Source organism: Planctomycetaceae bacterium (assembly GCA_039680605.1).
Classification (GTDB): domain Bacteria; phylum Planctomycetota; class Phycisphaerae; order SM23-33; family SM23-33; genus JAJFUU01.
The window spans coordinates 1-55,358 of sequence record JBDKTA010000042.1; the positions used below are offsets into that span (position 1 = coordinate 1).

Here is a 55,358-nt window from a genome sequence, read left to right on the forward strand (position 1 = left end):
ACCTGCCGTCGAGGATGAAGATCATGCCCCCGCCGCTGACTGCTTCGTAGCGATGTAGTGAAGACTTTCAGGGCGCTGCCCTTGATAATAAAGCACTTACGTCGCCAACTGCGGAAGTTGGGCTAGCCGATGCTGCTGCGGCTTGCGGCGTTCCGCGGCCAGCCGTATCATGCGTTCGTTGAGGCCGATGAGGGATAACCTGCTGTCGGGGAGAGTAGCGATGAACTGGGGTAGATACTCGAAGGCGCGTGCGGCCGCAGTGGCCATCGGGTGCCTCATGATCATCTGTGCCGGCTCCCGCTCCGATGAGCCCGCCGCGCCGCCGCAAGGCGTACCCGCCTCGCGACTGGCCCGGCTGACGCGAGGGCTGAACCTGTCGATGTGGTTTGCCCAGCTCCCGCCCGACGAGAAGCGATACAAGTCGCACGTGACGGCTGACGACTTGCGATTGATCCAGCAGATGGGGTTTCGGTACGTCCGCGTGCCGGTGGATCCCGAGGCCCTGATCGTGGCGGGCAAGCCTGCTGAACTGAACGCAAAACACCTGGCGCTGCTGGACGAGGCGCTGGACAAGATAGCGGCCGCCGGCTTGGCGGTCATCGTGTGCCCGTATTTCAACGACGAGCCCAAGTTCCGACTCTTCACCGATCGCGCGTGGGCGGAGGGTTTTGTGCGGTTCAGCGAAACGTTCGCCGCCCATCTGGCCAGGCGAAGCCCCGAGACCGTCTTCATCCAGGTGCTCAATGAACCTTCGATCGACAATCAGCGTGCGTGGGACGTGCTTCAGGCGGTCGTGGCGGCCCGTATCCGCAAGGCGGCGCCGCGGCACACGATTATCGCTTCGTCCAACATGCGGGCCGGGGGACGATGGAATCTGATCGCCGGGTTCGTCTCCGGTCAGCCGCTCCAGGATCGCAACGTGGTTTACGATTTCCACTTCTACGACCCGGTTCAGTTCACGCACCAGAGCGCGAACTGGATGATGTGGCAGATTCACAACTATAAGAACATCCCGTACCCTTCGTCGCCGGAGATCATGGCCCCGCTGCTGGCGTCGATTGCCGAGGGTGGCCCGCGGGCATACGCCCGGCTTTATGGGCTGGAGCGGTGGAACCGCCAGCGCCTGCAGCGGCAGATTCAGCCCGCGGTCGATTGGGCGCGGCGCCACAAGGTGGCGCTGCTGTGTGGCGAGTTCGGCTGCTTCGGGCGTTTTGCCCCGCCGGCAGACCGCAACCGGTACCTCAAAGACGTGCGGGAGATTCTGGAAAGCCAGGGTATCGGCTGGGCCATGTGGGACTACTGCAGCGAGTTCGGCGTGCTGAACGAAAAAGACGGCAAGCGCCTGATCGACACGGAGACGGCCGCCGCACTGGGCGCCAGTGTCCCTAAAGGCGCCGCGGTGCTATCGCCAGCGGTGGCCGCCTCTCAGCCCGCCTCGGCCTCGTCGCCTGCCACGCAGCCTGCCCGCGGCGGGCAGTAGCATTTCGTCCACTTCTTACAGCCTCAGCGTCTGCGGCGACCTCAGCGGCTTAATCCACCGGGTCTGTCAGCGGGGTCTTGTGCGCTTTGCGCTCGAAGATCGAGTAGATCACCGGCACGAAGACCAGGGTGATCAGAGCCGAGGTGGCCAGTCCGCCGACGACGGCGCGGGCCATCGGGGCCTGGGCCTCGCCGCCGTCGCCCAGTCCCAGCGCCAAAGGCAGCAGGCCCAGGATCGTCGTCAGGGCGGTCATGAGGATCGGTCGCAGGCGGCGCCGCCCCGCCTCCTCAATGGCCGCTCGCAGTTCCATGCCGTCGCGGCGCCGCAGCAGGTTGATGGTGTCGACGAGCAGGATGGCGTTGTTGACGACGATGCCGCCGAGCATGATGCAACCGATGTAGCTCTGCATATTGAACGTGGTGTGAGTCAGCAGCAGCGTCAGCACCACGCCGATGACGGCCAGGGGCACCGAGAACATCACCACGAACGGATCCCGCAGCGATTCGTATTGGCAGGCCATCACCATGTAGACCAGCACCAGCGAGAGCACGATGGCCAGCAACAATTCGCCGAAGCTCTTCTGCTGCTCTTCGTAGTCGCCGCGATAGGCGATGGTGAAGTCGCGCGGGACCGGCACGGAGGCGAGCTTGGTCTGCACGTCGGCGATGACCGATCCCATGTCGCGCTGGCCGGTATTGGCCTGCACCGTCACCACGCGCTGGCGGTTGACGCGTTCGATCAGCACCGGTCCCAGGCGCGGGGCCGATTTCAGCACGTTGCGCAGCGCCACCGGCTGACCTTCGGCGTTAGTGATCGTCAGGTCGAGGATGTCCTGCAGGTCGCGTTTCTCGGCGTCTTTCAGGATGACGCGGATGTCGTATTCCTTGCCGGCGTCGCGGTAGTAGCCCGCCTGCGTGCCTGAGACCAGCGTCTGGAGCATCTCGGCGATCTGCTGGACCGTCAGCTTGAGATCGGCCGCCTTCGAGCGATCGATGACGATCAGTTCTTCGGGCGTTCCGGACTCGCGGCTGATCTTGATGTCGGTGACGCCTTCGACCGAATCGACCAGCCCCGCGACCCGCGCCGCCAGCGCGTCGGCCGTCGGAATGTCGTGCCCGCGAACCTCGACCTCGAGTTTTTCGTCATTGCTGCCCATCAGGCGGCCCATGAGTCCCTGCCCGGTGCGAACGCGGACGTCCAGGCCGGGGATCTTCCGCACCAGGGCCTTTCGCAATTCCTCGGCGACCTGCTCGCTGGACCGCGTGCGCTGCGAGACGTTCACCAGTGAGACGCGCATTTCGCCGCGGCTGCTGCTGCCGCCGCGCCAGGAATCGGCGCCGACCGAGGCCACCACGCTCTGGGCGTCTTTGCCGACGACCGTGGCGACGATCGCTTCGAGTTTCTTGATCTGCTCGTTGACGATGTCCAGGCGCGTCCCGACCTCCATCTCGGCGGTGATGCGCACCTCGGATTCATCGGTAGCGGGCATCAGTTCGCTGCCCACCAGAGGCACCAGCAGCACGCTGGCGCCAATGGCCGCAACCGCCCCGATGATTACGATCAGGCGATGGGCGAGGCTGACGTGCAGCATGCCCTTGTACCCTTCCTCCAGCGAGATGAAGAATCGTTCGCTGGCGCGGTAGAGCCTGGCGATGAAGCCTTTCTGCATCTTCTGGAGCCTGAGGATCTTGACCGCCAGCATCGGCACCATGGTCAGCGACGAGACCAGCGAGCACAGCAAGGCGCAACTGACCACCAACGCCATCTGCATGAACATGATGCCCGTCATGCCCTGCATGAAGACCACCGGCAGGAATACCGCCACCGTCGTCAGCGTGCTGGCGAAGACTGCCGCCGTGACCTCGTGCGTGCCCTCGATGGCCGCCTCCTCGATGGCCATGCCCTGCTCGTGCAGGCGATAGATGTTTTCCAGCACGACGATCGAGTTGTCGACGAGCATGCCCACGCCCAGCGCCAACCCGCCCAGAGTCATGATGTTGACCGTCATGCCGCCGAAGTACATCAGGCCGAACGTGGCGACGATGCTGATCGGGATCGACACGGCGATGATGATCGTCGAGCGGATGTTCCGCAAGAACAGCAGCAGCACCATCACCGCCAGCAAACCGCCGTAGACGGCGCTGGAACCGACGTTGGCGATAGCACGGCGGATGTAATCGGAGGAATCGATGATAGGCACCAGGTGGATCTGCGGAAAGTCGTGATTGATGCGGTCGATCTCCGCCCGCACGCCGTCGACGACGTCGACGGTGTTGGTTCCGCTCTGCTTGGTCACCGACATCATCACGCCGCTGCGCCCGTTGACGCGGACGTACTGGCGCACGCGCTGCGAAGTGTCCTGCACTACGGCCACGTCCCGCAGGCGCACCAGCGACGGACCGCGCGTCGCGATCACCTGGTTGTTCAGCTCCTCCACGTCGACATACTCGCCGGGCGTGCGGACGGTGACTTCATAGTTGCCCCGGTCGATGGTCCCGGCCGGCAGGTTCAGGTTGGCGCTCTTGATCCGGGCGATGACGCCGTCGAGGGGCAGGCCCAGGCCTTTTATCTTCTCGGGCAGGAGGCTGACGCGGATTTCGCGCATCAACCCGCCGCGGATGTCCAGCGCCGCCACGCCGGGGACCTGCTCGATGCGGTCCTTGATCTGGTCCTCGATGATCATCCGCATGCGCACGGGGTCCAGGTCGCTCGAGGCGCCCAGGATCAGCACCGGGAAGCCCGCCAGGTCCGCCTTCCATAGGATGGGCGTTTCGGCCTCCTCCGGCAGGCGCGATCGCACGCGGTCCAAGCGGCTGCGGACGTCGTTGGCGGCCTCGTCGATGTTGGCCGACCAGTTGAACGACACGCGGACGGAACTGTTGCCCTCGCTGGAGGTCGAGGTGACCTCCTCGACGCCGGGGGTGGCGCTGACGGCGTCTTCGATGGGGCGCGTGATGAGCTGCTCGATCTCCTCGGGGCTGGCGTTCTCATACGTGGTGCGGATGCTGATGCGCGGGCGCGTCACGTCGGGCATCAGGTCAACCGGCAGGCGCGACAGCGAGATCCCGCCCAGCAGAATCACCACCAGCGCCAGCATCGTCGTCATCACCGGGCGCTTCACCGCGTGGTGGGCTATTTTCATGGACGAGCCCCCTTCTTGCGAGGAGCCGGGGACGACCCTTCGCCCGCCTGGCCCGGCAGGATCACGGCGGCGCCGTCGTTGAGCAGGTGCTGGCCGAGCACCGCGATCTGGCCGCCCAGGGCGGGCTGGAGAATCTCTACCTGCTGGCCTTCGACGATCCCCTCAGTCACCGGAACGAAGACGGCCTTGAGTTCCTTGGGATCGATCGTGAAGACCCCGCGGTGGTTGTTGCGCCGCACCAGGGCCGACAGCGGCGCCACCGTCGCCTGGCGATGCACCGCAAAGACGATCCGGGCGCGGACGAACATGCCGGGCTTAAGAACGCGATCGTCGTTGGGCACGGCGATCTCGATCTGCGCCTGGCGCGACGTCTCTTTCACCAGTGGGGCGATGCGCACGACCTTACCTGTGAACGTGCGCCCGGGGAAGGCGTCGGTGTCGATGATCGCCTCCTGGCCGATATGCAGCTTGGGATAATCGCGCTCGATGACGGTGATGACGGCCTTGAGCGTGCTGATGTCAAGCACCGAGACGATGGGCTCGTTCGCCGAGAGCATGGCGCCCTTGTGAACGAATCGTTCGCCGATGACGCGGGGTTGGGTGGCCGCGCGGGTCGTGGCGGACTCCTCCGCCTGCCAGACGGCGTGGATCTTCGTGTACGCCAGGCGCACCTGGGCTTCCTTCAGGGCCGCCTCGCGCTGCGCCACGGCCGCCTGGGCGAGGCGGCACTTGGCCTGCTGGCTCTTGAAGGCCGCCTCGGCGGTGTCGAACTCAAGCTCCGAAGCAAGCTTCTTTTCGTACACCGTCTTGATGCGATTGTACTGCTTCGATGCCGCGTCGAGCTGGGTCTGGCAGTCTTCGACGGTGGCCTTGGCGACGTCGAGTTCGGCGTTGGCGGACTCGACCTGGCGAACGTATTCCTCATCGTCCACGGCGGCGATGAGCTGCCCCGGCTGGACGCTGTCGCCGACGTCAACAGTGAGCTTGACGAGCAGTCCGCCGACGCGCGGGGCCATGATAAACTGGGCGTTGGGCAGGAGGGTTCCGCTGAAATCGCCAACGTCGCGGATGTCGGCCTTGACGACCGGCGCGACCTCGATGGGGACGGCCTGCGTGCCGCCGCGGCGCCCCTTGGGCGCGTCGGACGCTTGCTGCACTCGCTGGTAGATCAGCCAGCCCAGCCCCGCAAGTGCGGCCAGGGCGAGGACGATAGCGATGGCTTTTTTCATACGAACTCCTTACGCCTCGGCGCCCCCTGGGGCAGCGGGCCGGTTGGGTGGTGAGGGTTTGCCCTGCCGCCGCGGGGCGCGCGGGCGCGGGTCGGCGGGTCGGACGGCGTTGCAGAATAACTCGACCGCGAGCTTGCGCGCGTGGGCGGGCTTGAACATGTCTTCGAGATCGCGGGCCTGCGTTCGAAGCATGCCCAGGAGGAAATGGGCCAGCGCCTCAGGCGCCACGTCGGGGCGGACGGACCCTTCGCTGACGCCGCCGGCGATGATGTCGGCCACCGCCGCCACGAGGCTGCGCCGGCTCTGGAGCCATCGATCGCGGATGGCGCCTTTGCACCAGTACATGCGGGCGTCTTCGGACTGCATCATGCGGAACAACTGGCGGCGTCGAAGGAAGAACTCGCTGATCTGCCCGCACGCGCCCAGGAGGCGGCGCGGGAAGGGGGCGTCTTTGGGCACGTTGCGGCGCAGCAGAGCGCACATCTGGTCGAACCCGCTGGTGGCGACCTGGAAGAACAGATCGTCCTTGTCCTTGAAATGCAGGTAGACGGTGCCCTTGCCGACACGGGCCTCTTTGACCACGTCGTCGAGAGTGATCTCGTGCAGACGGCGGGTGGTGAACAGCTTCTCCGCCGCGTCCATGATTTCCTGTCGGCGGTCGCGCCGGGCCATGGCATGCTCCAGTCAAAACTGACCGGTCAGTACTGAATACTGGAATATAACACGCCGGCCGCGAGGACGCATCGGCAAATATTCGCCCCGACTGCAGCCCGGAAAGAACAATCGGCGACGACCACCAGGGCAACAGTCGCCATGGCACCCAGAATGGCGCCGGGCGGCCCTGCGCTTGCCTGTCCGCCGCGCGCGGTCTATCATGGCCGCTGCTATGGAGAATCCCATGATCATGCAGTATCCCGGTACGAAATCGTCCTGGCAGGGCTTCGACTGCTACAGCTTCCGCTGCAGCGGACACCAGTGCCTCATCGTCGCGCCGGACATCGAAGCCCCCGGGCGACCCTGGGTCTGGCGGGCGATCTTCTTCGGGCACGAGCCCCAGACCGACATCGCCCTGCTGCGGCGCGGATACCACATCGTCCACATGAGCGACATCGCGCCGCTGCACGGTAACGCCGCGGCCGTGCGGCACTGGAACGCGTTCTACAGGTTCCTGACCAGCGACTTGGGCTTTGCCGCCAAGGCCGTTCTGGAAGGCTTCAGCCGCGGGGGGCTCATCATCTATAACTGGGGCGCCCGAAACCCCGATAGGGTCGCCTGCATGTATGGCGACGCGCCGGTGTGCGACATCTGCAGTTGGCCTGGCGGCAAAGGCGCCGGTCGCGGGTCGCCGCCGGACTGGCGCCAGTGCAAACGCGCCCACCGTCTCAGCGAGGCGACGGCCGAAACGTTCAAGGGCAGCCCCGTCGACAACCTCGCCTCGCTGGCCAAAGCGCGCGTGCCGATCCTGCACGTCATCGGTGAGGCCGACACAGCCGTGCCCGTCGCCGAGAACTCTGACGTGGTCGAGAAGCGCTATCGCGAGCTGGGCGGGCCGATCACGGTCATCCGCAAACCCGGCTGCGAGCATCACCCGCACAGCCTCAAAGACCCCGCGCCCATCGTGAACTTCATCCTGCGACACACGCCGGGGATGGCCGCCGTCGCGCTGGAGAGCATCCGCGGCAGGGTCTGGCACGACCTGCGCGGCGGGCTGGACAACTGCCGCGTTGTTATCGAAAAGAAGAATCGCGCCCGGGTGGCCTTCCTGGGCGGGTCGATTACCGAAAGCCCCAACGGCTGGCGCGACCTGACGTGCAAGAACCTTCAGGCACGCTTCCCGGACACGCAGTTCGACTTCGTCAACGCCGGGATCAGCTCCATCGACTCCACCGGCGACGCCTTGCGCACGCAGCGGGACGTGCTCGCGCGCGGGCCGGTCGACCTGCTGTTCATCGATGCGGCCGTCAACGACCTGCACAACGAGCGCGACGCTCGCGCCCGCGTGCGGGCGATGGAGGGCATCATCCAGCAGGTCCGCCGGCACAGTCCGGCCGCCGATATCGTCATTCTCTGCTTCATTGATGCGCGGTACCTGCCGGTCCTGGCACGCAACGAGATGCCGCCCGTGATCGTCAGCCACCTCCGCGTGGCGCGGCACTACCGCCTGCCCTCGATCAACCTGGCCAAGGAAGTTCACGACCGCATCAGCGCCGGGCAGTTTGAATGGTCCGACTTTCGCGACTGCCACCCCTCGCCCTTCGGCCACGAGCTTTACGCGCGCTCGATTGAGCGGCTGTTCGACGACGCGTGGGCCAAACCGATCGAGACCGTCAAACCGCGCCCGCATGCCATGCCCAGGCCGCTCGACAAACGCAGCTACGGCCGCGCGGGGCTGGTCGATATCAGTCGGGCAAAGCGCAGTGCCGGTTGGAAGATCGTCAAACGGTGGAAGCCTTCCGATGGCGTCGGCGGGCGAAAGGGCTTTTCAGATGTTCCAGCCCTGGTGACGACAACACCGTGGCAGGAATTATCGCTGCGATTCAGCGGGACAGCCGTTGGCCTGTTCGTGGCCGCCGGCCCGGACGCGGGCATCATCAACTACTGCATCGACGGCGGAGCGCGGCGGACGTTAGACCTGTATACAAAATGGAGCCAGTGGCTTCATATCCCCTGGGCGGCGATGCTCGACGACGATCTGCCGCCGGGCAGGCATGAACTATTTATGTGGATGGACGGCCAGTCGAACCCGGCCTCGAAAGGCGCCGCCTGCCGCATCATTCACTTCCTGGTGAACGCATGAGCAACTTCTTTATCGGCATCGACGGCGGGGCCAGCAAGACGGCGGGCGTGGCCGTCGACGAGCAGGGGCAGGTGCTGGCGGCGGAGAAGACCGAAGGCTCGGCCATCTTTGCCGAACCGGCTCCGCAGCCGCTGCGCGTGCTCAAGGGGCTGGTCAAGTCGCTGCGGACCGCCGCGGGCGTCAAGAGCGAAGACCTGACGATCGGCCTGGGACTCAACGGCGTGGACTTCGACGACGAGATCCCCATGCAGCACGCGGCCATCGCCGAGGCGCTGGGCGTCGACAAGAGCAGGCTGATCCTCGTCAACGACGGGATCGTCGCGCTGTGGGGGGCCAGCTCCGCCCGCGGTGCGGCCCTGTGGCAGCACGGCTCGTCGTTCACCTCGGCGTATCGCAGCGACTACGGCCACGAGACGCTGTTCGACAGCCTCGACGTGGGCAAGTGCTACGACATCCGCGTGCAGACGGTGGCGCTGGTAGCCCGCATGATCGACGGGCGCGCCAAGCCCAGCGCGCTGCGGGACACGATCCTCCAGCACCTGGGTCTGACGCCGCGCCAGTACGCCGCCGCCGTCTGGCGCCGCCACGCTGACGCTACGCGAATGTTTACGCTGGCCAAGGTGGTCTTCGACGCCTTCGAAGCCGGCGAACCCTCGGCCGCCAAGCTCGTCGCCGCGGCGATCGACGACTACGCCATCGCCGCCTCGGCGATGATCGCCCAGACCGGGCGCAATGACGCGGAGGTGGCCTTCGGCGGCGGCGTGATCGCCCAGGCGGGAGCGACCTTCTGGCAGCGCCTCACGCAGCGCGTACACCAGCACAAGCCCGCCGCGTCAGTCATCCGAGCCCAACTGCCCCCAGAGTGCGGCGCCGCCGTGATGGCCGCCTTTGCGGCGGGGATTGATCCCAAAGCATTCTTTATGCACTTGCTCCAGTCGTGGAAAGACGCATCGGCACAGGTCTGAACCAGAGAAAGGATCGCGTCATGGGGAAGATATCTTGTCTTCAATGCGGAACGCGGAATGACGAGGAGGCCCAAGCCTGCAAGAAGTGCGGCAAGCCTATAGAGAGAATTGTGAAAGAGCCGGAGGAATTCGTCGCGTTCACACAACGAACACTGGAAGAATCCGGCGCTAACGAGCCGCGCAACGGAACAGGTATTATTCTTACGGTAATGATGGGCCCCAGCTTCCTCGCAGCTTTTTTCATGATCGCCTGGCTCCTGATCAGGTGGGAGAGCCCCAAGAATTCTTTTTGGTGGGTTCTGGGAGAGAATGCCTTCCTGGCGTTAACGTTTGTCGTCTTGGCGATAGTATCCAAGAGATACAGGGTCATAGCAGGAATTATTGGGCTGGTTCTGGTGGGACTGCTGGAAATGGGCACTGTATGGTTCATCATCATGAAAGACCTCTACACTTGGCCGTTCATTGGAGGAGCCATATTCAAGGCGGTCATTTTCCTGACGTTATTGGCCACGATGCCCGATGCGTTTCGCTTTGAAGAGAGCCTCAAGGCAAGGTAGAAGAATGAGACGGTCGAACCTTGGACGAGCTGACTCAGTGGTGAACGTGGAGATCTTTCCGGATGCTCTGATCCTGGGGCAGTCGCTGGCGATGGAGATCCTCGCCGGCGTGACCGAGGGCGCTGCGGCGGGGCGGCGGTATCTGCTGGGCTGCCCCGGCGGGCGGAGCCTTAAGAGCACGTATGACGCGCTGGGCGAACTGGCTGCGGCGGCGCAGGCGGACCTTTCGGGCGTGGTCATCGTGATGATGGACAACTACGTCCTGCCCGACGGGCGGGGCGCCTTCACGCACTGCGACGACGAGGCACATTACAGTTGCCGGCGATTCGCGCTGCGGGAGATTCGCGACGTACTCAATGTCGGCCTGTCTGCCCAAAGGCAGGTGCCGTTGCAGAATGTGTGGCTGCCGGACCCGGCTGAACCGGCGGCGTACGATCGGCAAATCGCCCAGGCTGGCGGCGTGGACCTGTTCCTCACCGCCAGTGGCGCCAGCGACGGGCACGTGGCCTTCAACGCCCCGCCGGCGCCGGCCGACTCGCGCACGCGGATCATCACGCTGGCCGAAACGACGCGACGCGACAACCTCGGGACGTTCCCCGAGTTTGAGTCGCTCGACGAGGTGCCTCGCCACGGCGTGTCGGTTGGCGTCGAGACGATCATCGAACTCTCGCGCCAGGTCGTGCTGGTGATTCACGGGGCGCACAAGGCCCCGGCCGTCGCCCGCCTCGCGGCCTGCAGCGACTACACCAGCGACTGGCCGGCGAGCCTGATCTTCCGCGCCATCGGCGGGCGGGTGCTGCTGGATGAATCCGCCGCTGTCGGATTGGGAAACAACTGACCAATGCCTCTGTGGTGAGTTTTGCGAGAACGGAACAACCATGAAGAGCGGATTGAACGTTTGCATCGTTGGCGCGGGCAGCAGCTACACGCCTGAACTGATCGCCGGACTGATCGCGCAGTCGCGAGCCGGGCTGGCAGTGGGCGAGGTGCGGCTGGTGGATGTCGACGCGCGGCGGCTGGGGATCATGGCCGCCCTGTCGCAGCGCATGTTGAACCCGGCCGGCTGCAACGTCATGCTCCACAGCGGTCTGGAACTGGAGGCGATGCTTTCGGGGGCGGATTTCGTCATCACGCAGATCCGCGTCGGCGGCATGAAGTCGCGGTACATTGACGAGTCGGTCCCGCTCAAGTACGGCCTCATCGGGCAGGAGACCACCGGCCCCGGCGGGATGTTCAAGGCCCTGCGCACGATCGGGCCGATGCTCGACGTCGCCCGCTGCGTCGAGCGCGTCTGCCCGCAGGCGTTCATCCTCAACTACACCAACCCCAGCGGGATCATCACCGAAGCCGTCAGCCGCCACAGCGGCGCCCGCATCATCGGCCTGTGCAGCGGCATGCCCGGCATCCAGGAAGATATGGTCCGCCGTCTGGCCGGGACGTATCCGGATCTCAAAACCTACTGCGCAGGGCTCAACCACCTGGGGTTCGTGCATAAGTTCATCGCCGGTGGCCGCGATGTCTCCGCCGCAGCGATGGCCGAACTGATCGCCCAGATGCGAGCCGAGGGCAGCGAGAACAGTCTCGACTGGGCAAGCATGCTCGAGGCCCTGGGCGCCTGGCCCATCGCGTACATCCACTATTTCCTGCACCGGCGGCGCATGGTCGAGCACGCCCAGGCCGCCCCGCGAACGCGGGCGCAGGATATCGAGGAGATCGAGCGGCAGGTCTTTGACCAGGCCGCCGATCCGAGTTGCAGCGACAAGCCCGACGCCCTCCAGCGCCGCGGCGGGGGCGGCTACGCCAATATCACCTTCGAGACCATGCGGGCCATCGTCGACAACACCGGCGCCGAGTTGACCGTCAGCACGCCCAATCGCGGCGCCGTCGAGGGCATCGAGCCTGCCGCCGTGGTGGAAGTCACCTGCCGAGTGGACGCCGCCGGCGCCGCGCCCATCCCCGTTGGCCCGCTGCCCCTGGCGTGGCGCGGGCTCGTGCTGGCTGTCAAAGCATACGAAACGCTCACAGTCGAGGCCGCCGTCACACGCAGCCGTACGACCGCAATCCGGGCCCTGATGAACCACCCGCTGGTGGGCGATCTGGACGCGGCAACGAAAGTCGTGGACGAAATGCTCGCGGCCCATGGCTTGACCTATTGAGTTCTCGACATAGAGACGCAGAGGGACAGAGGGGGGAAGAATGGAATAATGGAATGATGACGCGAGCGAACGGCCTTCATGGGCCTCGATGTTCATGCAGCCCGTCGAATAAGTCGATATGCTAAGATAGACGCTGCCGTGGCGGAGCTTTGCGCCGCGGCTGAGACTTGAGGTTGCCTCCATGCCAAAACGCCCGATGTGCCTGGCGGGATTCGTCCTGATCGTTGTGCTGGTGCTGACGCCCCAGCCGGCGCAGGCGTATATCGACCCGGGCACCGGCAGCTTGATCCTGCAGGTCGTCGCCGCGACGCTGCTGGGCGTGCTGCTGGGGGTCAAGCTGTTTCTGCGGCAGATCGTCGCGGCTGTGGCGGGACTGTTCAGGGGCAAGAGCCGCCACGCTCAGCCGACGCAGGAGCGCCCTAAATGAGCGGTCCGCGACAGGCCGCCTCCTTTCGCGACCCCAGCGGATTCCTGTTCACTCGCGACGGTGTGCTGTATCGCCAGGTCAACCATCGCTACGCTCAGCACTATGACCTGCTGATGAAGTCCGGGCTGTGTGACGATCTGGTCGGGCGCGGGCTCATGCTCGCCCACGAGGAAGCTCCGGCCGATCTGGCCTGCGAGCCGCCGGCGTACAAGGTGCTGCAGCCGCAACCTGCAGACTTCATCTCCTACCCCTACGAGTGGTGCTTCAGCCAACTCCAGGACGCCGCCCTGGCGACGCTGGAGATTCAGTCCCGCGCCGTTGAAAAGGGAATGACCCTCAAAGACGCCAGCGCGTACAACATCGCCTTCCATCGCGGGCGGCCGGTGCTGATCGACACGCTGAGCTTCGAGCCCATGCCCCAGCCGCGCCCCTGGGTGGCGTATCGCCAGTTCTGCCAGCACTTCCTGGCGCCGCTGGCCCTGGCGGCCCGGCGCGACATGCGCCTGACACAACTGCTGCGGGTGCATATCGACGGCGTGCCGCTGGACTTGGCGTCGCGCTTGCTGGACTGGCCAAGCCGCCTGCGCCTGGGCTTGCAGATTCACCTCCACGCGCACGCCCGCTGCCAGCGCCGCCACCAGAACGACGCCGCTGCCCCAGCTGCCGCCCTTCGCCCCATGAGCCGCCGCGCCCTGATGGGTCTGCTCGACAATCTGCGAGCGACGGTCGCGGGATTGAAGTGGCGGCCTTTCGCCAGCGCATGGTCCGGCTATTACGACGACACCAACTACACCCCCGCCGCGATGGCCGACAAGAAGCGCCTCGTGGACGAGATGATCGGCGAGGCCGCGCCGGCCACTGTCTGGGACCTCGGCGCCAACAGGGGGCTGTTCAGCCGCCTGGCGTCGCGGCACGGCATCTTCACAGCGGCCATGGACATGGACTTTGCGGCTGTCGAGAGCAACTATCGCCAGGCGCGCGACGAGAAAGACCCGCACCTTCTGCCGCTGGCGATGGACTTGACCAATCCGTCGGCGGCTATCGGATGGGCGGGACAGGAGCGGATGAGCCTGGCCCAGCGCGGCCCGGCCGATCTGGTGCTGGCGTTGGCGCTGGTGCATCATCTGGCCATCGGCAACAACGTGCCGCTTGGTCAGGTGGCCCGGTACCTGGCGAGCCTGGGGCGGCGGCTCGTCATCGAGTTCGTCCCCAAGGCTGATTCCCAGGTGCAGCGCCTGCTGGCCAGCCGCGAGGATGTTTTCAGCGAATACTCGCAGGAAGCCTTCGAGAAGCACTTCGGGGAGTTCTTCAGCGTTACCCGGCGCCAGCCTATCGCGGACTCGCAGCGAACGCTCTACGCCATGACCGTAGCGGCTGGTCCGCAGTTACTGAAGTGACCCGATTCCGCAGATGGAGCCCCTAGACTGAAACAGGGGCTGCCCAGAGGGCCAGTTCCACTTTAGAGGGGGAGGAGCCATGAATACCCGATATGTCTGGACGCTTGCGGTTGCGACCGTTCTGGCCTGGGGCGCCTTCGCAGCAGTGCTGGCGCAGTATCCGCCTGTTCCTCCCGGACAGGTGAATCAGACGAACGCGTCGCCCACGCCGGTCCCGCCTCCCGAGGACGCCACGGTAGGGGCGGTCGCTCCGCCGGTGGCAGAAGTTTACCGCTGCGAGGAACTGACGCGCCGGTTGCGGCAGATACTGGATCAGGCCAAGGCCGCCTCGGACGCCCAGGATTCGCGGGCGGCGTCGGGGCACATCGCCCGGGCCATCGAACTGCTGGCTGAACAGGGTCCTAAGCAATGGCAGCGTCGCGAGCAGGCGGACGTGCCGTAGCGGCGAGGCTGTGCCAGATTTCTACATTTTTCCGCGCCTGACGGGGATTTCAGATTGTAGATTTCCGCTGAGGTCGGAGAAGGGCGCGGAAAAGGAAATGCTGGACATCACTCGACTGAAAATTCTGTCCGAGACGTCCGAGATGCTGCGTGCAGCCTGCGTTTCGGTAGTGGCGATGATCGCCGCCTCGGCGGCGATGGCACTGGCGGGCACGCCGGACGGCAAGGCGCTGGCGGCGGCTGCGATGGCGCTGATCGCGGGGGCCTTGGTGGTGCAGGTCTACTGGGCGGTGCGGCAGTCGCGACGCTCGGACGAGCGCCGCCGCCAGGCGGCATCCGACGCCGAGGAACATTACGCCCAGGTGCTGTATCGGATTATGAACTTCGTCGAAGCCCGCGACCAATACTGGAGCGGGCACAGCGAGCGCGTGGCCAAGTTGACCGAGCACCTGGCCCGGCGCATGGGGCTGGATGAGGCGATGTGCCGCAAGCTTCACATGGCCGGGCGGTTGCATGACATCGGCATGATTGCCATGCCCGAGGACCTGATCAAGCGCAACGCCTTGCTGGGCGTGGACGACTACCGCCGCCTCATGCCGCACAGCCAGATCTCGTACGACGTGCTCAAACCGATGACGCTGCTGACCGACGTGCTGGGGGCGGTCAAGCATCATCACGAGCGCATGAACGGCACGGGATATCCTGACGGGCTGGCCGGGGCGGAAATCCCCCTGTCGGCGCGCATCCTGGCGGCGGCCGACGCCTACGATGCGATGACGCACGACCGCCCGCAGCGCCGGGCGATGACGGCAGGGGGGGCCATCGCGGAGCTGCGCCGCTGCTCGCCGGCGGGGTACGACCGGGCGGTGGTCGACGCCCTGGCGGATATCATCAACGTGACAATGCTGGAAAACCGCCCCGCCCCGGTGGCGGTCGAGGACTGATTTGCGTTACAGGTCGGAGTACTTGTCTGGGCGGCAGGGCCGGCGTTGAACCCGACGCCGGCCTTGCTGTTTCCAGCGAAAAAGCCGCGAGACTCGATCATTCGTTGCCGGTGTTGTTTCCGGAAGGGGACTCCTCGGGTCGGCCCTGCTTGCGTCCGGCGAGCGACTCGACGTGTCCGGGGCCTTGCTGGCCTTTCATGGCTTCGTAGATTTCCTCGCGGTGGACGGGGATATGCGCCGGGGCCTCAATGCCCAGGCGCACCTTGTCGCCGCGGATGTCCACGACGGTGATCTTGATGTCATCGCCGATCTTAATGGATTGATCGCGTTGTCGAGACAGCACCAGCATCCGAGGCTCCTTCCACGGATCGCCCGCGCGGCAGCATATCGGCCCACATACGTGGGGTCCGCTCAGCGTTCCTGAAACCTGGCCACGGATTTTATCGGCCAGACGGACCGCCGACGTGAGAACCTTTCCGAGAATCTGAAAAATGCCGGGAAAAGAAGATCCTCGATCCCAGGTCCTCGATCCTAGGGTTCCCGCCCGAGGATCTAGGATCGAGGACCTTAGGATCGTTTCATGCCCGCGATATTTTGATTTTCCATGATGGCATCTTGCGTTACGTTGTGGGCATGAATGCCATTGAAAATCTCAAACCGCCGGTCAAAGTCGTGGAGTGGGTCGGCGACGCCGTCCGCGGGCACTTGCGGATGCTCGACCAGACCCGCCTGCCCAACGAAACCCTCTTCATCGACTGCAAGGACGCCCAGGCCGTCTGGGACGCCATCAAGCGTCTTGCCGTCCGCGGCGCGCCGGCCATCGGGGTGGCCGCCGGGTACGGTATGGTCGTGGCGTCCCAGTGGGTGCCCGACGGCAACGATTTTCAGACGGGTATGGAGGCGGCGGGGGAATATCTCAAGAGCTCGCGCCCAACGGCAGTGAATCTCGAATGGGCGGTACACCGCGTGCTGGCGCGCTGCCAGCGGGTGCTCAGCCAGGACTTCAACGAATATCGCAAGGCGATGCTGGAAGAGGCCCAGGCCATTCACGCCGAGGACGAGGCGATGTGCCTGGCGATCGCCCGCAACGCCGCCCCGCTGGTGCAGCGCTGCAGCGGCGTGATGACGCACTGCAACGCCGGCGCGCTGGCGACGGCCGGAATCGGCACCGCCACCGCCGGCATGTACGCCGCTCACTCGGCCGGTCACGCCTTCACGGTCTACTGCGACGAGACTCGCCCGCTGCTGCAGGGCAGCCGATTGACCGCCTGGGAGCTGGCGGCCGCGGGCATCGATGCGGTGGTCATCACCGACAACATGTCCGCCCAGGTCATGCGCGAGGGGCGGGTGCAGATGGTCGTCGTCGGGGCCGACCGCATCGCCGCCAACGGCGACGCGGCCAATAAGATCGGCACGTACGGTCTGGCGATCGTGGCCAAGCGCCACAACGTGCCCTTCTACGTGGCGGCTCCGTACAGCACGTTCGACCTGAACCTGCCTTCCGGCGAGGGCATCCCGATCGAGCAGCGCGGCAGCGACGAGATCACCGAAGGCTTCGGCCGCCGCACCGCTCCGCAGAACATCCGCACGTATTCCCCCGCCTTCGACGTCACGCCCGCCGAGTTGATCACCGGCATCATCACCGACCGCGGGATCATCAGTCCGGTGACGACGGAGAATGTCAGAAAAGTTGTGAGTGGTGAGTTGTGAGTGGGGGTGCGGGCAGCGGCGATAGAAAAACGCGGGGTGGCATGGCGACAGGCGTAGCGGGTCGCCGTGGGCAGGCGAAGTCAAGGTGTCGCCGTGGCCAATTTCTTGTACTTCTGCGATCTCCGCATTCTCGGCGGTGGATATCCGGGATAGACAGTCATCTTCCGGCAACGGAAGATTGCGTGATCTGGGCCATCAGGCGGCGGCAGGCGGCTTGGAGGTCTTTCATTGCGCCGGCGGAAGCGTCTTTGGCCAGTTCATCTCTGCGCTGTTGCTCGTAGGCGGCGGGATATTCCTTTTTCAGGAGGCAGTCGCCGGTAGCCGTGCCGAGGATGGCGCCGGTGCGGCAGTCCAGCAGGACGGCCTGGGCGACCGTCTTGTACTCGCTGACGTTGCCCGGCACGGTCCACAGGCCGATGATCGTGCAGTACAGGATCGCCGCGTCGGTGGTGTTGGAAACCTCGCTGTCGGCTTGCAGATACACCAGCAGCAGTTCGCAGCCCATTGCCGCGGCAGACTGTCGCAGCGAGTGCAGCGTGGGCCTCTCGCTGTGGTGGACCAGCGGCGTGATCGGGCGGATGCCGTGGATGATCTTGCGGTCGGGGCAGATGGCTTCCCATGCGTTGAGTTCCGCCGCGTCGATCGGCGTCAGGTAAGGCTGAAAACCCGAGCAGTGGCTCTTCAGCGGCGCCAGGGCGATCGAGGCCGGCAGCTTGGCCGATATCTTCGCGTCCAGCCTGCGGGCGATGTCGGCGTCGGTCAGCGACTCCTCGATCTGGCTGACATGGCGCGGTTCGCTGACCACACCGGCGCGGACCATGTCGGCCACCGGAGGTTCCATGGCGTTGTGCGAGGCGCATCCGGTCATGACGGCGGAGAGCAATCCCCAGAGGCACAATGCAGTTTTCATTCGAGAGTCCTTTCGGCCGCTTGAGGGTGCGGCATTGCATGTCTGTATTCGCCCGGGGTGTGCGGTGCGCAGGAATTCCCAAAGGTTTCGCCACGCATTTCGCGATTGCCACTGCCGGTGCGGGCGTCTATGCTAATGCTTTCGAAGCTGTTATGAACGATGACCGAGACGCCAGCATGTCGGAACTTAGTCACGAGAATCGCGATCTGATCGACCGCTGTCGCCAGGGCGACCAGCAGGCGTTCAACGCGTTGTACGCACGGCACGCGCCGCGCGTGGCGGCGTTTCTGCTGCGCAGCGGGTTCGTCCAGGCCGACGCTGAGGACCTGACGCAGGAGACGTTCCTGCGGGCGTACCGCGGGCTGGATACATACGACGCCGACCGCGGGGGCTTTGGCGGCTGGTTGGCTGCCATCGCCCGCAATGTCGCGCGGCGGCACTGGGCGCGGCGCGTGACGCCCGAGCATTTCGATCCGGACCTGGCGGACGACATTTTCGAGTCCGACGTCGACGCGGCGCCGCAGCAGGCGATGACGGCAGAGCAGTACGAGGCGGTTCGTCTTTGCCGCAGCGCCCTGCCTCGGGAGCTGCAGCGGCTGATCCATCTTCGCTACGTCGAGGGTCGCAGCACGCGCGGCGTTTCGCAGGCGACGGACCTGCCCGAGGCGACCGTTCGCCTGCGCCTCAACGGGGCGTACGGGATGCTGCGGCGGTGCCTGCGCGAGAAGGGGTTCGCGGTCTGAATTATGCGCTCGATCACGGCGGCGGGATATAGACGATAGAGGACGATATGAGCGAAGCCCAGCAACAACCTCAAGACGCTCTGGAACGACTGCTGCGCAAGAGCGGCGCTGAACAAGCCGTTCTGCAGGCCCGCGCGGGGCAGGCGCCCGCTTTGAACCAGGAGATCGCTGATATGACGCACGCCCAGGAACCGCCCGCCGCCGGGGCGGTCACGCCGCCGCCGCCGCCGGAGACGGAAGAACCCATCCCCGCCGACCTGCCCCGAAAGTTCGGCGCCAACATCTGGCTCAGCCGCCTGATCCCGCTGTCGGTGGCCGCGGCGCTGCTGGCCGTGGTGGGCATCTTCCTGTACAACTCCTCCAGCGCCGGGACCGGCAAAGAGAAAACCATCGCGAGCCTCCGGCAGGAGCTCTCGGGCGCCGAGGCTGCCGCCGCCGAGGCCAAGACCAGGGCCATCGACCTGGAGAACCGGATCGCGCGGCTGGAAAGCGCCAAGGCGCAGGCCCAGCAGGACCTCATCAAGCTCAGGACGGAACTGCAGAACGCCAACCTGCTGACGGCGTCGGTCGAGAGCCGCGCCGCCCACGCCGCAGAGCAGGCGGCCCGGTTGCAGAAAGAACTCGATCAGTCGCAGAAGATCAACGTTCAGCGCCAGGCGCAGGCCGAAGATCTCAGTGCCAACATGGCCAAGCTTGTGCGCGAGGTCGACGCCAAGAAGGACAAGAACGAACAGATCCGCGCCGAACTCGAACGCACGCTGGCACAATATCGCCAGGGCATCGCCCAGCAGAACACTGCCGTCGCCCAGTACCAGGCGCTGCGCCTGCAGTACGCGGCACTCTTTGAAAGTGCCCAGCAGGCCTACCTGGGCGCCAAGGCCGGGCAGGACGACAACCTCGACGCCAGGCAGGCGGCTTTGAAGCGGTCTAACCTGCTCAAGCGCCTCGCCCCGCTGCGACAGCAGCCGATGACCGAGGCCAGCCGCAAGGCGCTGGAGACCAGCGAAGTGCTGCTGACGCGTCTGGGGATGGTCAATCCCGCGGCGCCGGGCGAGGTGCATGGGTTCATGTCGCTGCTCAAACGCAGCGGCGTGAGCGAACAGATCGATGCCGTGCTGGCAGGCGCCGTCGAGAGCGAAGCCCTTCGCGGCTGGCTGTTCGAAGCGAAGATGATCCTGGGCTGACGAGGACCCACCATGCCAATGAAACTACAGCCTTGTGTGATCGTTGTTGCCGCCGCCATGATGGGCTGTGCGTCGATGGAAATGCCAAAATTTCCCGTGATGCAGATGCCCTGGCAGAAGAAGGCCCCGTCAACCCAACCCGCCGCGCCTCCCGTCACCAGCATCAAGCCCACCGAGGCGATGGCGACCTTCCACGAAGGGCTCTCGCTTCTGGCGGAACTGCAGTATGCCCAGGCCGCCTTGAAATTCCAGGCGGTCGTCAACCCGCTCGATGAAGCCGGTGATCGCAAGCACGCCAGCGAAGCGTTCTTCTGGTTGGCGTTCTGCTGCGAGAAGCAGGGCATGATCGACAAAGCCAAACCCCTCTATCAACAGTTGATCAAGGTCTACGGCGACACGCCGGCCGCCGACTTGGCACGCCAACACCTGGCCGATCTCGGCGGCAGCGCCGCCTCGCCGCCCGCCCCCGTCCCGCCGGTGCAGACGCCGGTGGACCTGGAAACGAAAGCCCCGCCCCCGCCCCGGTCCTTCTGACGGAACTGGATGAGAATCTTCGCAGCTCAGGGAATCGTCGAATTTCTGCGCGAGCAGGCCGACCGCAATCGTTTCCTCCCGCATGTTTCACCGCCGGCTGGACGTATAATTCTGCGGGAGGGACGATCATGATCCGCAAGCTCAAGAGTGGCAAGTACCGGCTGTATTCCCGCAGCCCTAATCCCAAGACGGGCAAGCGTCGCAACCTCGGCACGTTCGACACGCGCCAAGGGGCCGAAAAGCACGAGCGCGAGGTTCAGTACTTCAAACGGCATTGAAATGCGAGCGTGTCATTCGTGTTCTCTCCGGATATCGAGCGTTGTTGACGGACTACTCCACGTCTGCATAATGGCGGCATGAGCGGCGTCACCGTTGTCACAGCCGACCGCATTCATCAGCCGCGGGCGCATGCCGCCGTGCGGACGGGGGAATACGTCTTCTCGCAGCTTATCCCGTACATCGGCAACAAGCGCAAGCTCCTGCACGTGATCGATGCGGCCGTGCGGCACAGCGGCTGTCGCGGCGGGCTGTTCGTGGACCTCTTCACCGGCAGTACGGTCGTGGCGCGGTGGGCCAAGAAACAAGGCTTTGCGGTGCTGGCCAACGATTGGGAGCCATACGCCTGCCAGATCGCCCGCGGCACCGTGGCGCTCAACGCCGTGCCGGCCTTCAAGGCCTTGGGCGGCGCCGCGGCCGTGTTTGATAAACTCAACGCCCTGCGGCCGCTCGATGGGTACGTCAGCACGCACCTGTGCCCGTTCGACGATGCCGCTGCTGATCCTCTGACCGAACGGATGTTCTTCACGCGCGCCAACGGGATGCGCATTGACGCCATACGAGAGCAACTCGCGCAGTGGCACGCCCAAGGCAAGATCGACGACGACGAACTGGCGTACGTGCTGGCGGCGCTGATCTACGCCGTCAGCTACGCCAGCAACACCAGCGGCGTGTTCAAGGGCTACCATCACGGCTGGGGCGGACGCACGGGCACGGCGCTTTACCGGATCCTCGCGCCGCTGACGCTGAGCCCGCCGCTCTTGCACGACAACGACCGGACGAACCTGGCGACACAGGCTGACGCGCAGGCGCTGGCAGGCCGATTGACCGAAACGCTCGGCAGAACGCCCGACATCGTTTACATCGACCCACCCTATAACCAGCACCCCTACGGCAGCAACTACCACGTGCTCAACACCGTGGCGCTGTGGGACAAGCCGGCCTTGGGCGCAGTGACCCAAGCGCGCGGCAACAAGGCGGCGATCCGCACCGACTGGCGCACCAGCCGCCGCAGCGCGTACAATCATGCTTCTCAGGCCGCCGCGGCGTTTGCCGATCTGATCGCGACCGTTCAAGCCCGCCACATTCTCGTCAGTTACAGCACCGACGGCACGATCCCCCTGGCGGAAGTTCTCGCGCCCCTGGCCGCCCGCGGCGCGCTGCACGTCTTCACGCAGGCCTACAAACGCTATCGCGTCAGCACGCCGCGGATGAGCGCCAAGTCGCACACGGTCGAGTTCGTGGCCGCCTGCGATACAGCAGGCACGCCACAGCGGCGCAAAGACGTGGAACGAATGTCGGAGAACATACTACAACAGGAGCAGCGGGGACGGGGGAGAGCGGGATTACGCGGATTCAAGGGAAGATAAAACCAGAATTAGAGACCGATCGCTCGATCTTTCCTGGTCCGTTCGTATCCTCTTAATCCGGTTTTAATCTTGTAATCCCGCTCTCCCCATCCCCGAACAAATGCGCGGGGCAAGCCTCGCTTTGCAAGCTTACTACCACAACCGCGGGCGCGGCGTTAAAATCGACTCCATGGACATTGCATTATCGTTTCTTGGCGCGGCGCAGAACGTTACCGGTTCGCGGCATCTGCTGGAGATGGATGGGCGGAAGATCCTCGTCGATTGCGGGCTCTATCAGGAACGCCGGTTCCAGAGCCGCAACTGGGACCCGTTCCCGATCAAACCCTCGAAGCTCGACGCGGTCCTGCTGACCCACGCGCACCTCGATCACTGCGGGCTGCTGCCCAAGCTCGTCAAGGAGGGCTTCAACGGCCGCATCTACTGCACCGGCGCCACCGCCGAGATCGCGCAGTTCATCCTGCTCGATTCGGCCCACATTCAGGAAGAAGACGTGGCCTTCAAGCGCAAGCGCCACGCCAAGCAGAACCGCGTCAGCCCGTTTGGCTACCAGCCGCTGTACACCACGGAAGACGCCCAGAAATGCGAGGCCCTGTTCGCGCCCGTGGCGTACAACACGCCGATTGAAGTCGCCAAAGGAATCACGGCCGTCTTCCACGAGGCCGGACACGTCTTTGGATCGAGCACGATCAGCGTCAGCGCTCAGACCAACGGGATGGCCCGGACGGTCTTGTTCTCGGGCGACGTGGGGCGATGGAACAATCCCATCATCGCCGACCCGGACCTGGCGGGGCAGGCGGACTACGTGCTGGTCGAGTCGACCTACGGCGACCGCCTGCACGACCAGGACGCCGACATCAACGACCGCCTGGCCGACGTGATCAACCGCGCGGTCGCAGCCGGCGGCAACATCATCATTCCCAGCTTCGCCCTGGAGCGATCGCAGGAGCTGCTCTACCGCCTCAACCAACTGCACGACGCCAAACGCATCCCGCACCTGCCGGTGTTCCTGGACAGCCCGATGGCCATCCGCATCACGCGCGTGATGAAAGAACACCCCGAGTGCTTCAATTCGAACATGGCCGAGCAGATCCGCAATCATGGAACCCCGCTGGATTTTCCGGGGCTGATGATGACCGAGACGACCGATCATTCCAAGGCCATCAACGCCGTCAAGGGCTCGTGCATCGTGATCGCCGGGTCGGGTATGTGTACCGGCGGGCGCATCAAGCACCACCTGGCGCATAACATCTCCAACCCGCGCAGCACGATTCTGTTCGTGGGCTACCAGGCTGTTGACACCCTGGGACGCATCCTGCTCGACGGCGCGGGCCAGGTGCGCATCCTCGGCCAGGAGTACCAGGTCAAGGCCTCTATCGCCCGGATCAACGGCTTTTCCGCCCATGCCGACCGCGACGAGCTGATGTGCTGGCTGGCGGGTCTGGCCCGGCCGCCGCGGCAAGTGTTCGTCATTCACGGCGAAGCCCAGACGGCGGTGAAGTTCGCCCAGTACCTCACCGAAAAGACCGGTTGGTCGGCGATCGCCCCGAACTACCAGGACCGCGTGGTGCTGAGCTGATATGGAGTGCGGTAGCCTTAGCTGCCGCTTTGCCAGTTTTTGGCATGAGCAGGACCATCTGCTGAGTTGAAGTGCTGGCAGGACCTCAACGTAGACCTCCTGCGAGGATTCAGCTGACCTAGAGTGAGCGGGAACGCTGAGCCTGATCGCGGAGGCTTTCCAGCGGCTTGAAAACTGCCAAAGCGGCAGCTAAGGCTGCCGCACTCCACACAATTTGATTTTGACGCCGTCGTATCATAGGATATCCCCGTAGCCCCGCGCGGGGCTGGTCACCTTTTCGCACTCAGATGAGGACAACGACTATGGCGCAGTATTCCGTCAGCCCCAGCGGCGAAAAATACAAGATCCCCGAGCAGGACGATTATGTCGCCGAAATGAAGCGGTTGACCGGCCTGGCTGCCGCAGCCCGAAAGAACGGCCAGGAGGTCGTTGTCGTCATGGGCGTCGGGTTCGTGGGTGCCGTTATGGCGGCCGTGGTCGCCGACACCGTCGACAAGAAGACCAAAAAGCCCAGCAAGTTCGTTATCGGCTGTCAGAGACCCAGCGCGAGGAGCTACTGGAAGATCCCCATGCTCAACGAGGGCGTTTCGCCGGTCAAGGCCGAGGACCCGGAAGTCGACCCGATGATCGCGCGGTGCGTGCTGGAGAAGAAGACGCTGACGGCCACCTTCAACCCCGACTGCCTGACGCTGGCCGACTGCGTCGTCGTCGACGTGCAGTGCGACTATTCCAAGCGCGACCTGGGCAAGATGAAGACCGGCGAGACGGACATGGCCGCCCTCGAGGCCACCATGCGCACCATCGGCGAGAAGATCCCGCCGCAGTGCCTGGTGCTGATCGAGACGACGGTGGCCCCGGGCACGACGGAGTTCGTGGCCTGGCCGATCCTGAAGAAGGCCTTCGCCACGCGGGGCATCGAGGAGACGCCGCTGCTGTCGCACAGCTTCGAGCGCGTCATGCCGGGCAAGGAATATGTCGCCAGCATTCGCGACTTCTGGCGCGTCTGCAGCGGTTGTGAGCCCCAGGCCCGCGCTCGCGTCGAGAAGTTCCTGCGCGAGGTGCTCAACTGCGAGAAGTTCCCGCTGACGGTGATGGACCGCCCCATCGAGTCCGAGACCACCAAGATCGTCGAGAACTCCTACCGCGCGACGACGCTGGCGTTCCTGCACGAGTGGAGCCTGTTCTCCGAGCGCAACGGCGTCGACCTGATCAAGGTCATCAACGCCATCAAGATGCGCCCCACGCACAGCAACATGATCTTTCCTGGACCGGGCATCGGCGGGTACTGCCTGCCCAAGGACGGCGGCTTGGGCTACTGGGCGTACAAGCACATCCTGGGCTTTGAGGACGGCGACGACATCTTCAAGATCAGCCCGACCGCCATCGACATCAACGACACGCGCGGGCTGCACGTGGCCACGCTCGTGCGAGACGCCCTGCGCAACATGGGGCGCTACATCGCCGGGGCCGACGTGCTGATCTGCGGCGCGTCGTACCGCCAGGATGTCGGCGACACTCGCTACAGCGGTTCGGAAATGGTCGTCCGCCGCCTGACCGAGATGGGCGCCGAGATGCGAGTGCATGACCCGTACGTCGAGCACTGGTACGAGTTGGAAAGCCAGGACACCTACCCCGCCCCCGGGCATTCGTGGGCGAGGTTCTTCCGCAACCAGGAGCACCTCAAGGACCTGCGCATCGAACAGGATCTGGCCAAGGCCCTCTCCGGCGCCGAGGCGGTCATCCTGGCCGTGCCCCACGCGCCGTACCTCAAGCTGACGGCCGACGAGGTGGTTAAGATGGCCGGGGCGCCGCTGGCAGTGATCGACTGCTTCGGCATTTTGAGCGACGATCAGATCCGCCGCTACTTCGAACTCGGCTGCGAGGTCAAGGCCTTGGGGCGCGGGCACATCCAGCGCATCAAAGAAGAAATGCGCCGCCCGAAGAAGCCCGGCAAAGGCAAAGCCGCCGGCGACGAACCCTACGCCAGCGCGTAACCGGCACACGATCCCCGACTGACGCACAAAAGGGCCGCAAGCGATACCCCTCGCCTGCGGCCCTTTGTCTTGGCGGGATTCAGTCTGGGTTACCTAACCCCGCTCGTGCAGGGCCAGAGCCGCGTTGATCGCCCAGCGGATCTTGCTTTTGTTTCGGCTGTGGGTTATACTTATGGTAGTACTATCAGTATAAGGATTCGCACCATGGCCACAGTCAAAACCGCCATATCGCTGGATGAGAAATTGTTCCGCCGGGCGAATCAGACAGCAAGGAAGATGAAGATTTCCCGCAGCCGCCTGATCGGCTTGGCGCTGCGGGAACTGTTGGAGCACCAGCGTTCTCGGGAGATCATCGCCAGACTCAATGAAGTCTACGGGGAGGGCCTTGGCGAGGATGAGGGCGCCTTTCTCGATGCCGCTTCGCGGCACATGGCTGAATTGACCAGAGATGAGAAATGGTGATTCGCCAGGGTGACATCTTCTGGCTCGATCTTCCCTCTCCATCAGGCAGCGAACCGGGATTCCGGCGGCCGGTGCTTGTGGTGCAGAATGATGACTTCAACGCCAGCAAGATTGCCACGGCTGTCGTCTGCATGCTGACCTCGAATCTCGCGCTGGGTCGCGCCCCGGGCAATGTGGCTCTGGCCAAAGGCGAAGCGAGCCTCTCCAAGCGCAGCGTCGTGAACGTTTCACAGGTTTTGACTGTTGATCGATCCCGCCTGCTGAAGAAGATAGGAACCCTCTCTCCTTCGCGCGTCGAGGAAGTGCTGATGGGGCTGACGATGCTGTTGCGGCCCAGTAAATGACGGCCTGATTCATGCAGCCCCTGCGGCCGCTGGGCGGGTTTCATGGTTGTCATCACGGCGGCGGTCTGACAGAATGAATCTTCTTACCAGGCAGGAATCCATCATGACAGCCAGACTCTGGGCTCTTTGCGTGACATGGGCATTATTCCTGGCGGCCTCGCCGGCGTGGGCGGCCTTGCCGCCGGGGTGCGTCGAGTGGGCCGACAATCCCAACTTCGTCCACCCGCCGCTGGCGTGCATGGAACCGTACAAGCGGTTCGTCGAGTACCCCATCAGCGCCTGGTGCTTCCACGGGATGGAAGACGACAAGAGCCCCTACGCCGAAAAGTTCGTTCGCGACTTCAAGGCCATCGGCTTCAACGTGCTCATTGACGACGAGCGGATTTTGCCCTTCGCCGAAAAAGTCGGCGGCGTGAAGGTGCAGCTTTGCGGCGCGCGGAGCAGCGCCAAGAGCAAGGCCACCTTCTATCAGCCCGCCGAGGTGCTTGACGCGAACTTCTTCAAGAACCCCGCCATCGGCGACCATCCGATGCTGCAGGGCATCATCGTCGGCGACAACGGCGGCGGCTTCGACCCGCGAGAGGTCAACACGGCCGAGTGGCTCAAGAAGGAGCACCCGCACGTCGTGCCCATTATGTCGCTGTATTCCTACAGCCCGCAGCAGGGCAATACGCCGCTGCGCATCCTGCACATGCAGAGCTATCCGTACATGCCCGGACGCCGCGGCTACAGCACCGGCCGGGCGGCGCGGCGCTACTGCGAGCAGCTCGAGCGCGACCGGCAGTTCTGTAACGCCAATGACATGGCCCTGTTCGAATGCTACGCCGGCGACACGACCTTCACCTGCGTGCGATTCCAGATGATGTGCGCGATGGCCTACGGCGCCCAGGGGATCTCGAACTTCTGCTACTCGCCTCATCGCATGCCCGCCTACAAGCCCGACAACCCGCTGGTGCCGCAGTGGTACAAGCTGCACCGATACACCATCGACGTGCTCGGCCGGCACCTCTGGGGCACGCGCAGCATCGAGGTTCTCGGCGGTGAGCACGCCTCCGCCAAGACCTTCGGCCCGGACCAACTCGTCGTCGCAGCCTCCGAAAACCTGATGGCCGGGCTGCTGACGCCCGAGGTCCGCTTCAAGGCCAAGGACACCGCTGTCCCTGAGTACATCCTCGTCGTCGACAAGCGGGTCAACTTCAAGCCATACGAGCCGGACAAGGATCCGCCGGCCCAGGAATCGTCCGTGATGCTGGCGGCGAAGATTCCCGCTGTCGAGGTGCTCGACGCCGAGGCCACGAAGGACGCCAAGATCCGCAAGATCGTACCGGGTTTCAAAGTGCGTTTCACCGCCAGCGGCGGCGAGGCGGTGCTGTTGCGCGCCGCGCCGGACCTGGAGAAACTGCTGGGCGGCAAGGACGCCCTGGCGCTGTATACTCAGATCAACACCGCCCTGGCCGCGGCGATGCAGAAGCCCGATGAGATCGCCAAGGCCGTCGCGGCCGCCAAGGCCGACGCGGCGAAGCTCAGGGGCCTCATGAAAGACGTTGACGCCGCCCAGGCGGCAGACACGCTTAAGCGGCTCGATGCCGCCATCGACGCGGCGAAGTAGCACGGGCGTCTCGCCCGTGCCGTTGAAGAAAAAGCGCAAGCTGACCCGATGGGTGCCACGCACAACTCCGTTGTGCGTGTCCCCGGTCTCTGGCATCAGAGAGCATGGGCGAGACGCCCGTGCCACACAGCAAAGACGAGGTAGTCATGAACAGTTTTCGAACCCTCAGTGCGATTCTTCTCATGCTTTCCTGCGGCCGCGCCTTGGCCGACGACAAGGTTCCCGATGAACCGCCTCCGCCAATGAAGCAATGGCCTGCCGGCTCGGGCGTCAAGGAGTGGAAAGACACCGACTTCGTCCACCCGCCGATCAAGGCCCACGAACTGTATAAGCGGATGCATGAGTTCCCCATCAGCGCCTGGTGCTTCCACGGCCAGAAGGGCCAGTCGCCCTATGCGGAGAAGTACGTGCGCGACTTCAAGGCCGTCGGGTTCAACGTCATGATCGACGACCCGAAGATCATCCCCTTCGCCGAGAAGGTCGGCGGCGTGTGGGTGCAGATCGGCGAGACGCGGACAATCTTCGGCAAGAGCCCGCAGTACCTGGAAGACTATGTCTTCAAGGGCGCCATCGGCGATCACCCGCTGCTGCAGGGCATCATCCTGGGCGACAACGGGCGCGGCTTCGGCGGCAACGAGCGGCGCGTGGCCTCCTGGCTCAAGAAAGACCATCCGCACGTGGCGCCGATCATGTCGATCTATCCCTGCCGCGTGCCGGCAGACACCGACCTGCGCATCCTCCACATGCAGAACTACCCGTACCTGCGCGGCGCCCGCGGCGAAAAGGCCGCCAATGCCTACCTCGGCCAGTGCAACAGCGATCGCAACGTCGCCAACAATAACAAGATGGCCATGTGGGAATGCTACGGCGGCGACGCGCCGTTCAGTTGCGTGCAGTTCCAGATGATCGGCGCCATGGCCTACGGGGCGCAGGGTCTGTCGAACTTCTGCTACTCGCCCCATCGCATGAAAGATTACAAGCCCGACAGCCCGATGATCCCGCAGTGGCATAAGATGCATCAGTACATCATCCACGTGCTCGGCCGCCACGTCTGGGGGCTGCGGTCGATGGACGTGCTGCACTCGGTCTGCGGCGGGGCGCACAAAGGCGCCGGCGTCTACGATGCGGGGCAACTGGTCCTGCGCGGCAGCGAGTTCACCATGGTCGGCCTGCTGACCCCCGAGGCGAAGTTCTACTCCGACAACGCCGCCGACCGTGAGATTCCCGAGTACTTCATGCTCGTCGACAAACGCACCGGCGGCAACATCCCCGAGGCTCGACCGGCGAGCATCATGCTCTCGCCGAAAGTCTCCGCCGTCGAACTCATCGACGCCAATGCGACCAAAGACGCCAAGATCCGCCAGATCGTGCCGGCTTTCAAGGTGCGACTGACCATGGAAGGCAGCTACGGCGTGCTGCTGCGCGTGGCGCCGGACATCGAGACGCTCCTGGGCGGACCCGACGGCGCCAAGCTCTACGCGAAGATCAACACGGCGATGGCCGCCCTGCAAGCCAAAGCCACCCCGCCCGCCCCGGCCGGTCAGACCCGATTGGGCGCCGAAGGCCCGGCCGCCAAGCCCGAAGGCGACCTGCCTCTGGTCAAGGTCAACGCCGCCGAAGTCGACAAGACCATCGCGGCCGTCAAGACCGATATGGCTGAGCTGGCCAAAGCCCTCGACGCCGCCGTCGCCGCAGGCAAGATCAGCAAAGACCAGGCCGTCGATACGCTCAAGCGCCTGGGTGAAGCTATCGACGCCACAGCCGCCGAGGCCAAGGACCCCAAGCCCAGCGCCGCGTGAGTAGCATGGGCGTCTCGCCCATGAGGCGAAGAAGAGACGAAAGCTTGGATCAGACGGGTGCCACGCACAACTCCGTTGCGCGTGTCCCTGACCGTGAAGAGCCAGAGAGCATGGGCGAGACGCCCATGCCACACGGCGAGAGCATGGGCGAGACGCCCATGCCACGAGGAGTCATGATGCAGCATCGCGTAATCGTTATCGGGCTGGTTCTTGCCGCTGCTGTGCAGGCCGCCCCGGCCGGCGACCAGCTGCCTCCCGGCTGCAAGGAATGGAAAGACACCGACTTCGTCCACCCGCCGCTGAAGGTGATGGAGCCGTACAAGCGGATCGACGAGTACCCGGTGGTCGCATGGTGCTTCCATGGGCAGGGGGCCAAGCGCGTGCCCTACGACGAGACGTACGCCCGCAACGCCAAGGCCGCCGGGTTCAACATGCTCATCGACGGCGCGTCGATGCTCGAACCGTGCCGGAAGGTCGGCGGGCTGAAGGTCGTCGTGCCAGCATTCCACCACGGCCCTGACCGGCTTAAGGCCGGCATCTTCGGCCCCCACGGCGACCACCCGTGCCTGGTCGGCATCGTCACCGACGACAACAACCCGCGGATCTATCCCAACGTCATCGAAAACGCCAAGTGGATCACGCAGACCTATCCGCACATCATGCCCTGGGACAGCGAGAACCCCGACCCGCGCACCCAGAGCAAGACCACCATGCGCGTCCTGGGCACGCAGAACTACCCGTTCATGCGCGGCTCGCGGAACCCCGTCGGCGACTACTGCTTCAACTGCTGGGTCGACCGCGACTGGGGCGTCAAGGCCGACATGAGCGTCTGGGAAATCTACTCCGGCGCCAATGCCTTCAACCAGCAAAGCTTCCAGATGCTGGCCGGCCTGGCCTACGGCTCGCAGGGACTGGTGAACTTCGCCTACACGCCGCACCGCGACACGCCTTATCACGGCAAGATGTACCAGCCCGACAGCCCGCTGATCCCGCAGTTCAAGAAACTCCACGACTATATCCGCCTGGTCGTCGGCCGCCACCTCTGGGGCACGCGCTGCATCAACGTGATCCACTCCATCCACGGCGGCGACCACAGCAAGGAGCGCTGGAAGATCCAGGCCCCGACCTTTGCCGCCGACCAGCTCGTCGTCCGCGGCAGCGAGTGGATGATGGTCGGCCTGCTGACGCCCGAGAAGCGATTCCTCGCCAAGGACACGGAAGTTCCCGAGTACTTCCTGGTCATCGACAAGCGCACCAGCGGCGGCGGCGCCCCAGAGCGGCGGGCGGCCTACGTCATGTTCTCCGACCGCACGCCGGTCTTCGAGATGCTCGACGAGACTGCGGTGAAGGACGCCCCCATCCGCAAGCTCGTCCCCGGCTGGAAGTTCCGCATGAACTCCCAGGGCGGTGAGGGCGTCCTGCTGCGCGTCGCGCCGGACCTCGAGCAACTCCTCGGCGGCAAGAAAGGCCTCGCGCTGTACGCGGCGATCAACAAGACGATGGGCCAGTTGCAGTGGAAAGTCTCGCCCCCCTGCCCGGCCGGGCAGAAGATCGAAGAAGACAAGCTCACCCACGTGGCCATTGAGGGCAAGGTGATCGACGCCGCCGTCGCCCAGGCCCGCAAGGACCGCGACGCCCTGGCCAAGCTGCTCGATGCCGCCGTATCGGCCGGAAAGCTCACCAAGGCCCAGACCGACGACACGCTCAAGCGGCTTGACGAGTCCATCGCCGCCACCGCCGCCCAAGCCAAAACCCCGCCAGCCCCGTAGCACGGGCATCTTGCCCGTGGCCTAACAGCGGAACCGCCGGAGAAAAACCTTGTCATAAAGATCCCTTCGCCGCCTCGCTTCGCTCAGCCGCAACCAAAGCGCCTTCTCGCCGCCCGAGCCCAATTCAGTCCCGCCGGCCCCATCGCCACAAGGCGACCCTGGAGTGCGGCTCCGCCAACGGCGCGGACCCGTGAAACAATCTTTGAATTTTCCCAAATGAAATCCGCCCCCGCTGCGTCTCTAATAGGGGAGGCTTGGAGCGGGTACATGCGGAAGCGATGGAAACACATCCTGATTGTTGTGGGCGTCACGGTGGCCGCGGCTGGGGCTGGCACGTGGATGTATGTGTGGTATTACCACCCGTCACCAGGAACGCTTCCGAAGGTTGAGATCGCCGTGCCTGCAGGATTTGACATGGACCTCTCGCATCTTCTGGACTTCGATCTCTACACGCTGTCCCGCGCGCCGGGACAGGCCCACCACAGCAGTCTGGTGATCTTCGTGGGGCAACATCCCCAGACGTTCAGGCCCAGCGCCGGATGGCGCGAAAAGCGAGGCCTTGTGTGCGGCCGCTCCGCTACGTGGTACGCATGGCAGGACTCGCGCGGAATGCTGCGGCAGGAAGCGCACCTGTCCCTGGCGCGCCCCCTGGGCGGGCACCGTATCCACGCGATTATCTCGGCCGATGACCCATCCGAAGTCGAACTTCTTGAGAAGACCGTGCAAGCCGCACGGCTTTCCCCAGGCCCTGTTCCGACGAGGGCCCGTGCAGCGAGCGTATCATGCGCAACATCGGCGACTTCTCCGGCCTCCGCTCCCGCTACGACGCAAGCCTCTCCTCCAGTCGTCACATCCGATGGCACCATTGAGGAGGGAGGTTGATGATGCGGCAGTATGGCATCCACATTCTGGTTCTGCTGGCGGCGGGAATGGCGCCCGGCGGGTGCAGTGCGGTCGCGGATGGGACCTTTCCGTCCGTTGATCTTCTCAAGGCAAAATTGACGCAAGAAGGATATGCGGCCGACGTGAACGAGACGCGCAGTGAGATCGTGGAGTGGCGATCTGTGCGGGTTGTCCGACTAGAGCCCGATGCCGAGATCTACTGCAGCCCTCAGGACCCTGCAAAAGTGGTCGGATTCAAACTGCGGTTCAGGTCGACCGACTCTAAAACTAAAGATGGATTGTCCAAGAGCTACAACTTCGCTCGCGGGCTTGTCCGCGAGACCACGGGCACGGATATCCGCGAGATTCCGCGAAGCGAGTTCGGCCTGCCCCCGCTCTTTGGATTCGTCGGGCGCAACTACCGCGCGTCAGCGGCCACCGACTCGCATGTGGTCACCTGCCTGTTTTACGAAAGGATCGACTACATGTCCTGGGCGGAAGTGACGGTTCTTCAGAAGAAATGGTGATAGGGGCCTGAGCCATGACTCAAGAACAAAGCAAATCGCGATGGACGGTGGTGACGCCGCGGCTGGCGGGGCACATGGCGCTGTGGTTGGGAATCGCCGCCTGTGCGGCACTCTTGGTGCGTGATGGGGTGGGGATTTCATTCATTCTATCAGTGGCAGGAATCGTCACGGGCGCGGCCTCCCTGATCAGCTCGCGCCGCAGTGGAGCGAAAGTGCGGCTGCGGGTGATTGGAATGCTCATCAGTGCCGTGCCGCTGGGCGTGATAGTCGCGCTCATCATAATGCGGCCGCCAGAGCGGGGACATAGACACGTATACTGTCAGATAAATCTGAAGAACATAGGAGGGGCACTGCGGGAATACGAACGGATGCGAGAGGGCATGCCCGGAAAGATTGACGACCTGATCGGCTCGGGCCTGTTGCCGCCAGGCGCCTTCAGTTGCCCTTTCGACAGCGATTGGAGAAATGGGCAGAGCAGTTACTTCTTCTTTCTGAGCGACAAGAACAATCCAGACTCGCTGATCGGTTGCGACCTGAAGACTCACTCCGGCGGAAGGAATGTCCTCACGGCCCCGCACAACGTGTTCTTTCTGAAGCACGAGGAGTTCAATCAGCGTCTGGCCCAGCCGGAAAACGCCGCCTTCGCCGCCGCGCTGCGGGCGTTTGAGGCCAGCGGCGCGAAGCACTTCCCGCTCGACCGGCCGCTGGCGGCATCGAGGCCGTGTGGCGACACTGCGCCGATGGCCGATCGTACGAGCGATAAAGAATAGAGAGGCAGCTATGCAGGAAGCGGGCATGAGTATCAAGAATCGCGCGGGGGCACTTGCGGTCACCGCTCTGGTGGTGGCTGGCATCGGAGTCTTAACGTCGGTCTTCCTGATCGGCATGGTCCTGTCAGCGGTGGCTTTGGTTCTTGGCATCATCGCCATACGCCGAAATGCACGGGCGGGCCGCGCAACGCGGATTCCGTGGGCTGCCGCAACTCTCTCAGCAGCGGGGCTGGTGCTTGGCGCTGTGACCATTGTCCTGGTCGTTATCCCGGCTATCCACGAAGCCCACCATTCGGCCTGCCAGGTCAATTTCAAGGCAATGGGTGCGGGCATCTGGAACTACCAGCGGAGTCGCGGGCATCTTCCCCAGCGTATGTCAGACGTGGTGGAAGGAGGATTTCTCGAACCCCGCGTGTTCGCCTGCATGGAAGACGATTCCTGGCGCGAGGGGTACAGCAGCTATTTCCATTATCTCGACCCTGACCGGCAGGAGCATCCGCCTCAGGCCCTGTTTGCCTGTGACTCTCGTCCTCGCCATAAGAAGGGGCGTAATATCCTTACCATTTGCGGCAATCTCGGTTTCACCGAGGAAGAGGAATTTCAGCAGCTTCTGGCTCGGCCGGAAAACGCCGCCTTCGCCGCGGCGCTGCGGGAGTTTGAGGCCAGCGGGGCCACGCACTTTCCGCTTGATCGGCCGCTGGCGGCTACGAGGCCGGCGCCATGACTGACCCGCAACCGATCGGGGTGCGTCCGGTGATACGCCAGATGAGGCCAAGGGTGCCACGCACAACTCCGTTGTGCATGTCCCCGACCCGTTGGCAGCAGGGGCGGCGAAGATCTCTTCTGCACCCACTCAACGGTTACTATGGCACAAGGCACATTGGCACGCACAACGGAGTTGTGCGTGGCACCCCGGCAGAGTGCTGCTCTGTTTTGCCCAGGCCACCCGCCAGTGGAACTTTGCAGGATCGGCCACATTGACGTAAGATATAAGTATGGCGCGAGTGTATGTTGAGACGACCATCATGAGCTATCTGGCAGCCCGGCCTAGCAGGGACTTGGTGCGCGCGGCCCGTCAGGAAATCACCCGCGAATGGTGGGACAATAGACGCGGACAGTTCGATCTGTATATCTCTCAGTTTGTTCTTGATGAGGCTGGCGACGGAGACGAAACGGCAGCAGCAAGACGGCTTACATTGCTCGATGGAATCTCGCTTCTACCGCTGTCGGATGAGGTCCTTGATACTGCAAGGAGCCTGATCAGTGGCGGAGTGTTGCCGGATAATGCGCAGGGGGACGCAGTCCATATTGCCGCTGCAACTGTGCATGAGATGGATGTGCTTCTGACCTGGAACTGCCGCCATTTGGCCAATGCGGTTATCCTTGGCAACGTCGGCAGGCACCTGCGCAATCTTGGTTACGAAGCCCCGATCATCTGTACGCCGGACGAGCTGTTGGGAGAATGATCATGACGCAAGACCCGATCGTAGATGAAGTCCGCAAGCATCGCCAGGCACGTGCGGCGCGATTCAAGTATGATCTCCGGGCGATGGTGGAAGATGCCCGGAAGCGCGAGGCCAGCGGCGGCCGCCGGATCGTCACGCCACCCAAGCGACAGAAAGCCCGCTAGCCCGCAACTCAAAGCGCTCTCATGCGGCGCCGCGCCTCTTTTGAGTGCGGGGCGCAGCCACCGCTTTGGATGCTGTCTTCTTTATCTCTTTAGCACGCTTCAGCGCGCGTGCCAACGAAAGGATTCCTGGCCTCCGTTTCACCTCTTTGGATGGGTGCCACGCACAACTCCGTTGTGCGTGTCCCCGACCCGTTGGCAGCAGGGGCGGCGAAGATCTCTTCTGCACCCACTCAACGGTTACTATGGCACAAGGCACATGGCACGCACAACGGAGTTGTGCGTGGCACCCGGGCAGAGTGCTCTGTTCTACCCAGGCACCCGCCCACGACAGGTTGCAGTCGTGGCTCTCCGGGCCTTCGGCCCTGCGCGCCACGGCACCCTCGATTCCGGCTGCCCGGTTCCTGACTCCCGGCTCCCGGTTCCCTTATCCCTTCTTCGCATTCCGGCGGGCGGGGCGGTTCTGTTTGGGGTTGGGCAGGATGGGGTACTTCTCGACCTGCGTCAAGACGCACCACTGGGCCAGCAGCTTGCGGTGGCGGTCGATCTCGGCGGCCGTGTTCGCCTCGGCGGCGATGTTCTTCATCTCGCCCGGGTCGGCCTGCATGTCGAAGAACATCTCGGCCTTGGGCCCCTCGTGAAAAACCATGTACTTGTACCTGCCGGTGCGGATCATGAAGCTGCGCGCCTGGCCCACCGCCATCTCGGAGGCGACGTACGCCTGCCCGGGCGCCTTGGGGTCGTCGATCACGCCGCGCAGGCTGCGGCCGCGCGACGCCGGCGGGGCGTCCACGCCGGCGTAGTCGCACAACGTCGGCAGCACGTCCAGGGCGGAAACGAGATGGTTCCTGTCGGTGCGGCCGGCGGGGATCACGCCCTTCCAGCTCATCAGCAGGGGGACGGCGGCCGCGTCATCATAGAAATGCAGCTTGCCCGTCCAGCCGTGGCAGCCCAGCCCCTCGCCGTGATCGCTGGTGAAAACGATCAGCGTGTCCTCTTCCCGCCCGGACTGGCGCAGGGCTTGCAAGAGGCGGCCGATCTGGCGGTCGACATCCTCCATCATTCGATAGTACGCGTAGCGATACCGCCGCCAGCGATGGGCGACCCAGTCGCCATGGCGGGCGCGCCGTGCCTGGGACTGCGGCGTGCCCTGGCTGAGGGCGTGGTTGTCCGGCAGCGGCGGAAGATCGGCCCCGTCCTGGGGCCCGTAGCGAGCCCACAGTTCGTCGGTCAGGTTGTTGGTATTGGCCAGCAGGCAGATGTCGTGCGGGTTGATGAACGACGCCGTCAGCAGGAAAGGCTTGTCCCGCCGGCGGCGCAGGAAACCGATAGCCGCCTGCAGCGTCGACTCGTCGACGACGCGGGCGAGCTTGCCCATGCGCGTGCTCGTGTTGAGCACGTCATAGCCGGCGATGCCGCCCTCGGGATACGGATTGGGCAGGTGCCATTTGCCCGCATACCCGGTGTCGTAGCCGGCGGCGCGGAAAATCTGCCCCGAGATCGGGATCGTGCGGTCGATGGACATGCTGTTGTGGTCGACCAGCAGTTCGTGCGGCGCGCGGGCGGTGTGCAGGGCCGCACGCGACGGGCTGCACAGCGGATACGGGCAGTACGACTGCATGAACGACACGCCGCCGGCCGCCAGGGAGTCCATCGCCGGCGTCTTGACCCAGCGGTTGCCCGAGGCGCTGGTGGCGTCGATGCGCTGCTGGTCGGTGGTGATGATGAGGATGTTCGGCCGCCGCCGCTGCGGTGCCGCGACGGCAAACTGACCCACCGCCAGCGCCGCCGCCCCGGCCGCCGAGGCCCGAATGAACTGCCGCCTGCTGATCTGTTCTTGCATAGCGACCTCTATGGAGTGCGCCGGCCTCAGCCGCCGCTTTGGCAGTTTTCAGCATGCGACAGCGGCTCGATAAAAGCAAGGTGCCTTTGTTCTGCTGCCATCCCGAGCCGATCATTGACATCCGATCGTGCGGGTGCGATATTTCGATGTGGTTGCAGATCAGCCTGATGGGAGAACGCGATGAATGACTCGTCCGAACAGATCGTGCGGTTGTTGACGGAGATCCGGGACGATCAGAAGGCTCTGCTGGAAATCAACGCTCAGGGTCTGGCCATGCAGAAGGAGCAGCGGGCGCTAAATAAAGAGATTCAGGAGAAGACGCTGCAGAGCATGAAGGCATCCGAGTCGCTGCAGTCGCAGACGCAGAAAGCGCTGAAGTTCACCAGGCGAGCGGGGCCCATCGCTTTAGTCATCATGCTGGCGTGCCTGGCCTTCATTATCTTTCTGATCGTTCGATCCTTCTTTCTCCGCTTCTAGAAAGGCAAGAGGAGACCACATGATCCAGCCCGTCGATCCCGATCACGAGCAGAAGTTGCCGTACCCCACGCGGCCGCTCAAAGTGGGCCAGGATGTCGTCGAAGAGTTCATCATTCCGCCGGACGACAAGCAGGCCGTGCTCGAGCAGCTCTACCTCTTCACGCCTGTGCCCTCATTGGATGAGATGATGTTCGACCTTCACGAGGGCAAGCTCTTCCGCGTCGGGGATTTTCGCGTTACGTGGGAGAACGGGCAGAACTGGCTGGTCAGCCCGTACTACCCCACCAGCGGCGGGACGGTCATCGACTGGATGCCTCCCGATTCCGCCGAGGAATAAACCCGAAAGCTTTACATTCGATACATTCGTGCCATTCGTGGACGAATGCTCCCCCCCGTCGCCGCAAGGCGACCCTGGAGTGCGGCGGCGCCGACGCCGCCTTGGATGTTGTTCAATACAGGTTCACCGCAGAAGCTCGCAAACGCTTGAAACCTCCGGGCAGATCAGATGCGGAACGGGCACTTGCATCGCCTCGGGTCTTGCGTTGCCCGAAAAACATCCAGGGCGGCGTCGCTGCCGCCGCACTCCAGGGTCGCCTTGCGGCGACGAGAACAGTAGCCCGCTCTTTCATCATCTTGCACGGGCGGGACGCCCATGCTACGGGGGACGCCCGTGCTACTACGCGTCGTCGGGTTCGGTTTTGCTTGATCCTTTCCAGATATCCACCGGCACGTCGTTGCTTTGGGGTCGGCCGGGCGTGGAGCGGCCGGCGTCTACCAGGCGCTGCAGCAGAGCTGAGAGGGTCTCGACCACGTCGGCGCGCTCGGCATGGAGGTTGGTGCGTTCTCCGGGGTCGGCTTGCATGTCGTAGAGCTGGATCGAGGGCAGGCCCAGTTTGGCGGCCTCGGCGTCGTTGGGCGAGGCCCATCCGCCCGAACCGCCGCAGAGCACGAGCTTCCACTTGCCGCTTCGGATGGCGAACTTGCCGGTGATCGAATGATGCACCACGTGCTCGCGCACGGGGCGGTCTTGCCCTTGCAGCAGCGGCAGGAGGCTGACGCTGTCTTCGCCGGCGGTGTCGGGCAGCGGCTGGGCGGTGATCTGCGAGCAGGTGGCCATCAGGTCGCTCAGGCAGACCGTCTGATCGCACGTCCGCCCGGGCTTGACCACGCCCGGCCAACGCGCAATGAACGGGATGCGATGGCCGCCGTCCCAGGCGTCGGCTTTGTACCCGCGATACTGTGCGCTGGGAAAATGCCCCTTGGCTTCCATCTCGGGCACGCCGATGTAGGGCGCGCAGCCGTTGTCGCTGGCGAACATCACGATGGTATTGTCGGCCGCACCGGATTGCTCCAGGGCGTCCAGGACGCGCCCGACGATGGCGTCGGTCTCCATGACGAAGTCGGCGTAGAGGTTGAGGCCGCTCTTGCCTTTCCATTCGTCGTTGACGGCCAGGGGCGTATGCGGCGAGGTCAGCGGCATGTAGAGGAAGAACGGGTTGGGCTGGCGGGCCTGGCGGCGGATGTAGTCGCCGGCCCGCTGGGCGTAGGTGGGCAGGAGCTGCTCGAAGTTCCAGCCCGCCAGGGCCGGCCCGGGAATGCTGCCCTGATTGTTGCCGATCAGGCGCGCGGGTAGAAACTCCGTCGGGATCCCGACGGTGCGGTCGTTCTCGATGTAGCAGTACGGCGGCCAGTTGGGCACGTCGGTGCCGAAGTAGTAATCGAACCCTCGCGTGGTCGGCCCGCCGGTGGTCGGCTTGGAAAACGCCTCTCGCCACAGGGCCTGCTGCTGCGGGGTCGCCGGCGTGGCGCCCTTGGAACGATCGGGCACGAAATCGATCGTGGGCTCGAACGCCCAGCCCTGCCCCAGGTGCCACTTGCCGATGCAGGCGGTGGCGTATCCGCTCTGCTTGAGCAGCCCGGCGACGGTCAGGCGGTCCGGGGCGATCAGCGGGTCGCCATAGACGCCGACGATCCCGCTCTGCAGCCGCGTTCGCCAGTTGTATCGCCCGGTCAGGACGCCGTATCGCGACGGGCTGCAGACCGCCGACGTCGCATGGGCGTCGGTGAACCGCATGCCCCCGGCGGCGAGGCGGTCGAGATGGGGCGTGGGGATTTTCCCCTGGGGGTTGAAGCACGACACGTCGCCATAGCCCAAGTCGTCAGCCAGAATGTAAATGATGTTCGGTCGGTTATTCGGTTGGCGGTTCATGGCGTTCCTCTCGGTGGCGCAGGAAGGCAGCAGCACACAACCCGCGCCCGCGGCCGCGGCTTTGAGAATGTCGCGTCGGGAAAGAGACATTTCACGGTTCATGTCGTGAGGTCCGGTTGTATGACGGTAAGGATACATCCGCGCGGCGACAGATGAAACCATCTCAATTCGGGGTCGCCATGGCATGTCGCACGGCGTGCCGCCACGAGTGGCATTGTCCTGTCGAAACTTACCCATGGCTGGTCGAAATTCCGGCGGTTCAGGGGCCTTGCCGTATACGCTCAGGCGGCGGCGCGAGGGAGGTTGGGGCCGCAAGCCCAGCGGAGGGCGACACTTGAGGAATAGATTTTTCTATGACGGTCTCGGCGGTAAACCGTCCCAGGCAAAATAGGTCATTTTCCCTATACGTGTAGGCTGATGTTGCTGCGTATTAATATAGTTGCCGAGGCCGTCATTGCCGAGGACTCATTATGGTCGAGTTTGAAGCCATCCTTACCGAAGATCTCGACGGGACATTCGTCGCCCGCTGCCCGTCTCTGCCCACCTGCCGCGGGGCCGGCGAAACGCCCGACGACGCCATTGAGGGTCTACGCATGGCGATTCATGACTACCTCGCGCCAGTCATGAGAATCTGCCCCGAGTTGATGTCCCTCAACGTGAAGGATCGCACCGCCCGGACTTTCATCCCCAGCCGAGTCGCTCTGGCGGGTTGAGCAATTTCCAATGTGCAATTTCCGATTCTCAATTTTCCCTTCCCTCAATTGGAAATTGCAAATTGGAAATTGGGAATTAGAGAGCATCAGCGCTTGCGCCGCCGGCCGACAGGGTTCGCCGCCGCGGGCTTGATCTTTGCGGGGTCCTTCAGCACGGCCAGCACCGCCTGCGGATCGGGACGGTTTCGGAAATCAGGATCGACGGCTGCATATTGCACCACGCCGTCGGCGGCGATGACGTAGACAGCCGTCATGGGCATCTCGCCTGACTTGTCGCCGTTGCATTTGGCCAGGTCCACGCGGCCCTTGAGCATGTCCATCATCTCGTCGTTGAGAGCGTAGAGCAGCCCCCACTTGCGAGCGCCCAGGTTGCCCGGGTCGCTGAGTAGTTCGTAGTCCAGGCCCAGGTGGTCGGCCGTCTTGCGGTTGTATTCGACCGTCTGGGGGCTGACCGCCACGATGGCGGCGCCGGTCTTTTCGACCTCGCTGAGAATCTGCTGCATTGCGGACAGTTGGATGCTGCAGAACCGGCACCATCCGCCGCGGAACCAGACCAGCACCACCGGTCCGTCCTTGAGCAGGGTCTCCAGGGTCAGTTCTTTGCCATTGGTGGCCAGAGCGTCGAAGTCCGGCGCCTTGGCGGCGAGTTTGACAGCCCCGGCCGTCAGCGGCGCCAGGGCCGCTACCTGGGCGTCGGCGGCTTTGGCCTGCTCGGGCGTGGCCAGAGCGGCCCACTTGGCCCGCGCCTCGGCCAGGGCCTGCGCCATGGGCAGGTTCGACCGCTCGGGCGGCACAAAGGCCGTCGCCTCGGCGACCGGGGCGCCCGCGGCGCGCGGCGCGACGGGCGGTGGCGTTGCCGCGGCCGGCGATGCGGGTTGAGACGCCGCCGGCGATGACGGCGCGGGCTTCGTGTCGCGGCAGCCCAGCGGCCCAAGAAGAATCGCCGCCGCCAGCAGAACCGTGCCCCACCGTCCAGCGACATGGTTTGTCCGCATCATGTCAGGCTCCAGAGTTTTAGCCCGCCCTTTTGAACGTAAGTGTAATATATATCGAGTATCATCGTTAGTCCAAAAGGACTAAGGGCCTGGGCTGTGCCCGCGGCCGGGAGTTGTCTATTGTCTTCCATCATCATGTGTGTCTGCCTGTCACTGGCGGCTGGGACAGCCGATTCCGTCACGCTCTCGCACGGGGGGGTGCTGATGGGGCAGGTGCAATCGGTCACGCTCGAGATCGCCTCGCGGCCGCGCCAGATCTCGCGATCGGACATCCGCTCGCTGGCGATGGGCGTGCCGGGCGGCGACAGCACGGTGGTCGTGGGCGAGGAGGAACTCAGCGGAAAACTCCTCCGCATTGAGATCAAGACCGCCACCGCGACGACCACCGTCGAACGCGACATGATCCGCACCGTCGCCCTGGGCGACGTCGGCGGCACACCCTCGCGGGGCGTCGCCAAACGTCCCGCCCAAAAAAACGCCGCCGATCTTCTTCACCCCTTCAGCGACCGGATCACCCTCAAGAGCGAACACGTGCTGCACGCGGTGGTGGCCGCCGTGCAGTTCGACGACAAGACGTTCCTCCGCGGCGACATCGAGTCGCTCACCATCGGCGGGCGCAGCGATACGCTCAGGGCCGCCGGCGGCCAGAGACACCGCGGGCAACTCAAGAGCCTTCGCGTGCGCCTGGCCGTGGGGATCGTCGACCTCGACCGCTCGGAGTTCACCAGCGTGAAGCTGGCCAAGGCCTCAGCGGACAACCCCCCGCCCCCGCCGCAGTCGTCCGAACAGCCCACCGCCGAGCAGGCCAGTGCCCTGGCCGGTAACAGTGCCGCCAAAGACGCCTGCGCCGGAAAGGTCGGCGCCCTCAAGAGCGAGGCCTTGAGCAAGATCGCCGCCAAGTACGGTCAAGCGATGACGCAATTTGACGTCGACATCCGCATGGCCGAAACCGACGCCGCCCGGGCTCAGGAACGCGTCCAGGCCCAGCGGAACACCATCGAGAGCCTTCGCAAGGAGATGGACCGAACCCACTTCAGCCGCCGCGCCTCCTTCGAAAGCCGCATCAGGGAAGCCAATGCCAACATCAGAGCCGCCACCGACGTCTACCGCAAGGCTGCAGAGAAATACAGCAAGACCAAGGCCCAGAAGGAAAAACTCCAGGCCGCCCGAAAAGCTGACGAACAGGCTGTCGTGAGATGGGCCGACGGGTCGCTCACCGCCCTGGCCCAGATGCAAGCCAAGAACGGCTATCTCATCATGGCCGGCGTACCGCTGGATGCCTCCTCGCTCAAGTCCGGATACGAATCGCTGGTGACCGGGCCGCCGGCGATACAGGATGACGGCAAGCCCGACGCCGACGACGGAAAGCGACCCGTCAAGACGGATGCCGCACCTGCAGGCAAGAAATCCTCGAAGTAGTCCACCAGAGCGCCCCGGTGGCATGGCGACACGCGCAGCGGGTCGCCATGGGTGTGCGATGAGCCCGATAGATCAAGCCGCTGAGGTCGCTGAGGACGCTGAGGATGTGAAAAGACAAAACAACTTCTTACCTCTGCGACCTCAGCGACCTCAGCGGCTAATTTTGATCCCAGGATCAACGTCCGTCATCTCGGCGGGGAAAGACGCGTGCTAGGACACGATCTCCAGCAGGCGCTGGATCAATTCGATGTGGCGGTGTTTGTCGTCGCGGATGGATTCCAACTGGCTCTTGACCTGGGCGTCTGCGGTCTGCTCGGCCATGGCGGCGTAGGCGCCGGCGGCCTGCTGTTCCTGCACGAGAAGGTCCTGGAACTGCTCGGTCAACTGCTGATGCTGGAGATCAAGCATTGCCCCGCCCCCCGTCACTGACGTAGCGTCCGACCATCTGTCGGTGGCGTCGCGTGTCGGACTTGATGATTTCCAGGATGGTGTAGACTTCGGCCCGCTCTTCGCTTTCGAGGCATTCGCTATGGGCGATCTCGCGGCTGGTCGAGTCCAGCAGCGACACCAGCGCCGCTTCCTGGCGGTCGAGCCCGAGGCTGTCCACGTCACCCAAGATATCGGAACCATCCATGCGGAAATCTCCGTCGCCTGGCGCGCACGTGAGTTGGTTTTTACACATAGTAATTATCGGCGATTTGCCCGAAAAAGGCAACTGAAAATGCGCCCGGCGCACCGCAAAAAATCCCCGCCGAACCCTTGCGCGATGCGGAAACCGGCGGCGCGGGGAGAGAGTTTTGGCCCTGCAATCGGTGCGGCCGCCAGACGCGCCGCCCGCGGCGCGTCTGGAACGGCCTAACCAATGCCCGGGACTGGATTTGAACCAGCATGGGCAATTAAGCCCACCAGGCCCTCAACCTGGCGCGTCTGCCAATTCCGCCACCCGGGCGTCGACGCTGAACGTACAATAGTATGACCCCAGCGGTCGCGTGTCAAGAGAACCACCGGGCCAGGGCGGGAAAATGCACCCGAGGATCCTCGGGTGCGGATATGATGGTGTGCGGGTATTTTTCTTACGCCCGTTGACTTGTGTTTGGACATATTTATACAATGACTGATCTTTTGACCTTTGAACGATCAGTCCGCGACGTGATCGGAGATATGAATGGCTGCGCCACTTGAAGCGAGCATAAAGAAACTTCTCGACGACGGTAAGAGACGGGGATACATCACCTACGAGGAAATGAACGACGGGCTGCCCGAAGGGGCCGTCTCGCCCGATCGTCTCGATGCGCTGTTGATGACCCTCGACGAGATGGGTATCGAGCTCATCGACGAGGAAGAAGTCGGCTCGCGCGCCGCCCTCGCCCCCGACGCCCCCGAGGAAGACGAAGAGGTCATCGAAAAAGAGGAAGAGCCCCACGAGGAGATCGAGGCCGACACCCGGCGCATCGACGACCCCGTGCGCATGTACCTGACGCAGATGGGCGAGATCCCCCTGCTGACGCGACCGCAGGAAATCGCCCTGGCCCGCAAGATCGAGATGACGCGGATGCACTTCCGCCGACGCGTCCTCCAGAGCGACTACTGCATTCAGCAGGCCGTCGAGATCATCGCCCAGGTCCACACCAGCGATCTGCCCTTCGACCGCACCATGCGCATCTCGACAGCCGAGAACCTCTCCAAAGAGTCCATCATGGACCGCATGCCGGCCAACCTGGCCACCCTGAAGAAGATCATGGCCGCCGACCGGATCGACTGGGACATCTTCTGGAACCCCAAGAGCAGCCAGGCCGCCAAGGCCAAGGCCCAGCGCAAGCTCTGGAAACGCCGCCGCCGCGGCGCCAAGCTGCTGGAAGAACTCTCGCTGAGAACCAGCAAGATCCAGCCGCTGATGAAGAAACTCATGCACATCTCCGACAAGATCACCGAGTTGGAGCGGATGCTGGCGGCCGGGCCCGGCGGCGGCAACACGCAGGAAGACCTCGACGTGATGCGCGAGGAGCACGACGGCCTGGTGGACCTGGTGCTGGAAGAGCCCGAGACCCTGCGCGTGCGGGTCAAGAGCATCCAGCAGGTCTTCAACGACTACGAGCAGGCCAAGCGCGAGCTGTCCGGCGGCAACCTGCGCCTGGTGGTCTCGATCGCCAAGAAGTACCGCAACCGCGGCCTGAGCTTTTTGGACATCATCCAGGAAGGCAACACCGGCCTCATGCGGGCGGTGGACAAGTACGAGTACCGCCGCGGGTACAAGTTCTCGACGTACGCCACGTGGTGGATCCGCCAGGCCATCACCCGCGCCATCGCCGACCATGCCCGCACGATCCGCATCCCCGTACACATGATCGAGACGATGAGCCGCCTGCGCAACATCTCCAAGCGGCTCGTGCAGCAGCTCGGGCGCGAGCCGACGATCGAAGAGATCGCCGAAGAAGCCGGAATGGCCATCGCCGAAGCGCGGCGCGTGCTCAAGATCTCGCGACACCCCATCAGCCTCGACCGACCCGTCGGCGAGAGCGAAGACAGCTACTTCGGCGACTTTATCGAAGACGAGTCAGCCGAGAGCCCCATCGAGACGGCCGGCACGGAGATGCTCAAGGACCGCATCGAGGAAGTGCTCAAGACGCTGACGTACCGCGAGCGCGAGATCATCAAGCTGCGTTACGGCATCGGCGACGGGTACACGTACACCCTCGAGGAAGTCGGACGCATCTTCAAGGTCACCCGCGAGCGCGTGCGCCAGGTCGAAGCCAAGGCCATCCGCAAGCTCCAGCACCCCGTGCGGGCGAGAAAGCTCGAAGGCTTCCTCGACCGCAGCCACATGGGCGGGGATTGAAGCATTGGGAATTTCCAATTTGGAATTTCCAATTTCAAATTGAACAACAAAACAGCGGGCGTTCCTCGGGACGCCCGCTTGTGTTAAATGATGCTATTGAAGAACCGCTTGCGGTGCAGCGTTCGTTCTGAAAGGAAATCCAACATGCGACTGATCATCACACTCGGTCTCGCCTGCATCCTCACTGTCTCTTTCGCCGCAATCGCGCAAGACGCCACCACCAAACCCGCCACCGATCAACCCCCCTTCCCCGCCGCTGCGGCGGGCAAGACCATCAAGATCGCCGTCATCGGCGACGGGGCCGCTCGATTCTGGGAGCCACTGGGCAAGCTGCTGGGCAAGGGTTATGAGATCAAAAGCTTCTGCACCAACGACCACAGCGTCCTGCGCACGCAACTGCGGTCGGTCTGGAAGCGATATGAGTCCGTCAAGGCCCAGGCCTACCAGCCCGACGTCTTCATCCTGATGTTCGAGCACGCCGCCAGCCGCCCCAACACCTGGAACGCCGACAAGGGCCGATTCCCCGGCGACTACAAAGATTTCATCGCCCGCCTGAAGGGCAAGGCCCCCAACGCCCAGGTCTACATCTGCCTGCCCCCGCCGCTCAAACCCGACTGCAACTACGGTGTCAATGCCGAGAAGCTGACAAGCGGGGTCATCCCCGCCATCCGCAAGATGGCCGCCGACCTGAAGCTGCCCCTGATCGACACGTACACCCCGCTAAAAGCCAACCTCGACGCCTACGTCGGCGGTGACGGCGTCTTCCCGACGCCCGAGGGCGCCGCCTTCGCAGCCGCCATCATCTACAAATCCCTAACCGGCAAAGACGCCCCCACGGCCGCCAGCCAACCCGCCCCCGCGCCGCTCAAGTAACGGGCGTCTCCCGGCGAGGAAGGTCAGGGACACGCACAACGGAGTTGTGCGTGGCACCCGAACGGTATTGGGCGCAGTTCGACGCACACTCAGCGCATCATCGCTTGCGGATCTTCACGAGCGTTGGCGACGAGGGCCCGATTTTCTGGTCATGCGCATCGGCGTCCCATACAATGAGCAGCCGACGTAAGAGACGACGATGCTGCCGATTAAAACTGACTACCGGATGCGCAGGCGACCGTGGGTGAACTACGCGCTGATCCTGATCAACGTCGGCGTGTTCCTGGCCGGGTTCCACTTCGAGGGGCATCAGCGAGACTCCTATCGCCTGCTGCTGTATCCCCAGGCCCCGGAGCTGTACCAGTTCTTCACGTCGATCTTCCTCCACGCCGGATGGGGGCACCTGCTGGGCAACATGGTCTTCCTGTGGGTCTTCGGCAATGGCATCAACGACCGCCTGGGGCACCTGGGATACGCGGCGTTCTATATCGCCGGCGGCATCGTGGCCAGCCTGGGCTACCTGGCTCTGAGCGGGCAGGCGCCGGTGCTGGGGGCCTCGGGCGCCATCTCGGCGGTCACCGGGGCGTACCTGGTGCTGCTGCCCAGAACGCACGTGATGGTGCTGCTGGTGTTGCCGCTGATCATCCCCTTTGAAATCTCCAGCCTGTACTTCGTGCTGTTCTACTTTATCGAGAACCTGATCATGACCCTGGGCATGCTCGGGGCTGGCAGCGCCTCGACCGGCGGCGGGGTGGCCTATGCGGCGCACCTGGCCGGGGCGGTGTTCGGGATCGTGATGACGGCAGGGCTCCTGGCGGCGCGCCTGCTGCCGCGCGACGCCTACGACCTGCTGAGCCTGATCCGCCACGGGCGCCAGCGCGGGCGGTATCGCTCCATGGTCGCTGGCGGATACAACCCCTTCAGCCCCCCGGTCTCAGACGCCATCCGGCGACCGGCCGATGTCACCGGCGCACGCACCGAGAGCGGACAGGGCCCCGCCGCCCAGGAACTCGAACTGCGACGCCAGATCTCCCAGGCCTGCCTGAGCGGGCAGATCGAGCAGGCCGCCGCGGGATACCTCAAACTGGTGCAGATCGCCGACGACGCCGTCCTGCCCCAGCAGCAGCAACTCGACGTGGCCAACTGGCTGATGTCTACCAACGCCTACCCCGCAGCCGCCGACGCCTACGAACGCTTCGCCCGCCATCACGCCAGCTATGGCGACATGGGCGACATCTACCTGTTGCTGGGGCTGCTGTATGGCCGATATCTGCAGCAATACGACCGCGCGGAAGACTCGCTCAACCGGGCGGCTGCACTGCTGCGCGACCCCGGAAAAACGGAGATGGCCCGGACCGAACTCGATGCCCTCCGCCGTATGAAACGCCGTTGAGAGCCCCGACCATGCATGTGATTTCACTGCCTCCCGCTCCGATGCCCGAGATGATCATCCCCTGGCAGGGATGGAGCCTGGTGGTCGTCACCGTCGTCGTCGGCGTGTCGTTCCTGATCTGGGGCCTGCGCCTGCACCGGCTGCCTGCCTTGGTCGCCGGCGTGGCCGGCGGGTTCATCCTGGCCCCGCTCATGCAGCAATTGATCGGCTGGAACCCCCTGGCCGTCCAGATCGTCACCGTGGCGGTGGTGGCCGCCCTGGCGGTGCTGGTCACCCGCGTGAGCTGGGCGCTGTTCGCCACGGCGGTGGCTGGCGGAATCGCCTGGATTGTGCTGGCGATCAACCTTGGCGAATATACCGTGAACCCCGCCGAGGGCGACCTGCTCTCCTGGTTCGCCTACGTCTGGACGGGCCTCTTCGACCGCCAGCTCGTCGAGTCCACCTGGGCGACGCACCAGTCCATGCTGATCATCACGGTCGGACCGGCTGCCCTGGTCGCCCTCTTCGCCGGGCTGATCTTCCCGCGCCTGATCATCGCCATCCTCGCCAGCTTCATGGGCGCCGTGATGACGGTCGCAGCGTGCATCCTGGGGCTGTGGCTCATCCGCCCTGAAATGTGGCCCGACAGCATCAACGCCTGGCTGGTGATCGCCGCCGCGGTCGTCGTCGCCACGGTCGCCGGAACCATCTTCCAGTTCGCCCGCGCCGCCCGCGCCTCGGCCGCCGCAGCCGCCGAAAGCTAGTGCTCTGCCGTCTGCCCGCTCTTGTGGCCGGGCGGCAATGCTGCGATAACATAGTCGTCTTTGCCCCATGGAAGGTTCTAACATGAACTGCGACCCGGCAGTGCTGGCGAAACTGGACGAACTGATGGAGGCCATTCGCGGGTTTGACGATCCGCGGCGGGCGGGCGATCAGTGGAAGCAGGTCTTCAAACTTCTGCAGCAGACCGACCTGCCCAAGCCGCGCGTCACGCACGTGGTGGGGATGCGCGACGTGACCGGCGCCGCGGCGCTGATCGATCAGCTCCGAGCGCCCGCCGGCCCCGGCGGCGAAGCGCCCGCGGCTGGCGACGGCGGCGAACCGCCGGACCCCGAGACCTGCCGCCGGGCCATCAAGGCCTTCAAGAAGCGCGTCTCGCTGACGATGCTCGACGAGGAATCGAAGCTCGGCCACAGCCCGCTGACCAAGGGCGTCGACAGCCGCACGTCGCACGCGATCGCCCCGCCGACGGAGTTTCCCGCCGAGGTCTGGCGGGAGCTCGTGCGGCAGGGAAGGCTCAAGTACATCGGGCACGGGCTCTACGAGCTGGTGAAAGAGGATCATGACTGAGCGACACGACCTATCACGCCTGCCGGTGGTGCGGCTGAAATACGCTGAATACGGCCCCTTCCTCTTCCGCAATATGGTCGGCTTCGTCGACAACCGCACCAAGGACGGCGACCTGGTGGCCGTCATGGACAAGAACGGAAAGCCCTTCGGCTTTGGGTTCTACAACTCGCGTTCGCAGATCGCCCTGCGGATGGTGAGTTTCGGCCCCGAGGGCGTCGACGAGTCGGTCGTGCCGCGGCGGATTTCGCGGGCGGTGGCGCTGCGGCGCGAGCTGCTGGGCCTGGATGAAACGACCGACGCCTATCGCCTGGTGCATTCCGAGGGCGACGGCCTGAGCGGCCTGGTGGCTGACCGGTTCGGCAAGTACGTCGCGATCGAGTTGTTCAGCAAGGCGATGTTCCGCCGCCTGGAGCCGATCCAGGCCGCCATCGCCGCGGCGTGCCCGGGCGTCGAGGAGTTCGTCGTCCGCGCCGACGACGAGATCTGCCGCCTGGAAGGCTTCCGCCTGCCGCCGCCGGCCGAAGGGCGCGTCACGACGATCACCGAAAACGGCGTCAAGTTCGAGGTGGATCTTTCCGGCGGGCACAAGACCGGATTCTTCTGCGACCAGCGCGACAACCGCCTGGCGCTGACCGACTTCACCGCCGGCAAGAGCGTGCTGGACTGCTGCTGCTACAGTGCGGGGTTCTCATGCTACGCCGCAGGCGTCGGCAAAGCCGCCAGCGTGACCGCTGTCGATATCGACGAGGGCGCTCTTGCGACAGCGAAGCGTAACATGAAGCACAACCGCCTGAAGTTCGACCTCAAGCAGTCCGACGCCTTCGAGTTCCTGCGCCTGGCGCAGCGCGACAAGCGACAGTGGGACGTGGTGGTGCTCGACCCGTCCAAGTTCGTGCCCTCGCGCGAGGAGATGGAACGCGGCCTGCGGAAATACCGCGACCTGAACTCGCTGGCGGCCGGCGTCGTCGCACCCGGCGGGGTGCTGCTGACGTGTTCGTGCAGCGGGCTGGTGGGCCTCGATCAATTCATCGAGGTCGTCGCCCGGGCCTCGCACATGGCCCGGCGCGGCGTGCAGATCTTCCGGAGCAGCGGCGCGGGGGCAGATCACCCGGTGATGGCCGACGCTCCGCAGAGTTCGTACCTCAAGGCCATCTGGGCGCGGGTGGAATGATTCTGATTTCGGATTTGCGATTGCGGATTTCGGATTAGGAATATCGAATTGTTCTTTAATCCGCAATCCGAAATCCCCAATCCGCAATCCCCACTATGCATCCTGCGTCGTGCGGATGATGATGTCGTCTTGTTGCGTGCGGTCGAGGGACGTGAACTTCGCGCAGAACCCGCCCACGCGAACCACCAGGTTTTCATGTGCGGTGGGGTCCTGCTGGGCGGCCAGCAGCGTCTCGCGCCCGACGACGTTGACTTGGAGTTGCTGCCCGCCCAGGCGGAAGTACGTGGCGAACAAGTCGGCGACCTTACGATAGCCTTCCTCGCCGCGGCCATGGTCGAAGATCGACGGGCTGAGCTTGACGTTGAGGCACATCGCGCTGGTCCCAAGATTCTGCGGCAGACGTGCCACCGATCGCAGCAGCGAGGTGGGCCCCGACACATCGGCGCCCTGTGCCGCCCCGATCGAGTCGGCCACAGGCTTGCCCGTGTGGCGTCCGTCGGCTGTCGCGCCCAGACCCTGCCCATACCCGATGGCGCGGTTGAAGACGATCACGCCGCCGCTGTACGACCCGCCACGCCACGTGCCGATGCGCCGCAGGCAGCGGAAGTAGCACTCCAGCGCCCAGGCGGCGCAGGCGTCTACGCTCTCGATGTCGTTGCCGAACTTGCCCACGCGACGGGCGGCTTCCTGTCGCAGCGGCTCGTGGTCGGACCAGTCGCGATCCAGCACGGCGACCAGTTCCGCCAGCGTCAGGTGCCGCCGCTTGAAGACCAGTTCATCGATGGCGGCCAGTGAATCGCCCGTGTTGGCGATGCCCTGGGTGAGGAACTGTCCGTGATTGTAGAGCGGCCCGCCGCGTTTGATGTCGCGCCCCCGCTCGATGCACGGCTCGATGAACAGCGAGCGGAAGAGGTGCGGGCCGGTCCGCGCGTGCGTCTGCTGAAAGAGGTTGGCGTGGCGCGTGAGGATTCCCGTCACATGCTCGATCTGCCGCGCGAGCTGGGTCTGGAGAGTCGCCATGTCCGCGATCTGGTCGGCCGGCAGCGTTTCGGCGCCGACGAGTTTGCCCGTGACGGCGCTGCGCCCGGCGTGCAGGGCAAGCTCCAGGCATTTGGCCAGGTTCAACTCGCCGTCTTCGAGGCCCATGTGGCTCAGGCCCTGGATGTCGACCTGCGCGCAGCCGTTCATGGCGTAGTTGCGGGCGTGTTCGAGCGGGATGCCCAACTCGCACAGCGCCGGCACGAGCACCTCGTCGTTATAAAGAGCCGGCATGCCCGAGCCGCCGGCGATGACCTTCACGCAGCGCGCCATCAGCGCCGGATCGCTGCCGGAGAACAACCGCACCGAAAGGTTCGGCGCCTCGCGGCCGTGCTGGGCCTGAAGGTCCAGAAAGAGGTACGTCAACTCGTTGGCCGCGTCGCGCCCGTCGGGAGTCTGGCCGCCCAGGCACACGTTCCAGCTTCGGCAGGCGATGAACTTCTTCCACAGCGCGTCGAGGATCGGCCACGCCAGCCGCTGCCGCACGGCGGGGCTGTCAGCCAGCCTCATGTAATACGGATGCAGGAACTGGTCGATGCGACCGGGCGAGTCCGTGCCGTCGAGGGCATGGATCATCCAGAACAGTTGGACCGCCTCGAAAAAGTCGCGAGGCCGCTCGCTGCTGATGTGGCGGCAGGCGTCGGCGATGCGCTGCAGACCGAGCTTCTCCGCGGCTGCGGCGTGATGGGCGATATACGCCGAGATGCCGTCGCATATGTGAAGCAGCGCCGCATACCAGTCGGCGCTGACGGCCGCGGCGCGCGAGGCGTGGGCGGCGATCCAGGCCTTGAGGCCGCTGATCCCGTCGCGCAGGACGCGGTCGTAGCCGAGAATCGCGTGCCCGCCCCAGACGCCGCCCCAGCCCAGCGACGGCTCGGAGAGCGTCTGCAGCTCTGCGGGGGTGAACTGCTCCAGGCGAACCTGGTTGAACACGGCCCCGGTGGTGCGCGGGTTCCATAGCGCGATGGTCTCGCGGGCCTCGTTCTCCCACTCGCTGCCACGCAATTCCTGAGGCACTTCCCACGCGCAGCCCAACCCGCCTATGCTCAGCGACACCAGTGACCGTGAGTGCGGCATGGCCGCCAGCACATCGTCGCCGGCGACGATCGGCTGGCGCGCGGCAAACTCGGCGCCCAGCGCGCGGCCGAGGGCTTCATCGGGCCCAGCGCAGTCGAGCAGCGCGCGTGCGTGCTCTCGCGAGAAGGCAAAGTATTCCAGAGGATTGATGCTCATGGGTCCTTTTCCAGTCCGCCGCCGGATGCGGTGGCACATTATACCCGACGTTGCGTTGGTTGTCGGCAGGAGGGTGTGTATTATGAGCCCCATGACCAGCGTCATTATCAATCCGCGGCGACGAATCGGCCGGGTGCATCCGCACATTTTCGGCAGCTTCATCGAGAACCTCAACACGTGCATCTACGGCGGCGTGTACGACCCGTCGAGCCCGGCGGCAGACGCCGACGGGTTCCGCACCGACGTGATCGCGGCGGCGCGGGCCATGGGCATCTCGATCGTGCGGTTTCCCGGCGGGTGCTTCGCGCCGTTTTACCACTGGAAAGACGGCGTGGGGCCGCGGGCTCAGCGGCCAAGGACGCTTTACCGCAAAGAGGAATGGCCGGCCAATAACGAGTTCGGCACGGATGAGTTCGTCCTGTGGTGCCGCAAGGTCGGCGCCGAACCGTTCATCTGCGTCAACATGGGCTCGGGCACGCCCGAGGAGGCCCGCGACTGGGTCGAGTACTGCAACGTGCCATCGGGCAGCCGCTGGGCGGACCTGCGCCGCGCCAACGGGCATGACCAGCCGCACAACGTCAAGTACTGGGCCCTGGGCAACGAAATCAGCGGCAACTGGGAGTTTGGCCACGCCGAGACCCCCGAGGATTACATCCGCCGCACCCGCGAGTATTGCCGGGCGATCAAGCACATCGACCCGTCGGTCAAGCTCGTGCTGGCTGGGTCGCACTTCCCGCTGAACCACGCCCACGCCGACTGGAACCGCAAGGTCGTCGAGGAGCTCTGGGGCATGGGCGACTACATCAGCATGCACCACTACATCGGGCTGATGGGACGCAGCGGCTTCGGGGCTGGGCCGAGCTGGAAGGACCTGGGCCCGGTCAAGACGCACCTGCGCCTGAGCGAGTACATGATGGAGGTCGAGGAAGCCTTTGGTGTCATGCGGTCGGCCATCCGCCTGGTGCAGCACCGCAAGGGCTCCCTCGAGCGGCAATTTGGCGCGGCGCTGACGGAGTACAACCCTTGGTACCGCTGCTGGGGCGGCGATCCGGCGGCCGCGCTGGCCAAGCCGTACACCCTCTCCGACGCCCTGCTGGTAGCGGCGTACTTCAACGCGTTCATCCGCAATGCCGACGTGGCCACGCTGGCCAACATGGCACAACTCGTCAACGTGCTGCCTGCCCTGATGGCCAGGCCCGGCACGGCCGACTTCTTCCGCCAGACCATCTCGTACGCGCAGGAGATGTTCCTGCCCAACCGCGGCCGCTGGTCCGTCGACGCCTGGGCCGACGCACCGACGTACAAGGGCGAGTTCTTCCCGGAAGTGCCTTATCTCGATGTGTCCGCCAGCGTCAGCGAAGACGGCAAGACGCTCGTGCTCAACGTCGCCAATCGCGACGTGACCAACGCTCACGAACTGACAACCGACGTGCTTGGCTGTCGTATCGGCCCGATGCGCGGGCGGCTGTTGACGCACTGCGACATCGACGCCCAGAACAGTTTTGAGAATCCGACGGCCGTTGTGCCCCAGCCGTTCGACATCGCCCCGGGCGGCAAGATTGGTCTGCCTCCCACCTCGCTGGTTGTGCTGGAAGGCGACTTGTCGTAAGTGGGCAATCAAAATTCCCAGGAGATGTCTTCAGCGACGACGCGAGCCGGATTGCCGGCCGCAACGGTGCGGGCAGGGACATCCTTCGTGACAACGGCGCCGGCGCCGATGACCGCCCCGTCTCCGATGGTGACGCCTTTGAGGATCTTGGCATGGGCTCCGATCCACACATGCGCGCCGATCTTTATCGGAAGGCTGCGAGGCCTGCCTGTAATGCCATGAATATCCGAGTCGGTTATCTGTACAAGCCACGAGATAGCACAATTTGGGCCGATCGCGACGTGAGTGGAACAAAGTATCATCGTTCCTGGATTCAAGAAAGTATTATCACCGATAGTCAACTCGCCGCCACAGTGAATGATTAAGCCCTTGCTCAACCGCACATTTTCTCCAAACCGGCACTGAGCCGTCTTTCCCAGTTTAAGTTCCACGGCCGGATTTCCTGCAAGCCCCAAGTGGTTGCTGAACAAGCCTAACCCAACTTCCGCAGTTGGCGACGTAAGTGCTTTATTATCAAGGGCAGCGCCCTGAAAGTCTTCACTACATCGCTACGAAGCAGTCAGCGGCGGGGGCATGATCTTCATCCTCGACGGCAGGTT

Annotated in this window: 51 protein-coding genes and 1 tRNA gene; 39 read left to right on the forward strand and 13 right to left on the reverse strand. The window is 64.4% G+C overall.

Going from position 1 to position 55,358, the window contains the following annotated elements:
* The first annotated feature begins 220 nt into the window (after nucleotides 1–220).
* On the forward strand, nucleotides 221–1,480 hold the full coding sequence (locus tag ABFD92_12015; protein MEN6505261.1) for a cellulase family glycosylhydrolase: 1,260 nt from the start codon (nucleotides 221–223) through the stop codon (nucleotides 1,478–1,480).
* A 49-nt stretch (nucleotides 1,481–1,529) separates the two neighbouring features.
* Here the strand turns inward: ABFD92_12015 and ABFD92_12020 are convergent, their stop codons facing one another.
* The 3 genes from ABFD92_12020 to ABFD92_12030 are packed head-to-tail and all read right to left on the reverse strand — an operon-like array spanning nucleotide 1,530 to nucleotide 6,523.
* A complete protein-coding gene (locus tag ABFD92_12020) occupies nucleotides 1,530–4,622 on the reverse strand; it encodes an efflux RND transporter permease subunit (protein MEN6505262.1) in 3,093 nt (1,030 codons plus the stop codon).
* Complete coding sequence (locus ABFD92_12025; protein ID MEN6505263.1) at nucleotides 4,619–5,851, reverse strand: efflux RND transporter periplasmic adaptor subunit; 1,233 nt, start codon at nucleotides 5,849–5,851, stop codon at nucleotides 4,619–4,621. Before ABFD92_12025 ends, ABFD92_12020 begins: the two co-directional genes overlap by 4 nt.
* A 9-nt stretch (nucleotides 5,852–5,860) precedes the next feature.
* The gene (locus ABFD92_12030) at nucleotides 5,861–6,523 is read right to left on the reverse strand and encodes a TetR/AcrR family transcriptional regulator (protein ID MEN6505264.1); all 663 of its coding nucleotides are present in this window, start codon (nucleotides 6,521–6,523) and stop codon (nucleotides 5,861–5,863) included.
* A gap of 226 nt (nucleotides 6,524–6,749) precedes the next feature.
* Here ABFD92_12030 and ABFD92_12035 point away from each other — a divergent pair, with 226 nt between their 5' ends.
* The 9 genes from ABFD92_12035 (at nucleotide 6,750) to ABFD92_12075 (ending at nucleotide 15,535) form a co-directional block, all read left to right on the forward strand.
* Nucleotides 6,750–8,648, forward strand: coding sequence for a GDSL-type esterase/lipase family protein (locus tag ABFD92_12035; GenBank protein MEN6505265.1), 1,899 nt, complete (start codon nucleotides 6,750–6,752; stop codon nucleotides 8,646–8,648).
* Nucleotides 8,645–9,613 (forward strand): BadF/BadG/BcrA/BcrD ATPase family protein, encoded by a 969-nt coding sequence (locus tag ABFD92_12040; protein ID MEN6505266.1) that lies wholly within the window; start codon nucleotides 8,645–8,647, stop codon nucleotides 9,611–9,613. The genes ABFD92_12035 and ABFD92_12040 overlap by 4 nt, the downstream gene beginning before the upstream one ends.
* A gap of 20 nt (nucleotides 9,614–9,633) precedes the next feature.
* Entirely contained in the window at nucleotides 9,634–10,170 is a 537-nt protein-coding gene (locus ABFD92_12045) for a zinc ribbon domain-containing protein (GenBank protein ID MEN6505267.1), read from the forward strand.
* Between the two features lie 37 nt (nucleotides 10,171–10,207).
* Nucleotides 10,208–11,008 carry a 6-phosphogluconolactonase gene (locus ABFD92_12050; protein ID MEN6505268.1) on the forward strand — a complete coding sequence of 267 codons (801 nt, stop codon included), beginning with the start codon at nucleotides 10,208–10,210 and terminating at the stop codon, nucleotides 11,006–11,008.
* Between the two features lie 40 nt (nucleotides 11,009–11,048).
* Nucleotides 11,049–12,326 carry a 6-phospho-beta-glucosidase gene (locus ABFD92_12055; GenBank protein MEN6505269.1) on the forward strand — a complete coding sequence of 426 codons (1,278 nt, stop codon included), beginning with the start codon at nucleotides 11,049–11,051 and terminating at the stop codon, nucleotides 12,324–12,326.
* 181 nt (nucleotides 12,327–12,507) lie between these two features.
* The gene (locus ABFD92_12060; GenBank protein ID MEN6505270.1) at nucleotides 12,508–12,753 is read left to right on the forward strand and encodes a hypothetical protein; all 246 of its coding nucleotides are present in this window, start codon (nucleotides 12,508–12,510) and stop codon (nucleotides 12,751–12,753) included.
* Nucleotides 12,750–14,150: an SAM-dependent methyltransferase gene (locus ABFD92_12065; GenBank protein MEN6505271.1), complete on the forward strand. Its 1,401-nt coding sequence runs from the start codon at nucleotides 12,750–12,752 to the stop codon at nucleotides 14,148–14,150. Before ABFD92_12060 ends, ABFD92_12065 begins: the two co-directional genes overlap by 4 nt.
* A gap of 79 nt (nucleotides 14,151–14,229) precedes the next feature.
* Complete coding sequence (locus ABFD92_12070; protein MEN6505272.1) at nucleotides 14,230–14,592, forward strand: hypothetical protein; 363 nt, start codon at nucleotides 14,230–14,232, stop codon at nucleotides 14,590–14,592.
* Nucleotides 14,593–14,689: 97 nt separating this feature from the next.
* Complete coding sequence (locus tag ABFD92_12075) at nucleotides 14,690–15,535, forward strand: HD domain-containing phosphohydrolase (GenBank protein ID MEN6505273.1); 846 nt, start codon at nucleotides 14,690–14,692, stop codon at nucleotides 15,533–15,535.
* A 97-nt stretch (nucleotides 15,536–15,632) separates the two neighbouring features.
* On the opposite strand, the gene csrA is transcribed toward ABFD92_12075, so the two are convergent.
* A complete protein-coding gene (gene csrA / locus ABFD92_12080) occupies nucleotides 15,633–15,884 on the reverse strand; it encodes a carbon storage regulator CsrA (protein ID MEN6505274.1) in 252 nt (83 codons plus the stop codon).
* Nucleotides 15,885–16,168: 284 nt separating this feature from the next.
* On the opposite strand from csrA, the gene mtnA reads away from it, so the two are divergent.
* Nucleotides 16,169–17,245 carry an S-methyl-5-thioribose-1-phosphate isomerase gene (gene mtnA, locus ABFD92_12085; protein ID MEN6505275.1) on the forward strand — a complete coding sequence of 359 codons (1,077 nt, stop codon included), beginning with the start codon at nucleotides 16,169–16,171 and terminating at the stop codon, nucleotides 17,243–17,245.
* A gap of 157 nt (nucleotides 17,246–17,402) precedes the next feature.
* Here mtnA and ABFD92_12090 read toward each other — a convergent pair whose 3' ends face one another.
* Nucleotides 17,403–18,155 carry a hypothetical protein gene (locus ABFD92_12090; protein ID MEN6505276.1) on the reverse strand — a complete coding sequence of 251 codons (753 nt, stop codon included), beginning with the start codon at nucleotides 18,153–18,155 and terminating at the stop codon, nucleotides 17,403–17,405.
* A 152-nt stretch (nucleotides 18,156–18,307) separates the two neighbouring features.
* Here ABFD92_12090 and ABFD92_12095 point away from each other — a divergent pair, with 152 nt between their 5' ends.
* The 17 genes from ABFD92_12095 to ABFD92_12175 all read left to right on the forward strand — a co-directional run bounded on the left by ABFD92_12095 (nucleotide 18,308) and on the right by ABFD92_12175 (nucleotide 35,624).
* Nucleotides 18,308–18,898, forward strand: coding sequence for a sigma-70 family RNA polymerase sigma factor (locus ABFD92_12095; protein MEN6505277.1), 591 nt, complete (start codon nucleotides 18,308–18,310; stop codon nucleotides 18,896–18,898).
* 47 nt (nucleotides 18,899–18,945) lie between these two features.
* Entirely contained in the window at nucleotides 18,946–20,082 is a 1,137-nt protein-coding gene (locus tag ABFD92_12100) for a hypothetical protein (GenBank protein ID MEN6505278.1), read from the forward strand.
* A 12-nt stretch (nucleotides 20,083–20,094) separates the two neighbouring features.
* On the forward strand, nucleotides 20,095–20,616 hold the full coding sequence (locus tag ABFD92_12105) for a tetratricopeptide repeat protein (protein ID MEN6505279.1): 522 nt from the start codon (nucleotides 20,095–20,097) through the stop codon (nucleotides 20,614–20,616).
* Nucleotides 20,617–20,744: 128 nt separating this feature from the next.
* A complete protein-coding gene (locus ABFD92_12110) occupies nucleotides 20,745–20,894 on the forward strand; it encodes a hypothetical protein (GenBank protein ID MEN6505280.1) in 150 nt (49 codons plus the stop codon).
* Between the two features lie 78 nt (nucleotides 20,895–20,972).
* Nucleotides 20,973–22,262, forward strand: a complete 1,290-nt coding sequence (locus tag ABFD92_12115; protein ID MEN6505281.1) for a DNA adenine methylase — start codon at nucleotides 20,973–20,975, stop codon at nucleotides 22,260–22,262.
* A gap of 169 nt (nucleotides 22,263–22,431) precedes the next feature.
* Nucleotides 22,432–23,838: an MBL fold metallo-hydrolase gene (locus tag ABFD92_12120; GenBank protein ID MEN6505282.1), complete on the forward strand. Its 1,407-nt coding sequence runs from the start codon at nucleotides 22,432–22,434 to the stop codon at nucleotides 23,836–23,838.
* 302 nt (nucleotides 23,839–24,140) lie between these two features.
* Nucleotides 24,141–25,832 (forward strand): UDP binding domain-containing protein, encoded by a 1,692-nt coding sequence (locus ABFD92_12125; GenBank protein MEN6505283.1) that lies wholly within the window; start codon nucleotides 24,141–24,143, stop codon nucleotides 25,830–25,832.
* 204 nt (nucleotides 25,833–26,036) lie between these two features.
* The gene (locus tag ABFD92_12130) at nucleotides 26,037–26,294 is read left to right on the forward strand and encodes a hypothetical protein (GenBank protein MEN6505284.1); all 258 of its coding nucleotides are present in this window, start codon (nucleotides 26,037–26,039) and stop codon (nucleotides 26,292–26,294) included.
* Complete coding sequence (locus ABFD92_12135) at nucleotides 26,288–26,638, forward strand: type II toxin-antitoxin system PemK/MazF family toxin (GenBank protein ID MEN6505285.1); 351 nt, start codon at nucleotides 26,288–26,290, stop codon at nucleotides 26,636–26,638. Before ABFD92_12130 ends, ABFD92_12135 begins: the two co-directional genes overlap by 7 nt.
* 103 nt (nucleotides 26,639–26,741) lie before the next feature.
* Entirely contained in the window at nucleotides 26,742–28,247 is a 1,506-nt protein-coding gene (locus ABFD92_12140; protein ID MEN6505286.1) for a hypothetical protein, read from the forward strand.
* Between the two features lie 146 nt (nucleotides 28,248–28,393).
* A complete protein-coding gene (locus tag ABFD92_12145) occupies nucleotides 28,394–30,046 on the forward strand; it encodes a hypothetical protein (protein MEN6505287.1) in 1,653 nt (550 codons plus the stop codon).
* A gap of 110 nt (nucleotides 30,047–30,156) precedes the next feature.
* A complete protein-coding gene (locus tag ABFD92_12150) occupies nucleotides 30,157–31,815 on the forward strand; it encodes a hypothetical protein (protein ID MEN6505288.1) in 1,659 nt (552 codons plus the stop codon).
* 881 nt (nucleotides 31,816–32,696) lie between these two features.
* A complete protein-coding gene (locus tag ABFD92_12155) occupies nucleotides 32,697–33,224 on the forward strand; it encodes a hypothetical protein (GenBank protein ID MEN6505289.1) in 528 nt (175 codons plus the stop codon).
* 14 nt (nucleotides 33,225–33,238) lie between these two features.
* Nucleotides 33,239–33,994: a hypothetical protein gene (locus ABFD92_12160; GenBank protein ID MEN6505290.1), complete on the forward strand. Its 756-nt coding sequence runs from the start codon at nucleotides 33,239–33,241 to the stop codon at nucleotides 33,992–33,994.
* 25 nt (nucleotides 33,995–34,019) lie between these two features.
* Entirely contained in the window at nucleotides 34,020–34,718 is a 699-nt protein-coding gene (locus ABFD92_12165) for a DUF4190 domain-containing protein (GenBank protein ID MEN6505291.1), read from the forward strand.
* A 301-nt stretch (nucleotides 34,719–35,019) separates the two neighbouring features.
* Nucleotides 35,020–35,460: a type II toxin-antitoxin system VapC family toxin gene (locus ABFD92_12170; protein MEN6505292.1), complete on the forward strand. Its 441-nt coding sequence runs from the start codon at nucleotides 35,020–35,022 to the stop codon at nucleotides 35,458–35,460.
* A gap of 2 nt (nucleotides 35,461–35,462) precedes the next feature.
* Nucleotides 35,463–35,624 (forward strand): hypothetical protein, encoded by a 162-nt coding sequence (locus ABFD92_12175; protein MEN6505293.1) that lies wholly within the window; start codon nucleotides 35,463–35,465, stop codon nucleotides 35,622–35,624.
* 424 nt (nucleotides 35,625–36,048) lie between these two features.
* Here the strand turns inward: ABFD92_12175 and ABFD92_12180 are convergent, their stop codons facing one another.
* Nucleotides 36,049–37,464 carry a sulfatase-like hydrolase/transferase gene (locus ABFD92_12180; GenBank protein MEN6505294.1) on the reverse strand — a complete coding sequence of 472 codons (1,416 nt, stop codon included), beginning with the start codon at nucleotides 37,462–37,464 and terminating at the stop codon, nucleotides 36,049–36,051.
* Between the two features lie 180 nt (nucleotides 37,465–37,644).
* On the opposite strand from ABFD92_12180, the gene ABFD92_12185 reads away from it, so the two are divergent.
* Together ABFD92_12185 and ABFD92_12190 are read left to right on the forward strand one after the other, a co-directional pair.
* On the forward strand, nucleotides 37,645–37,941 hold the full coding sequence (locus ABFD92_12185) for a hypothetical protein (protein ID MEN6505295.1): 297 nt from the start codon (nucleotides 37,645–37,647) through the stop codon (nucleotides 37,939–37,941).
* Nucleotides 37,942–37,960: 19 nt separating this feature from the next.
* A complete protein-coding gene (locus ABFD92_12190; protein MEN6505296.1) occupies nucleotides 37,961–38,278 on the forward strand; it encodes a hypothetical protein in 318 nt (105 codons plus the stop codon).
* 339 nt (nucleotides 38,279–38,617) lie between these two features.
* Here ABFD92_12190 and ABFD92_12195 read toward each other — a convergent pair whose 3' ends face one another.
* Entirely contained in the window at nucleotides 38,618–40,240 is a 1,623-nt protein-coding gene (locus tag ABFD92_12195; protein MEN6505297.1) for a sulfatase-like hydrolase/transferase, read from the reverse strand.
* Nucleotides 40,241–40,620: 380 nt separating this feature from the next.
* Here ABFD92_12195 and ABFD92_12200 point away from each other — a divergent pair, with 380 nt between their 5' ends.
* The gene (locus ABFD92_12200) at nucleotides 40,621–40,863 is read left to right on the forward strand and encodes a type II toxin-antitoxin system HicB family antitoxin (protein MEN6505298.1); all 243 of its coding nucleotides are present in this window, start codon (nucleotides 40,621–40,623) and stop codon (nucleotides 40,861–40,863) included.
* Nucleotides 40,864–40,949: 86 nt separating this feature from the next.
* Here ABFD92_12200 and ABFD92_12205 read toward each other — a convergent pair whose 3' ends face one another.
* Nucleotides 40,950–41,861, reverse strand: a complete 912-nt coding sequence (locus tag ABFD92_12205) for a peroxiredoxin-like family protein (GenBank protein MEN6505299.1) — start codon at nucleotides 41,859–41,861, stop codon at nucleotides 40,950–40,952.
* Nucleotides 41,862–41,978: 117 nt separating this feature from the next.
* On the opposite strand from ABFD92_12205, the gene ABFD92_12210 reads away from it, so the two are divergent.
* Nucleotides 41,979–43,277 carry a hypothetical protein gene (locus ABFD92_12210; protein ID MEN6505300.1) on the forward strand — a complete coding sequence of 433 codons (1,299 nt, stop codon included), beginning with the start codon at nucleotides 41,979–41,981 and terminating at the stop codon, nucleotides 43,275–43,277.
* Between the two features lie 210 nt (nucleotides 43,278–43,487).
* Here ABFD92_12210 and ABFD92_12215 read toward each other — a convergent pair whose 3' ends face one another.
* The 3 genes from ABFD92_12215 to ABFD92_12225 all read right to left on the reverse strand — a co-directional run bounded on the left by ABFD92_12215 (nucleotide 43,488) and on the right by ABFD92_12225 (nucleotide 44,226).
* Nucleotides 43,488–43,685, reverse strand: coding sequence for a hypothetical protein (locus tag ABFD92_12215; GenBank protein MEN6505301.1), 198 nt, complete (start codon nucleotides 43,683–43,685; stop codon nucleotides 43,488–43,490).
* On the reverse strand, nucleotides 43,678–43,911 hold the full coding sequence (locus tag ABFD92_12220) for a hypothetical protein (protein MEN6505302.1): 234 nt from the start codon (nucleotides 43,909–43,911) through the stop codon (nucleotides 43,678–43,680). Before ABFD92_12220 ends, ABFD92_12215 begins: the two co-directional genes overlap by 8 nt.
* Nucleotides 43,912–44,140: 229 nt before the next feature.
* Nucleotides 44,141–44,226, reverse strand: a tRNA-Leu gene (locus tag ABFD92_12225).
* 216 nt (nucleotides 44,227–44,442) lie between these two features.
* Here ABFD92_12225 and rpoD point away from each other — a divergent pair.
* The 6 genes from rpoD (at nucleotide 44,443) to ABFD92_12255 (ending at nucleotide 50,879) form a co-directional block, all read left to right on the forward strand.
* Nucleotides 44,443–46,113 (forward strand): RNA polymerase sigma factor RpoD, encoded by a 1,671-nt coding sequence (rpoD, locus tag ABFD92_12230; protein MEN6505303.1) that lies wholly within the window; start codon nucleotides 44,443–44,445, stop codon nucleotides 46,111–46,113.
* Nucleotides 46,114–46,257: 144 nt separating this feature from the next.
* The gene (locus ABFD92_12235) at nucleotides 46,258–46,986 is read left to right on the forward strand and encodes a GDSL-type esterase/lipase family protein (protein ID MEN6505304.1); all 729 of its coding nucleotides are present in this window, start codon (nucleotides 46,258–46,260) and stop codon (nucleotides 46,984–46,986) included.
* A 199-nt stretch (nucleotides 46,987–47,185) separates the two neighbouring features.
* Entirely contained in the window at nucleotides 47,186–48,379 is a 1,194-nt protein-coding gene (locus ABFD92_12240; protein ID MEN6505305.1) for a rhomboid family intramembrane serine protease, read from the forward strand.
* Between the two features lie 11 nt (nucleotides 48,380–48,390).
* A complete protein-coding gene (locus ABFD92_12245) occupies nucleotides 48,391–49,122 on the forward strand; it encodes a hypothetical protein (GenBank protein MEN6505306.1) in 732 nt (243 codons plus the stop codon).
* An 82-nt stretch (nucleotides 49,123–49,204) separates the two neighbouring features.
* Nucleotides 49,205–49,708 carry a hypothetical protein gene (locus ABFD92_12250; GenBank protein MEN6505307.1) on the forward strand — a complete coding sequence of 168 codons (504 nt, stop codon included), beginning with the start codon at nucleotides 49,205–49,207 and terminating at the stop codon, nucleotides 49,706–49,708.
* Entirely contained in the window at nucleotides 49,701–50,879 is a 1,179-nt protein-coding gene (locus ABFD92_12255; GenBank protein MEN6505308.1) for a class I SAM-dependent rRNA methyltransferase, read from the forward strand. Before ABFD92_12250 ends, ABFD92_12255 begins: the two co-directional genes overlap by 8 nt.
* Nucleotides 50,880–50,972: 93 nt before the next feature.
* Here the strand turns inward: ABFD92_12255 and ABFD92_12260 are convergent, their stop codons facing one another.
* A complete protein-coding gene (locus ABFD92_12260) occupies nucleotides 50,973–53,150 on the reverse strand; it encodes a pyruvate formate lyase family protein (protein MEN6505309.1) in 2,178 nt (725 codons plus the stop codon).
* A gap of 91 nt (nucleotides 53,151–53,241) precedes the next feature.
* Between ABFD92_12260 and ABFD92_12265 the strand changes: the two genes are divergently transcribed.
* On the forward strand, nucleotides 53,242–54,759 hold the full coding sequence (locus tag ABFD92_12265; protein MEN6505310.1) for an alpha-L-arabinofuranosidase C-terminal domain-containing protein: 1,518 nt from the start codon (nucleotides 53,242–53,244) through the stop codon (nucleotides 54,757–54,759).
* Nucleotides 54,760–54,767: 8 nt separating this feature from the next.
* On the opposite strand, the gene ABFD92_12270 is transcribed toward ABFD92_12265, so the two are convergent.
* On the reverse strand, nucleotides 54,768–55,190 hold the full coding sequence (locus ABFD92_12270) for an acyltransferase (GenBank protein ID MEN6505311.1): 423 nt from the start codon (nucleotides 55,188–55,190) through the stop codon (nucleotides 54,768–54,770).
* Nucleotides 55,191–55,358 lie beyond the last annotated feature (168 nt).

What these genes read in the sequence shown, in the direction of transcription:
- ABFD92_12015 (MEN6505261.1), top strand. Translation starts at nt 221, where the DNA reads ATGAACTGGGGTAGATACTCGAAGGCGCGTGCGGCCGCAGTGGCCATC.
- ABFD92_12020 (MEN6505262.1), bottom strand. Translation starts at nt 4,622, where the DNA reads ATGAAAATAGCCCACCACGCGGTGAAGCGCCCGGTGATGACGACGATG.
- ABFD92_12025 (MEN6505263.1), bottom strand. Translation starts at nt 5,851, where the DNA reads ATGAAAAAAGCCATCGCTATCGTCCTCGCCCTGGCCGCACTTGCGGGG.
- ABFD92_12030 (MEN6505264.1), bottom strand. Translation starts at nt 6,523, where the DNA reads ATGGCCCGGCGCGACCGCCGACAGGAAATCATGGACGCGGCGGAGAAG.
- ABFD92_12035 (MEN6505265.1), top strand. Translation starts at nt 6,750, where the DNA reads ATGATCATGCAGTATCCCGGTACGAAATCGTCCTGGCAGGGCTTCGAC.
- ABFD92_12040 (MEN6505266.1), top strand. Translation starts at nt 8,645, where the DNA reads ATGAGCAACTTCTTTATCGGCATCGACGGCGGGGCCAGCAAGACGGCG.
- ABFD92_12045 (MEN6505267.1), top strand. Translation starts at nt 9,634, where the DNA reads ATGGGGAAGATATCTTGTCTTCAATGCGGAACGCGGAATGACGAGGAG.
- ABFD92_12055 (MEN6505269.1), top strand. Translation starts at nt 11,049, where the DNA reads ATGAAGAGCGGATTGAACGTTTGCATCGTTGGCGCGGGCAGCAGCTAC.
- ABFD92_12060 (MEN6505270.1), top strand. Translation starts at nt 12,508, where the DNA reads ATGCCAAAACGCCCGATGTGCCTGGCGGGATTCGTCCTGATCGTTGTG.
- ABFD92_12065 (MEN6505271.1), top strand. Translation starts at nt 12,750, where the DNA reads ATGAGCGGTCCGCGACAGGCCGCCTCCTTTCGCGACCCCAGCGGATTC.
- ABFD92_12070 (MEN6505272.1), top strand. Translation starts at nt 14,230, where the DNA reads ATGAATACCCGATATGTCTGGACGCTTGCGGTTGCGACCGTTCTGGCC.
- ABFD92_12075 (MEN6505273.1), top strand. Translation starts at nt 14,690, where the DNA reads ATGCTGGACATCACTCGACTGAAAATTCTGTCCGAGACGTCCGAGATG.
- csrA (MEN6505274.1), bottom strand. Translation starts at nt 15,884, where the DNA reads ATGCTGGTGCTGTCTCGACAACGCGATCAATCCATTAAGATCGGCGAT.
- mtnA (MEN6505275.1), top strand. Translation starts at nt 16,169, where the DNA reads ATGAATGCCATTGAAAATCTCAAACCGCCGGTCAAAGTCGTGGAGTGG.
- ABFD92_12090 (MEN6505276.1), bottom strand. Translation starts at nt 18,155, where the DNA reads ATGAAAACTGCATTGTGCCTCTGGGGATTGCTCTCCGCCGTCATGACC.
- ABFD92_12095 (MEN6505277.1), top strand. Translation starts at nt 18,308, where the DNA reads ATGAACGATGACCGAGACGCCAGCATGTCGGAACTTAGTCACGAGAAT.
- ABFD92_12100 (MEN6505278.1), top strand. Translation starts at nt 18,946, where the DNA reads ATGAGCGAAGCCCAGCAACAACCTCAAGACGCTCTGGAACGACTGCTG.
- ABFD92_12105 (MEN6505279.1), top strand. Translation starts at nt 20,095, where the DNA reads ATGCCAATGAAACTACAGCCTTGTGTGATCGTTGTTGCCGCCGCCATG.
- ABFD92_12110 (MEN6505280.1), top strand. Translation starts at nt 20,745, where the DNA reads ATGATCCGCAAGCTCAAGAGTGGCAAGTACCGGCTGTATTCCCGCAGC.
- ABFD92_12115 (MEN6505281.1), top strand. Translation starts at nt 20,973, where the DNA reads ATGAGCGGCGTCACCGTTGTCACAGCCGACCGCATTCATCAGCCGCGG.
- ABFD92_12120 (MEN6505282.1), top strand. Translation starts at nt 22,432, where the DNA reads ATGGACATTGCATTATCGTTTCTTGGCGCGGCGCAGAACGTTACCGGT.
- ABFD92_12125 (MEN6505283.1), top strand. Translation starts at nt 24,141, where the DNA reads ATGGCGCAGTATTCCGTCAGCCCCAGCGGCGAAAAATACAAGATCCCC.
- ABFD92_12130 (MEN6505284.1), top strand. Translation starts at nt 26,037, where the DNA reads ATGGCCACAGTCAAAACCGCCATATCGCTGGATGAGAAATTGTTCCGC.
- ABFD92_12135 (MEN6505285.1), top strand. Translation starts at nt 26,288, where the DNA reads ATGGTGATTCGCCAGGGTGACATCTTCTGGCTCGATCTTCCCTCTCCA.
- ABFD92_12140 (MEN6505286.1), top strand. Translation starts at nt 26,742, where the DNA reads ATGACAGCCAGACTCTGGGCTCTTTGCGTGACATGGGCATTATTCCTG.
- ABFD92_12145 (MEN6505287.1), top strand. Translation starts at nt 28,394, where the DNA reads ATGAACAGTTTTCGAACCCTCAGTGCGATTCTTCTCATGCTTTCCTGC.
- ABFD92_12150 (MEN6505288.1), top strand. Translation starts at nt 30,157, where the DNA reads ATGGGCGAGACGCCCATGCCACACGGCGAGAGCATGGGCGAGACGCCC.
- ABFD92_12155 (MEN6505289.1), top strand. Translation starts at nt 32,697, where the DNA reads ATGATGCGGCAGTATGGCATCCACATTCTGGTTCTGCTGGCGGCGGGA.
- ABFD92_12160 (MEN6505290.1), top strand. Translation starts at nt 33,239, where the DNA reads ATGACTCAAGAACAAAGCAAATCGCGATGGACGGTGGTGACGCCGCGG.
- ABFD92_12165 (MEN6505291.1), top strand. Translation starts at nt 34,020, where the DNA reads ATGAGTATCAAGAATCGCGCGGGGGCACTTGCGGTCACCGCTCTGGTG.
- ABFD92_12170 (MEN6505292.1), top strand. Translation starts at nt 35,020, where the DNA reads ATGAGCTATCTGGCAGCCCGGCCTAGCAGGGACTTGGTGCGCGCGGCC.
- ABFD92_12175 (MEN6505293.1), top strand. Translation starts at nt 35,463, where the DNA reads ATGACGCAAGACCCGATCGTAGATGAAGTCCGCAAGCATCGCCAGGCA.
- ABFD92_12180 (MEN6505294.1), bottom strand. Translation starts at nt 37,464, where the DNA reads ATGCAAGAACAGATCAGCAGGCGGCAGTTCATTCGGGCCTCGGCGGCC.
- ABFD92_12185 (MEN6505295.1), top strand. Translation starts at nt 37,645, where the DNA reads ATGAATGACTCGTCCGAACAGATCGTGCGGTTGTTGACGGAGATCCGG.
- ABFD92_12190 (MEN6505296.1), top strand. Translation starts at nt 37,961, where the DNA reads ATGATCCAGCCCGTCGATCCCGATCACGAGCAGAAGTTGCCGTACCCC.
- ABFD92_12195 (MEN6505297.1), bottom strand. Translation starts at nt 40,240, where the DNA reads ATGTCTCTTTCCCGACGCGACATTCTCAAAGCCGCGGCCGCGGGCGCG.
- ABFD92_12200 (MEN6505298.1), top strand. Translation starts at nt 40,621, where the DNA reads ATGGTCGAGTTTGAAGCCATCCTTACCGAAGATCTCGACGGGACATTC.
- ABFD92_12205 (MEN6505299.1), bottom strand. Translation starts at nt 41,861, where the DNA reads ATGATGCGGACAAACCATGTCGCTGGACGGTGGGGCACGGTTCTGCTG.
- ABFD92_12215 (MEN6505301.1), bottom strand. Translation starts at nt 43,685, where the DNA reads ATGCTTGATCTCCAGCATCAGCAGTTGACCGAGCAGTTCCAGGACCTT.
- ABFD92_12220 (MEN6505302.1), bottom strand. Translation starts at nt 43,911, where the DNA reads ATGGATGGTTCCGATATCTTGGGTGACGTGGACAGCCTCGGGCTCGAC.
- rpoD (MEN6505303.1), top strand. Translation starts at nt 44,443, where the DNA reads ATGGCTGCGCCACTTGAAGCGAGCATAAAGAAACTTCTCGACGACGGT.
- ABFD92_12235 (MEN6505304.1), top strand. Translation starts at nt 46,258, where the DNA reads ATGCGACTGATCATCACACTCGGTCTCGCCTGCATCCTCACTGTCTCT.
- ABFD92_12240 (MEN6505305.1), top strand. Translation starts at nt 47,186, where the DNA reads ATGCTGCCGATTAAAACTGACTACCGGATGCGCAGGCGACCGTGGGTG.
- ABFD92_12245 (MEN6505306.1), top strand. Translation starts at nt 48,391, where the DNA reads ATGCATGTGATTTCACTGCCTCCCGCTCCGATGCCCGAGATGATCATC.
- ABFD92_12250 (MEN6505307.1), top strand. Translation starts at nt 49,205, where the DNA reads ATGAACTGCGACCCGGCAGTGCTGGCGAAACTGGACGAACTGATGGAG.
- ABFD92_12255 (MEN6505308.1), top strand. Translation starts at nt 49,701, where the DNA reads ATGACTGAGCGACACGACCTATCACGCCTGCCGGTGGTGCGGCTGAAA.
- ABFD92_12260 (MEN6505309.1), bottom strand. Translation starts at nt 53,150, where the DNA reads ATGAGCATCAATCCTCTGGAATACTTTGCCTTCTCGCGAGAGCACGCA.
- ABFD92_12265 (MEN6505310.1), top strand. Translation starts at nt 53,242, where the DNA reads ATGACCAGCGTCATTATCAATCCGCGGCGACGAATCGGCCGGGTGCAT.